We start from the raw sequence: 56,625 nt of genomic DNA, 5'->3' as shown, positions 1-56,625 counted from the left end.
GCGTGATGCGTGCTGTTCTAGCGAGTGATGTGCTGATATTCACCCGCATCGGCAGTCATGTTGCTGACCACCATGATGGCGATGAAAGAAGCGATGAAGCCAGGAATGATCTCGTAGACACCGGGACCCCCCATGAACTCTCCGTTCCAGCCAAGCGTGATCCAGATCATGACAGTGACAGCGCCCACCACCATGCCCGCGATGGCGCCAGCGCCGTTCGTGCGTGGCCACATCAGCGACAGGATAATCAGCGGGCCGAATGCCGAACCAAAGCCTGCCCAGGCGTTACTGACCAGTCCCAGAACCTGGGAGTTCTCATCAGAGGCAATGACGGCCGCCACCAGACCCACCAGGACGACACAAATCCGGCCGATGGCGACGGTCTCCTTGTCCTTGGCCTCCTTGCGCAGGAACAGGCGATAGAAGTCCTCGGTCAGTGATGAAGACGACACCAGAAGCTGGCTGGAAATGGTACTCATGATCGCAGCAAGCAGTGCCGCATAGAGGAAACCGGTGATCAGAGGATGGAACAGCAGATCCGCCAGGATGATAAAGATCGTTTCCGGATCCTGGACATCCATGCCATTACGGATTGCATAGGCCCGGCCAAATATGCCCAGAGAGACAGCACCGATCAGCGAGATGAGCATCCAGCCCATGCCGATGTTACGGGCAACAGGAACATCCTTCAGCGTCCGGATGGCCATGAAGCGCACGATGATGTGCGGCTGCCCGAAATAGCCCAGCCCCCACGTCACCGCAGACAGCCACCCAACGAAGGTCAGTCCCGCCGTCCAGGACAGCAGCGTGGGATCGACGTCATTCAGGGTCTGTGATGCCTGGGAATAACCGCCGCCACCTTCGCCGAACAGCACAACGGCCGGCATGATCACCAGTGCCAGCATCATGATGCAGCCTTGCACGAAGTCGGTCATGCTCACGGCCAGGAAGCCGCCGACAACCGTGTAGATGAGTACCACGCCCAGGGTGATGATGATGCCCATGGCGTAGTCGCTCAGGCCACCGACGTTGATGATTCCGGAAAACGCGCTTTCAAACAGCTTGCCGCCTGCCACCAGACCTGACGCCGTGTAAACCGCGAAGAAGATCACAATGACGACCGCCGATACCGTTCTCAGCGACATCGCTCGAGTCGGGAACCGGTTGGCCAGAAATTCTGGAATGGTGATTGCATTACCATAGTGAACCGTCTGTTCGCGCAGGCGGGGAGCAACCAGCGTCCAGTTGAAGAACGCACCCACCAGCAGGCCGATACCGATCCAGGCCGACCCCAAGCCTGAGACAAACATTGCCCCGGGCAAACCCAGCAGCAACCAGCCGCTCATGTCCGACGCACCGGCCGACAGGGCCGCCACTTGTGGGCTGAGAGCTCGACCACCCAGCATGTAATCTTCGGATGTCGACGTGGATTTGCGCATCGCATAAATGCCGATGGCGATCATGAGCGCAAAGTAGCCGACTAGACTGATCCAAACACCAATAGCCATAAAACTTCTCCAGTGTCATCAGGGCGGAGATGGCTCCGACCGGTGGGTGCGCCTACCGTGAAGAATCCGGTAGTGGCACTGTATTATTGTTGTTGACTCGGTTTGCTATTCACGTGGCGGGCTCGGCGAGCCTCCACCTTGGATGCAATTGTAGAGGTGGGTGGTGCGTTTGTAGGCGACGTATACCTTGCTTTCTACCATCAGGGGATTCCTTCAGTATTATTGTCGTTAATGACGAGTGGGGTTCACTCGTCTCCCAGCGCAAGCAGTGACGCGTTGCCGCCCACCGCGGCGGTATTGACGGTCACCGTCTTTTCCGTGGCGAAGCGCAGCAGGTAGTGCGGTCCGCCGGCCTTGGGTCCTGTGCCGGATAGGCCTTGGCCACCGAAGGGCTGAACGCCCACTACGGCGCCGATCATATTGCGGTTGACGTACACATTGCCAACCCGCATTTTCCGCGCGATTTCCTCGGTGAAGGATTCATTTCGGCTGTGTACGCCAAAGGTGAGTCCATAGCCTCGTCCATTGATCGAGGCGATCACCCGATCGATCTCGCAGGCCTTGTAGCGCACGATGTGCAGCACTGGGCCGAACTGCTCCCTTTCCAGCGCCTCGATGCCGTCGATCTCGAAGGCCACCGGGGCGACGAAGGTGCCATCCCCGGTGAGCGCCGAATCCAGGCGGGTTTCGGCGACCAGGCGGCCCTCGCCCTTGAGCGTCTCGATGTGCGCGGTGAGTCCCTGGCGGGCGTCCTCGTCGATGACCGGGCCGACGTCGGTGCCCAGGTCGCGAGGGTCGGCCACGCGCAGTTCATTCATGGCGCCATTGAGGATCTCGATGACCCGGTCGGCCACGTCCTCCTGCAGATAGAGCACGCGCAGTGCCGAGCAGCGCTGTCCGGCGCTCTGGAAGGACGACTGGATGACATCGGCGACGACCTGCTCGGGCAGGGCGGTGGAGTCGACGATCATGGCGTTCATGCCGCCGGTCTCGGCGATCAGCGCCGGCAGGGGAGCCCCCTCGCGAGCGGCCAGGGCGCGGTTGATGATCTGCGCCGTGTCGGTGCCGCCGGTAAAGACCACCCCGGTAATGCGCGGATCTTGGGTCAGCACGCTGCCCACGGTGGGGCCATCGCCGGGCAACAGCTGGACCACGTCGCGGGGCATGCCGGCCTCGTAGAGCAGTTCGATCACCCGGTGGGCTACGATGGAGGTCTGTTCGGCAGGCTTGGCCAGCACCGTGTTTCCGGCCACGGCGGCGGCCACGACCTGGCCACAGAAGATCGCCACCGGGAAGTTCCAGGGGCTGATCGCCGCGAATACGCCCTTGCCGCCCAGTATCAGCGCGTTGGATTCGCCGGTGGGGCCGGGCAGGGCGATGGGCTGTCCGAACAGCTCCTCGGCCTTCATGGCGTAGTAGCGGCAGAAGTCCACGGCCTCCTTGATCTCGTCGACGCCGTCGGTGAGCAGCTTGCCGCCCTCCCGGGAGCAGAGCGTCATCAGCTCGGCCATGTGGGTTTCCATCAGGTCCCCCAGGCGGCGCACGATGGCGGCGCGCTCGGCCGCTGGCGTGCTCTCCCAGCGCGGGAAGGCAGCCCAGGCGGCGTCCACGGCGCGGGCGGCCTGCTCGGCGCTGGTCCACTGCACCGTGCCGACCCTTTTCCGGCGGTCATAGGGGCTTCGGACCTCATGATGGTTGGCCGGGTCGTTGGCCACCGCGAACGCCAGCAGCGGCCCCACCCGATGCTCCTTGTCCATGGTGGTGGCCATCTCGTCCATCAGCGGCTGATACTGACTGCGCACGTTAAGGTTCACGCCGCGGGAGTTCCGTCGGCCGGCGCCGAAGATGTCTCGGGGCAGGGGGATGCGCGGATTGGCCAGGGTCTTGAATTGCTTGAGCGTCTCGATGGGGTGCACGCACAGTGATTCCACCGGTACGTCGGGGTCCACCAGCTGATGCACGAACGAGGAGTTCGCGCCGTTCTCGAGCAGCCGTCGTACCAGGTAGGGCAGCAGGTCCTTGTGGGCGCCCACCGGGGCGTAGATGCGGCAATAGGTGCCCTTCGGGGCGCGGGTGAGGGCGGCATCGTAGAGCGCCTCGCCCATGCCGTGCAGGCGCTGGAATTCGAACGGGCGGGTCGCCTCGTTGGCCAGTTCCAGGATGGTGCTGATGGTGTGGGCGTTGTGGGTGGCAAACTGCGGGAAGATGCGCCCCTGAGTGGCGTCCGAGAGCAGGAAGCGCGCGCACACCAGGTAGGCGACATCGGTGCTGGCCTTGCGGGTATAGACCGGATAGCCGTCGACGCCGAGCTGCTGGGACTCCTTGATCTCGGTGTCCCAGTAGGCGCCCTTGACCAGGCGCAGGGGAATCTCGTCGCCCTGCGTCTCGGCCAGGCGGTTGAGGTAGTGAAGCACCGGCAGGGCCCGGGTGGAGTAGGCCTGAACCACCAGCCCGAAATGCCCCCAGTCCTTGCAGACATCGCTCGCGTAGACGGCGCGGAATACTTCCAGCGAGATCTCCAGGCGGTCGACCTCCTCGGCGTCGATGGTCAGCGCCACGCTGAGCTCGCGAGCCATGGCCGCCAGCGTCTTTACGCTGTCGACCAATTCCCGCAGCACCTGCTCGCGACGGCCGAACTCGTAGCGGGGATGCAGTGCCGAGAGCTTGATGGAGACCGAGGGGGCGGGGGTCTTCGCCGACAGGGCCTTGCTGGTCTTGCCGACCCGCTCAATGGCGCGGGCATAGTCATCGAAGTACTGGCGGGCGTCCTTCCGGGTGCGCGCCGCCTCGCCGAGCATGTCGTAGGAGTAGGTGTAGCCCTTGTCGAACAGCGGCTTCGAACGTTTGAGGGCCTCGTCGATGTCGCGGCCCAGCACGAACTGCTTGCCCATCACCTTCATGGCCTCGCGCATGGCGCGGCGGATCACCGGCTCGCCCAGGCGGTTGACCAGCTTGTTGATGAAGCTGGCCGGCCGGCCATCCCTGGGGTGGTCGAGGTTGATCACCCGCCCGGTCATCAGCAGGCCCCAGGTGGAGGCATTGACGAACCAGGAGTCGCTCTGGCCGAGATGGGACTTCCAGTCGGCCGGGCCGAGCTTGTCCTCGATCAGCGCATCGGCGGTGGCCGTGTCGGGAATGCGCAGCATGGCCTCGGCGAGGCACATCAGCATCAGCCCCTCATGGGTGTCGAGGCTGTACTGCTGCAGCAGTTTGTCGATGGAGTCCACGGCGGTGTCCATCTCGCGGACCTCGCGAACCAGCTCGGCGGTCTTGTCGGCGATGCGCCGGACGTCTTGCGAATCGGTGTTCAGCGCCTTGATCAGCTCGGCCACGAAGCAATTTTCATCGACCACATAGTGGTCGCTGGTGCGCGTGAAGAGGGCGTCGAGATCCTGCTGCCAGGTGGCGTCATCAAGCATGTTGTTGGAATCGAGCACGAAAGTTCCCTTGCAGGTGTCGTCAGGCGGGAAGGTGCCGCTCGGTGCAGAGCGTGGGCGTTACCGTAAAGCGGCAATGCTCCTCACTTTAGGAGCCACACCCGGGAGTTGCTTGTGGGTTCCGCGGATCTTGTTGCCGATTCCGCGGTTTCTGTCGTCGGGGTGACTCAGGGCTTAGACTTTCGTCTAGTTGTGTGCTCGTGTCAGGGTGGTGTGCGTGAATCGGCCAGGAGACTGCCGGTGCGGCGCAGGCGGCTGGGCGATGTGTCGAAGGCTTCCCGGCAGGCGTGGGAGAATGCGCTCTGGCTGGCGAAGCCGGTTCGGGCGGCGACCTCGGCAAGGGGGAGGTGGCTTCGGGTCAGCAGGTGGCGAGCGGCTTCCAGGCGCCGGTTGCGCACATACTGCCAGGGAGTGAGGCCGGCCTGCTTGCGGAAACAGTGACGAAAGTGTGCCTCGCTGAGACAGGCCTCCCGAGCCAGGTCGGCGACGTTAAGCGGGCTGGCCAGGTGCCGTTCGATGAAGCGGTCCAGGCGCGCCAGGTCGAGGCGCCGGCCGCGGGGCGGGGCAGGGGCCTCGGCCAGGCGGGCGTTCAGACAGCCGAGCAGGGTGGCGGCCAGACGCTCCTGCTGGGGCTCCGAGTCACCGGCGACGACGTCAAGCTCCAGCATCAGGAAATCCAGGTAGCGCTTGAGGGGGGCATCGAGGGCGAAGAAGCGCGGTGCGTCGAACAGGCGTGACAAATCGTGGTGAAAGCCGGTGAGGCACTGGGCCTCGCTCGGTAGGTCGAGAATCAACTGGCGGTTCTGGCCGGTTCCTGCGTAATAGTGCACATGGTTGGCGGGGACGATGCAGCCCGACAGTGCCGAAATGGCGCCGCCCAGCCCCTCTATCTCGAACTCTGCCCGACCTTCGAGGCCGATCACGATCTGATGGAAGTCGTGGGCGTGGTGGCGTGTGGCGGTATCGAGAGGAATCTGGCGGATGGCACTCGACATGTCGGGCCCCGTTCAGGCGATATGAAAACTCATCCTAGCCCGAATGCGGCACTTCGGTCATTTCACGCTGCGTTGACGCTCCTTGATCGCCAGGTGCCGGGCCAGGTGGTCACGCAGGGCAGTGAGTTCTTCCTGGCCGATGGCATCGAGCAGCGGCTTGCCGCGGGTCACACGGCCGTGGCTGCCGTGTTCGTCCACCAGCCGCTGGGCGCGGCGGCGGATGCCGTCGAGAGTCTCGTCATGGCGGATGGGATAGCCGATGATGGTGTTCCACTCGGTCTCGCTGACCTGGCTCACCAAGGCGCGATCGATAAGCTCGAGCAGTTGGGCGGGTTCGGTTCGGTAGCGGGGGGTGCCGGAGAGCAGCAGCAGGGCAACCATGCAGCCGAAGATCAGCAGGCAGACGGCGAAGACAAGCAGGAAGAGGGCCATGGGGGCAATCGCTAAGCGTTGCCAACTACTTACAATACAATAAAGTAGTTCCACGTCGAGGGTGTGTGGACAGGCAGGGGGTGACGTGGAGCGGGTGAAGGGAATCGAACCCTCGTCTTAAGCTTGGGAAGCTTCTGCTCTACCATTGAGCTACACCCGCCGGGCCGAATCGATAATAAAACCAACCGCTTAGCCATGCAAGCCGCGTCGCCGTCTTTTTCGTGATGGCACTGCAAGCTGCTGTTTTCATGGTGTGTTGCTCGATGGCTGCGTGTGAGACGCGGCGAGAGGCGAGAGCGACGACCAGAATTTTTCGGCCTGCCCCGAACTTTTCCTCGCAGCAGTGTCTGAACATGCACAGGCAACAGCGCGATAGCAGTCGCTAACACTGTTGTCCTGACTCGCAGATTCGATCGATGCTTGGCCGCTTCCCCACGGAGGCGGCCTTCTTTTTGGGCACAGTTCCAGAGCAGAGGCAAAAGACAGCGCTCCTCGCCAGACGGCTGGTGAGGAGCGCTGGGAGTCGCAGGCGGGTCAGTGGTTGTGCTTCATGCGCATGCTGAGGATGGCGTTTAGCACGTCTCGGCGGGTCACGATACCCACCAGGCGTTCCTGTTCCACCACCGGATAGACCTTGGGCTTGTTGCTCAGCATCTCCTGGGCCAGGTCGGTGATGCTCTTGTTGGGCTTGACGGTAAGCACCTCGTTACGCATCAATTCCCGAACCAGCGGCGGCTCCTCATTAAGGTAGGTGCTCTCCAGCACCTTGCCGAGCACGTCTTGCTCCGAGATAAAGCCGATCAGGTGGTCGCGTTCGTCGACCACAGGGACGCCGGGCAGCCGGTGCAGCGACAATCCTTCGGCCAGGGTCGACACCGAGGTCTTGGCGGTGACCCGGTAGCAGTCACGAGACATGATCTCGCGAACGGTGGTGGGGGCCTTGTTAGGCATGTCAGATCTCCTTGTGCCGGTTCATCATCAGCCCGGTTCGCCTACAGCATAGTCGACCCGCGGCGGGTGCCGAAGCCGGTAGATGTTAAACCATCAACGCTGCGAGGGCAGTGCCGGAACCCCGCCGGCAGGTCACTCTCCAAGAGACACAACCCCCCGACGATACAGGAGTTGCCATGGATGCCCGCGAATACCTGGCCAGGAAGGGCCTGGACGGTGATCGTGACGCCGAGCGGCCCACCACGCTCGAGGAGAAGGCCTGGGCTCGGGCCCGCGAGGCCGGTGACCATCGGCCTCGGGCCGGCACGCCCCACGACTGGGAAGACTGGGAGCATCACCATGACGCCCTGGCCGACGGCGCCGAGACGCTGCAGCAGAAGATCAACCGCGAGGCGCACCGCCGTCTGCTGGAACACCCGACCCTCGGAAGTGCCGAAGAGCATCCGGGTCGCAGCGGTATCGCGCTTGCCCGAGACGCGGGCAGCGATAGCTCGGCGCCGCCTGTCTCGAGGGTAGTGCCAGTCGAGCCCCGGACGGCGCTGCTGGCACTGGCCGTACTGGTGCCGCCGTTGGCGGTGGGGCTGGACCGTCAGCCGTCTGGGCGAATCTGGCTCTGCCTGCTATTGACGCTGTTGGGCTGGGTGCCGGGCGTTTTCTACGCCCTGCGCCTGGTGACCCGCCGCTCTCGCTGAGCTTGATTCCCACGGCGTGTCTGCTTGCAGGGCTTGGCAGGAACCGCGGCAGGCGTATAATCGCCGTCAACCTTATTTATTAATGGAGTTGACCGTGGGCTATCTCGTCGGCGTTACCGTGCTGTGGGCCTTCTCGTTCTCGCTGATAGGCGTCTATCTGGCCGGCCAGGTGGATAGCTATTTCGCCGTGGCGATGCGGGTGGTGCTGGCGGCCCTGGTCTTCCTGCCCTTCCTGCGCCCGGGGCTGCTGCGTGGCCGCCAGCGCCTGGCGCTGATGGGCCTCGGCGCGGTGCAGCTGGGACTGATGTACATCTTCTTCTACCAGTCCTTCCTGTTGCTCTCGGTGCCCGAGGTGCTGCTCTTCACCATCTTCACGCCGCTCTACATCACCCTGCTCGACGATGCCCTGTTCGGCCGCTTCACCCCCTTCTACCTGCTCACCGCGGCGCTGGCGGTAGTGGGGGCCGGGGTGATCCGCTATGACGGCCTGGACAGCGGCTTTCTGCTCGGCTTCCTGGTGGTGCAGGGGGCCAACCTCTGCTTCGCCCTGGGCCAGGTGGGCTATCGGCGCCTCTCCGCGGAGCTGCCCGACTCGCTGCCGCGCCACAGCGTCTTTGCCTGGTTCTACCTGGGAGCGCTGGTCGTGGCCCTGCCGGCCTTCGCCCTGCTGGGCAACGCCAGTGAACTGCCGGCTACCGGGGTGCAGTGGGGTGTGCTGCTGTGGCTAGGCCTGGTGGCCTCCGGGGTGGGGTACTTCCTGTGGAACCTGGGTGCCACCCGGGTGGATGCCGGCGCCCTGGCGATCATGAACAACGCCCTGATTCCGGCCGGCCTGGTGGTCAACCTGGTGATCTGGAATCGCGATGCGGACCTCGTCCGCCTGGCGCTGGGCGGGGCGATCATCGGCGGTTCGCTGTGGCTCAACGAGCGCTGGCTCAAGCGTCGCGCGCTGCGTGCTGCCTGAGGCAGTACGCCCGAGCCAGTTTGTCCGAGCCAGTCTGCCTGGCTCGTTTGCCGGGGCGCAGGGCAGTGGCCATAATGGGCCGCTGCGATGCAAGAGGCCCGTGCATGCCATCCGAACAGAGTTCTCCCCGGGGACGCGACGAGCAGGCGTCCTTTCGTACTATCGGCCTGATCGGCCGCCTGGGCAGCCCCAAGGTGGTCGATACCCTGAAGCGTCTGATCCGCTTCCTGGAGAAACGTGGCCACCATGTGATCATCGAGGACCGCACCGCCACGGTGCTGCTCGACCACGGCCACGCCGAGGCGAGCCGGCGAACCATGGGCCAGCTCTGCGACCTGGTGATCGTGGTGGGGGGCGACGGCAGCCTGCTGGGAGCGGCCCGTACCCTGTGCCACAGCGGCACCCTGGTGCTGGGCGTCAACCGAGGCCGCCTGGGCTTTCTCACCGATATCTCCCCCGACGAATTCGAGACGCGAGTGGGCGAGGTGCTCGATGGTCGCTATGAAGTGGAGGAGCGTTTCCTGCTGGATGCCGAGCTCTACCGTGACGGCACCCTGGTCGGCAGCGGTGATGCCCTGAACGAAGTGGTACTGCATCCCGGCAAGGCGGTGCGCATGATCGAGTTCGAGCTGTTCATCGACGGCCAGTTCGTCTATAGCCAGCGCAGCGACGGGCTGATCATCGCTACGCCCACTGGCTCCACCGCCTACGCGCTCTCCGGTGGCGGCCCCATCATGCACCCGAAGCTTGACGTGGTGACCCTGGTGCCGATGTTCCCCCACACCCTCTCCAGCCGGCCCATTGTCATCGATGCGGCCAGCGAGATCCGCATCCACATTGGCGAGACCAACCAGACCTACCCGCATATCAGCTGCGACGGACAGACCCGCGCCGTGGCCAAGCCCGACGACGTGCTGGTGATCCGCCGCAAGCCGCAGTGCGTGCAACTGGTGCATCCGCTCGGCCACAACTTCTACGAGGTCCTGCGTAGCAAGCTGGGCTGGAGCAATCGCCTGGGAGACTGATGTGAGAACGCAGGCGAAGATCGAGGGCTACGACCTGATCGGTGACGTGCATGGCTGCGGCGCCACCCTGGCGGCCCTGCTCGAGAAGCTCGGCTATCATCAGCGCGGCGGCGTCTATCGTCATCCGCGGCGCCGGGTGATCTTCCTCGGCGACCTGATCGACCGCGGGCCGCGCATCCGCCTGGCGGTGCAGATCGCCCGTCGCATGGTGGAGGAGGGCGAGGCCAGGATCGTCATGGGCAACCATGAGTACAATGCCCTGGCCTACTGCCAGCGCGCGCCACAGGGGCTGGGTCGAGAATGGCTGCGCGAGCATAATCCCCGCAACAACCGCATCATCAACGAGACCCTGGAGCAGTACCGCGACCACCCCCAGGAGTGGGAGGAGGCGCTGGCCTGGTTCATGGAGATTCCGCTGTGCCTGGAAGAGGGTGGCCTGCGCGTGGTGCATGCCTGCTGGGACCAGCCGCTGATCGATGAGCTGCACCGCCGCCATCCCGACGCCTGCATGGACGAGGCGTTCCTGATCGAGTCCACGGCCCCGGGAACCGGCGCCTTTCGCATTCTCGATCGCCTGACCCGTGGCACCCAGATGCCTCTGCCACTGGGGGTCGAGATCCACTCGGGTGACGGGTTCAGGAGGCGCAGCTTTCGCACCCACTTCTGGGCCCAGTCCCCCGAGACTTGGGGCGACGTGGTGTTCCAGCCCGATAACCTGCCGGGTGATCTCGAGCTGCGCCCGCTCTCGGACGAGGAGCGGGCGCGCCTTGCCCACTACGGGCCCGACGAGCCGCCTCTGTTCATCGGCCACTACTGGTGCGAGGGGATTCCGGCCCTGCCGGCGCCCAATGTGGCCTGCCTGGACTACAGTGCGGTGAAGTACGGCCGCCTGGTGGCCTACCGCTGGAGCGGCGAGCCCCAACTGGATGCCGACCACTTCGTCTGGCTGCGGGTCCCCCGGGAGGAGCAGGTGCGGCCGCGCCCCTGGGAGATCAGCTTCGATTGAACAAAGCGATCGATACAAAATGTTACAATATTGTTGGTGGACGCCGTGAACTCTCCGCGTCACCCGCCCTCAGAGTAGGTGTTCCCTTGAATGATCCCTTGCTCTTGTCCGGCGGCCCCCTCCGCCGGACTTTTTCTTTGTGCGCGGTCTAAACCCCCGTTATTCCGCTTCAGGAGGCGCCATGTACCGGGTGATGCAGCTGCCCCCCGACCTCGATGCCCGTGAGCTGCGTCGCGCGCTCTGGGCCCATCGCATCGGCCATTGGATCACCGAGGACGCCGAGGGCCAGACCCTGTGGCTCGCCGACCCCCGCCAGCAGGAGGAGCTGCAGCGGCTGCTGGTCCGCTGGCAGCGCGGCGAATCGCTGATTCCAAAGGGCCGTGCCTCGCCCCTGTCCTCGCTGCCCACCGCCTCCCTGCTGGCGCCGCTGCGCCTGGCGCCGGTCACGGCGATCACTTTGGCGCTGTGCCTGGTGGTGTTCGGCGCCATGGCGGTGCTCGGTGACCGGGTGATCGCCGCCCTTGCCATCGTGCCGCTGGGGGTGATCAACGGCAGCCTGGCGGTGGGCAGCCTGGTCGATGCGGTGCTGGCCGGCCAGTTGTGGCGCCCGCTGTCGCCGGCCTTCCTGCACTTCGGCTGGATGCACCTGATCTTCAACATGATGTGGCTGTGGTACTTCGGGCGCCAGGTGGAGGCGCTTCAGGGCAGCGGGCGCATGCTGTTGATCGTGGTGGCCGCCGGGATCGGCGCTAACCTGGCCCAGTACGCCGCCGGCACGGTGCTGTTTGGCGGCATGTCCGGGGTCGACTTCGCGCTGCTCGGCTATGTCTGGCTGATGTCGCGTCGGGCGCCAGGCAGCGGCTTCTTCGTGCCCCAGATGCTGGTGGTCTTCATGCTCGGCTGGATGATCTTCACCATGACCGACATGGCCGGTGCCGTGGGCTTCGGCAACGTGGCCAACGAGGCCCACCTGGGCGGGCTGGTCGTGGGCCTGGCACTGGGCTGGTACTATTCCGGGCGGGCGCGCCGGAAGCGCTGACCTCGCCGTCATGACATCGCGGCACGACATTGCGTCAGTACATTGCGTCAGTACACAGAGAGACGAACCATGAGCGACATGACCTTCGAGCGCATGATCCAGCAGATGACCCCGGCCATCTACCAGGGCCTCAAGCAGGCGGTAGAGCTGCGCAAGTGGCCGGACGGCCGCCTGCTCAGCCCCGAGCAGACCGAACTCTGCCTGGAGGCGGTGATGCGCTACGAGTTCGAGAACAACGTGCCCGAAGAGCAGCGGGTGGGCTATCTGCAGCAGCGCACCTGCGGCGGCGCCAGCAGCGGCGCCGGCGTCGATCCCGGGCTGGCGGGGCTGGCCAAGGACGCAGGTCGTGACTGAGTCGATCGTCGCGGCAACCGAAGTAGAAGGCTGCCTGACCAAGATGGCCATTGCGCCGGGGCAGGGGGGGCAGCCCGCCCGCTATACCCTGCGCGTCGGAGAGCAGCGGCTGGCGCTGAACGAATGCCTGGGCAGGCCGCTCACCCTTGCCTGGACCGGCGCCATTGCCTGCACCCACTGCGGCCGGGCGACGAAGAAGAGCTTCGCCCAGGGCTACTGCTATCCTTGCTTCAAGACGCTGGCCCAGTGCGATACCTGCATCATGAAGCCGGAGACCTGCCATTTCTTCGCGGGCACCTGTCGCGAGCCGGAGTGGGCCGAGCGCCACTGCTTTCAGCCGCATATCGTCTACCTGGCCAACGCCTCGGGCCTGAAGGTCGGCATTACTCGCGGCACCCAGGTGCCGACCCGTTGGCTCGACCAGGGAGCCGTGCAGGCGCTGCCGATCTTCGCCGTGGAGACCCGCCAGCAGTCGGGCTTCGTCGAGATGCTGTTCAAGGAGGAGGTCTCCGACCGCACCAACTGGCGTGCCATGCTCAAGGGTGACACCGTCGAGATGGACCTGCCCGCCGTGCGCGACCGCCTGCTGGCGCGCCTCGAGGGCGGCCTGGCCAACCTGCGCGAGCGCTTCGGCAATGATGCCATTCGCTTGCTCGAGGAACCGCCGGTGGCCCTCGACTACCCGGTGCTCGAGTACCCCACCAAGGTGGTTTCCCTCAACCTCGACAAGACCCCGGTAGTCGCCGGCATCCTGCTCGGCCTCAAGGGCCAGTACCTGATCCTCGACAGCGGGGTGATCAACCTGCGCAAGTACACCGGCTACGAGGTCAGGGTCGCCGCCTGAGGGCTCGGCTATCCTGTCTGGCGCCTGGGCCGTGGCGCTGATCGCGCTGCCGAGTCAGGCGAAGAGGTCGCCCTGCACATGGGGCGCTCGAAAGGCGTGGGTATCCAGCCGCATCGCCGCCTCGGCCTCCGGGGTATTCAGCCCCAGCCGCCGGCAGGCAGTGCGGAAGCGCTGCTCGAGCAGATCGGCGAAGACCCCCTCGCCGCGCATGCGGTGGCCGAAGCGCGGGTCGTAGTCCTTCCCGTTGCGACACTGGCGCACCAGGCTCATCACCTTGCCGGCGCGCCCCGGATGGTGGGTGTCCAGCCAGGCCTCGAACAGCGGGGCCACCTCATGGGGCAGGCGCAGCAGCATCCAGCCAGCGGTGGCGGCGCCGGCGTCCGCGGCCGCCGCCAGCAGGCGTTCCAGCTCGTGGTCGGTCAGCCCCGGAATCACCGGTGAGACCAGGGTGCCGACGGGAACCCCCGCGCCGCTCAGGGCGCGGATGACCCGCAATCGTGCGGCAGGCGAGGCGGCCCGGGGTTCCAGGGTGCGCTTCAGGTCGGCGTCGAGGCTGGTCAGGCTCACCATCACCCGGACCAGGCGGCGCTCGGCGAGTGCCTTCAGCAGATCCAGATCGCGCAGGATCATGGCGCCCTTGGTCACCAGGGTGACCGGGTGGCGGCACTCGAGCAGGAAGGCGAGCAGTTCCCGTGTGCGGCGCTGGCCGGCCTCGATGGGCTGGTAGACATCGGTGTTGCCGGCGAGGTTGATGGGCCGGCAGACATAGCCGGGGCGGCACAGTTCTTCCTTCAGGCGCTCCACCAGGCCGGTGCGGGCGATCAGCTTCGTCTCGAAGTCGAGGCCCGGCGAGAAGTCCCAGTAGGCGTGGCTGGGGCGGGCGTAACAGTAGATGCAGCCGTGCTCGCAGCCGCGATAGGGGTTGATCGAGCGGTCGAAGGGGAGGTCTGGGGAGGTGTTCCAGGAGAGCGCGCTGCGAGCAGGCTCCTCGCGCACCTCGGTGGCCAGGCTCGCCGGCGCCTCGTCCTGCCACCAGCCGTCGTCTTCCCCCACGCTTACGGTGGGGGAAAAGCGGTTGTGGGGATCGTAGTTAGCGCCGCGACCCTTGCGGGGGCGAGGGTCCCCTCGAGTCGGTGAGGCCATGGGGTAGCTCCATAACATATGTTAATATATACAGTATGTGGAATGATTGTAGCGTCTGTGATCCCGCTTGTCAGGGGCCGCTATCCAGGGAGGAGAAAGATGGCTGCTCAGCGCCTGGAACAGGTGGTGGTTCGGCGTTGGCTCTGCAATCGATTGAAATATAATGACTTTGAGTGAAGGTCTCGGCTTTCGGCGTTGACCACAGGACCGGTGCTTGCTAGCTTACGCGCACTCTAAGGTGCTGGCGGAGTGAGTGCCGCCAGGTAAACGGGAAGTCGGTTCGCGGTGCTCTTCCAAACAGTCCGCCAGTCCGACGCTGCCCCCGCAACGGTGATCGAGTCAAGAACCGCCACAGCGCCACTGTGCCCTCGGCATGGGAAGGCGGCGGTTCAGAAGGGGATCTTGCCTGTCGGCGAAGCCCTCGCTCGTCAGCCCGGAGACCGGCCCGAGAGCGCATGCTGGATCGCGGAGGGCGGTCATCTGGCAGGGCATCGCCGCACCCTACGCGCCGCTTCCCTTCCTGCTGTTCCTCTGCCCCGGCCCATTAAAAAAGTAGTACGCCGTGCGGGTGAGCACGGTGGACAAGGGACAGACATGAACACGACTTTCGCTCCCCGTGGCCTGGCGACCTTCGCTCTGGCCCTACCGCTGGCCGTCCAGGCCGCCGAACCGCAGTCCGACAGCCCCACCGAGATGCTGAGTCTCAACCCCGTGGTGGTGACCGCCGCCCTGGCCCCGCGTACCGCCGACCAGAGCCTGGCCTCGGTGACGGTGCTGGATGAAGCCACCCTGCGCCGCCAGGACCCCACCAGCGTGACCGACCTGCTGCGGGGTCAGCCGGGTGTGGACATCACCACCCAGGGCAGCTTCGGCAAGCAGAGCAGCCTCTTCCTGCGCGGCACCGGAAGCAATGCCAACGTGCTGCTGATCGATGGGATAAGGCTGAGATCCGCCACCAGCGGAGCGGCCTCCTGGGAGTTCTTCGACCCGCGGATGTTCGAGAGTGCCGAGATCGTGCGTGGCCCCCGCGGTAGCCTCTACGGCGCCGACGCGGTGGGGGGCGTCATCCAACTGTTCACGCCTGAAGGCGAGGAGGGTGCTCCCCAGCCGCGCGTTTCCGTGGGCGGCGGCGCCTTTAATACCCAGCGCTATAGCGCCAGCCTCACTGGCAGCAGCGGCGGCACCCGCTACTATCTAGCCGGCAGCCATATCGATACCGATGGTGACCCGGTGCGCGAAGGCGGCGACGACAGGGGCTACGACAATACCAGCGGCCTGGTACGGCTCTCGCATACCTTGGAGAACGATGCCCAAGTCGGGCTGCTGGCGCTTAGATCCCGAGGCAGTACAGAGTTCGATGCGCCCGGTGCCGCAACGGATGACTTCGTTCAGCAGGTGGTAGGTGTTTACGCTGAGCTGGCGGTGACGGGGAGTTGGAGGAGTCGCCTGACCCTCAGCGAAGCTCGCGATGAACGTGACACCCTGGCCCCGACCTATACCTCCCTGTTCGAGACGCGAGCCCGCACCGCTCAGTGGCAGAACACCCTGGCGCTGGGGCCCCACGAACTGGTGGCCGGTGCCGAGTATGCCGAGGATGACCTGGGCGACAGCCAGACCTCGGGGCTCGCCTTCGATGAGGAGAGACGATACAACCGAGCCGTGTTTGCGCAGGGTTTCCTGGATTTTCACCCGCTGACGACACAGCTCAGCCTGCGCCATGATGACAACCAGTCGTTCGGCGGGGAGCTGACCGGTAGCCTGGCCCTTGGCTATGCGCTGGATGAGCGGCATGTGGCGCGTGCCAGCTATGGGACGGCCTTTCGTGCGCCCACCTTCAACGAGCTCTATTTTCCCTTCGCGGGCTCCAGCAACCCCGACCTGAGCTCGGAAACGTCGAGTACCGTCGAGCTTGGCCTGCGAGGCCAGTACGGCAGCTGGTTCTGGGACCTCGCCACCTACCAGACGGAAGTGGATGACCTTATCGCTCTCGACGAGACGTTCCGCCCTGTCAACGTCAACGAGGCACGCATCCGCAGTGCCGAGCTGGCGCTGGGTGCCGAGATCGATGACTGGACCCTGGCCGCTGCCTTGACCTGGATGGACCCGGAGAGCCGCAGCGGCGATAACGCCGGCAAGCGCCTGGCGCGTCGTTCCACCGAGAGCCTGCGGCTGGATGTGGATCGGAAGTTGGGCGACTGGTCACTGGGCGGCTCCTGGATCGCCCAGAATCACCGTTACAACGACAGCGCCAACCAGCAACGTCTGCCCGGCTATGGCATCGTTAACCTGCGCGCCGGCTGGGACTTTGCCCCGCTGTGGTCGCTGCGTGCCACGCTGGAGAACGCGTTGGACAAGGAGGTTGTCACCGCCCAGGGCGCCGACTTCGATCCGGTCACCTTCCAGGCGATGCCGTTTGATTATATCAACGCCGGACGCGCGGCCTTCGTCAGTGTGCACTTTGGTCAGTAAACAAGGCCGGGTTTGGCGGCTTGACGGGCTCGTCCTGGCACTGCTGCACCTGGCAGCGGTGTCGGCCCTCGCCGGTGAGCGCTGTGCCGTTGATGATCGCGGCCACGAGGTGTGCCTGGCGGCCCCGGCAGAGCGCATCGCCGCGCTCTCGCCGGGCGCCACCGAACTGGTCTTCGCCGCCGGGGCGGGAGAGAGGGTGGTGGCGGTGGTGGCCCACAGTGACTATCCCCCCGAGGCTGCCAAGGTGCCCTCGGTTGGCAACCATACCCGGGTCGATCTCGAGACGTTGCTGGCGCTGGCGCCGGACCTGGTGATCGGGTGGATCACCGGCAACCCCGCCGAGCAGCTCGAGCGACTGGAGCGTCTCGGGCTGCCGGTGTTCCAGATCGAGCCGAGGGGCATCGAGGAGATTGTCAGTGCCATCGAACGCCTGGCGCACCTGGCCGGCAGCGAGGCGACGGGAGGTGCCGAGGCGGCACGCTTCCGCCGGGGCATGGCCGAGCTCGCCGAGCGCCATGCCGAGTCGGCCCCGGTGTCGGTCTTCTATCAGGTGTGGGATTCGCCGCTGATGACCATCAACGACGAGCACTGGATCGGCGAGGTCATCCGCCTGTGCGGTGGCGTCAATGTCTTCGCCAACCTGGATCGGCTGGCGCCGCGCATCTCCGAGGAGGCGGTGCTGGCTACCGACCCCGAGGCGATTCTGGCCGGCGGCATGGGCGAGGAGAACCGCGACTGGCTCGATCACTGGACCCGCTATCCCGAGCTCACCGCCGTGGCTCGGGAGAATCTTTTTTTCGTGCCGCCCTCGCTGATCCAGCGGCCCACACCTCGGCTGCTGGAGGGCAGTCGGCGGCTGTGTGATGCGCTGGAAGTCGCCCGTGGCCGGCGCTGAGCCGCTGCGCATGCCGTTAGCCGCCGGAGGCTGGGCGCTGCCGCTTGGCCTGCTGGCGCTGGCCTCGCTGATCGCCATCGCGCTGGCGGTGGCTGTGGGCAGCGTCGGCGTCGGCCTCGGCGAACTCTGGTCCGTGCTGCGCGGCGAGGGCGATGCCCTGTCGCGCACCCTGATCCTCGAGCTTCGCCTGCCCCGGGCGCTTGCAGCCTTCGCGGTGGGCGGGCTGCTCGCGGTGGCGGGTGCACTCATGCAGGTGCTGCTGCGCAACCCCCTGGCCGACCCCTATGTGCTGGGCCTTTCGGGCGGTGCCGCGGTGGGTGCCCTGGCCGCCATGTTGGCGGGGCTGGGCGGGGCGCTGATGACCGGTTCCGCCTTCGCCGGGGCCTTCCTCTCCACCCTGCTGGTGTTCGGCCTGGCCCATGGCACCGGTAGCTGGACGCCATCGCGGCTGCTGCTCACCGGCGTGGTGGTGGCTGCCGGCTGGGGGGCGGTGATCACCCTGATGCTGGCGGTGAGCCCGGTAGAACGCCTGCCCGGCATGCTCTACTGGCTGATGGGGGACCTGGCCCATGCCGGAGCGCCCTGGGCACCGCTGGCGTTACTGTTGCTGGCCTGTCTTGCCACCGTGCCCCTGGGGCGCAACCTCAACGTACTGGCCCGCGGGCCGCTCCAGGCGGCCGCCCTGGGCGTGACGGTGCGTCCCCTGGAGTGGAGTATCTATATTGTGGCCAGCGCGCTTACCGCCATGGCGGTGACCACCGCCGGCAGTATCGGTTTCGTGGGCCTGGTGGTGCCGCACATGCTGCGGCTGGTGCTCGGCAACGACCAGCGCCTGATCCTGCCCGCCTGCGCGCTGGGCGGTGGCACCCTGCTGGTGCTGGCCGATACCCTGGCGCGCACCGCGATTGCCCCCGAACAGCTGCCGGTGGGGGTGATCACCGCGTTGCTCGGGGTGCCCACCTTTCTCTACCTGCTCTACCGGAGCCGCTGATGAGCGGCCTGGAGACCCGCGAGCTGGTGATCGATGTGCCGGGGCGCGCCGACGGCGCCGCCCTGACGCTGGCCGTGGAGCCGGGCCAGGTGTGGGGCGTGCTGGGCCCCAACGGTGCCGGCAAGACCACCTTGCTGCATACCCTGGCGGGTCTGAGGTCTCCGCGGCGAGGTGATATCCGTCTCGATGATCAGCCGTTGGCCAGTCTTGGCCGGCGGCAGGTAGCCCGGCGCCTGGGGCTGGTCTTCCAGGACAGCCAGGATGGCTTCCCCGCCACGGTGCGGGAGACGGCACTGATCGGTCGTCATCCCTGGCTCTCCCCCTGGCAGATGGAGGGGGGCGAGGACCTGCGGCTTGCCGAGGCGGCACTCAAGCGGCTCGACGTGGCCCATCTGGCCGAGCGACTGGTCAGCACGCTCTCCGGTGGCGAGCGTCAGCGCCTGGCGATCGCCACGGTGCTGACCCAGGCGCCGCGTCTGTGGCTGGCCGACGAGCCTACCAACCACCTCGACCTGCATCACCAGACTGCCGTCATGTCGCTGCTCGCCGAGCAGGCAGCCCAGGGTCGGGCGGTGATGATGTGTCTGCATGACCTCAACCTGGCGGCGCGCTGGTGCGACCAGCTGTTACTACTGTATCCCGATGGCGAGGCGTGCTGGGGGCCCCGCGAGAGCATGCTGGTCCCCGAGGTGCTGGAGCAACTCTACGGCCAGCGTCTGGCCACCGCCTGGGTGGATGGTGCGCCGGTCTTCGTTCCTGCCCGCTAGCCTTGCTGGTCGGGAGTGTTTCCTGCCTTGCTCTAACTTCCGCAACTTCCGCTCTACCCCTGCTCCACGTAGGCGCCCATGGCGCGCATCCGCGACTCGAAGCTGGCCACGTTGTCCACCAGGTCGTCGGGGCCAAAGGCCACGCACTCCGCCAGCAGCACCTCGATCAGGGTGATCGCCGAAAGGATCGACGGGAAGAAGTGCGGGGTGGCGTTGGCCACCGGGAAGGTGATGGTGGCCCCCGGCACCAACGGCGAACGCATGGTATCGGTGACTACGATGGCGCTGACCCCGGCCGCCCGAGTGATCTCCAGCGCGCGCATGGTCTCGGCGCAGTAGGGCTCGAAGCCGAAGGCCACCACCACGTCTCCCTCGCTGAAGGGCGCGAGCTCGGTCAGCAGTCCCCCCTCCTGGCCGCGAATCAGCTGGATGTTGGGCATGGCGATGCGCCCCACGTAGGCGAAGTGGTAGGCGCAGGCGAAGGTGTCCCGAAACCCCACCACGGCGATCTTCTCCGCGGCCAGTAGCCGACGCGCGGCGTCGCGTACCCGCTGCTGGTTGTCGGCGGTGAAGAGGCGGCCGATGTTGTCGAAGGCGGCGTCGCCCACGTCGAGGAACACCTGATCGTCGGTCTGGCTGGCCAGGCTGCGCAGCTGATTGGCCCGCCCGGAGAGCTCCACGGGGCCGGCCTGTACCGCCGATTGGAACACCTCTCGGAACTGATCGAAGCTGTCGAAGCCCAGGCGTTTGGCCAGGCGCACCAGGGTCGAGGCGGTCACCGCGGCGGCAGTGGCCGACTTGCGGATCGACTGGAAGGCGATCTCCACCGGGTGTTCCAGCACATAGCCGGCGGCGAGCTTGAGCTGGGGGCTGAGCTCCGGGTAGGCCTCGGCGAGCTGACGGTTCACCGCATGCAGCCGGGCGGGGCCGCTGTCGGTGTCCGGCTCCTTGACGTCGCGTCGATCCTTTTCCAGCACGCTGTTCTCCTGGGGGGTGGTGCGGGAGCGCCATTGTACCTGATGCGCGACGCCTCAAGGGAAACATTCGTTTCTTTTTACATAAATCATGAAACGAACGTGTTGACCTGCCTGACGCCTTTGGCTAGGATGCGTAGAAGAACAGACGTGTTGCATGGGTTTAGATAATGACACGTTTGTTTCCACGCCGATGAACCATCGCCGTGGTTATCGAATTCGTCCGCCATGCCCCGAGAGTGCAGCTCTAAATGAACCAAGACGACAGCCAGTCACCGAATCCCCTTTCCCGAGACTACGAGACCCTGATCCTCCGCCGCCACGGCCAGGTGCAGGAGATCCGGTTCAACCGCCCCCACCGCCTCAACGCCGTGACCGAGGCGCTCTATGGTGAGCTCAATGATGCCCTGGGTCGTGCCGAGGCCGACAGCCAGGTGCGCGTCGTGCTGATCACCGGCGAGGGCCGAGCCTTCTGCGTGGGCGCTGACCTCAAGGAGCACAAGGAGGGGCGCACCGCCTTCGATCGCCGCCAGTACCTGCAGGGGGAGCAGGTCGTCTGCAGGCGCCTGATGCAGATGCAGACCCCGGTGGTCGCTGCCGTGAACGGCTTTGCGCTGGGCGCCGGGGCGGAGCTCGCCATCGCTTCGGATTTCCTGCTGATGGCCGAGAGTGCCCAGATCGGCCTGCCGGAGGTCTCCATCGGCAACTTCCTGGGCGGTGGCGTCACCTGGCTGCTGCCGCGCCTGGTGGGGCTGGCTAAGGCCCGCGAACTGGTCTTCCTGGGCGAGCGCATCGATGGCAACGAGGCAGTGCGTATCGGCCTGGCCAACCGCTGCCATGCCGACGAGGGCTTCTTTGATGCCGCCCTGGCCTTTGCCGAGAAGGTGGCGAGCAAGGCGCCGTTCTCCATGGCGCTTGCCAAGGAGCAGCTCACTTTCTCCGGCGAGCGCACCCTGGATGCCTGCCTGGCTGCCGAACTGGAAGGCATGACCTTCGTGGGCACCACTCGGGACTGGCAGGAGGGCGTCGATGCTTTCGCCGATAAGCGCGCGCCGCACTTCCAGGGGAAGTAAGCCCGTCCCTCCCGAACGTCCGTGAATCGCCCGGCGATCGGCCGGGCCGGTACCACTCTTCATTCGCCCACTCTTCATTCGCCCACGAGGGCAAGGTCAGCCAGCATATGAATCCCATCGAAGGACATCTCCCGACTCGCAGCCCCCTCCACGACATCCTGGCGCCCTCGGGTATCGCGGTGGTGGGGGCCTCCGCCGATCCCACCAAGCGTGGCTACAAGGCGATGGTCGGCCTGATCAAGGATGGCTATCGGGGCGACATCTACCCGGTCAACCCCAAGGCCGACATGATCCTCGGGGTCAAGGCGTGGCCCTCGGTCACGGCGATTCCCGGCAGCCCGGAACTGGCGCTGATCTGCACCCCGGCGGCCTCGGTGCCGGGACTGATCGCCGAGTGCGGGCGTCGCGGCATCAAGGGCGCGGTGATACTTGCCAGCGGCTTCGCCGAGATCGGCGGGGAAGGGGCCGAACTCGAACGGGAGATGATGGAGAAGGCCCGCGCCCACGGCGTGCGCATCATCGGCCCCAACACCTCGGGCCTCTTCAACCTGCATCACCAGATCAACCTGCTGTCGCTGGACAACATCAAGCCCGGCGGGGTGGGTATCATCTCCCAGTCCGGCAACATGCTGCTCTCGCTGGCGCTGGAGGCCCAGTACAACGGCCAGGTGGGCTTTTCCACCTACGTGGGCCCGGGCAACCAGAGCGATATCGGCTTCAATGACTACCTGCGCTACCTGGGCGAGGATGAGCACACCCGGGTCGCCACCCTCTACGTGGAGGGCTTCCGCGACGGGCGAAAGTTCCTCGAGGTGGCCCGCGAGGTGACGGCCATGAAGCCGGTGGTGGTCTACAAGTCCGGTTCTACCGAGGCCGGCCAGAAGGCCGCCAGCTCCCACACCGGGGCGCTGGCGGGCAGCTACGCCATGACCGTGGATCTGCTCAAGCAGGCCGGCGTCAGCGTGGTGCAGCACTCCGACGAGATCCTGCCGGTGGCCGAGGGGCTGGGCCTGCTGCAGAAGGCCCGCGGCAAGCGCGTGGCGGTGATCGCCGACGGCGGCGGCCAGGCGACCATCGCCTCTGACCGCCTGGCCGAGGCGGGCCTGGAACTCGCCGAGCTCTCCGAGGCGACCCGCCAGAGGCTGCGCGACGTGCTCTTCCCCCAGGCCTCCACCGTCAACCCGGTGGACGTGGCCGGCTCCACCGACGCCAATCCGTCACTGCTGGCCACCTGCATGGAGATCGTCGCCGCCGACGACAACGTCGACAGCGTCTTCCTGGTGGGCATGTTTGGCGGCTACAGCACCCGCTTTGCCGAATCGTTGCTGGGTGACGAGATGCGCGGCGCCGAGGCGATGGTCGATCTTTCCAAGGCCACCACCAAACCGCTGGTAATCTACAGCCTCTATGCCCCGATCAAGCCGCCGGCGCTGCGCCGCTTGCACGAGGCAGGCCTGCCCATCTACGCCTCCATCGAACACTCGGTGCGGGTGCTCTCGGCGTTGGGCGAACGCGGCCAGTACCTGGCCCAGGTGGGGCGCCAGAGCCGCGAGCGCAGCGTCGAGCCACTCCCCGAGCTCACCGCCATGTTCCAGCGTGCCCGGGTCGAGGGCCGCGACCTCTTCGAGTACGAGGCCAAGCAGCTGCTACGCGACCACGGCATCGAGGTGCCCCTTGAACTGGTGATCAGGAACGCGGCCGAACTGGCCGAGGCGGCAAAGCACTTTTCTGGAGCGAGTGGGGAGACGCCGCTGGCCATGAAGGTGGTTTCGAAGGACATCCTGCACAAGTCCGACGCCGGTGGCGTAAAGTTGAACGTCATCGGCGAGAGCGCCATGGGTGAGGCCCGCCAGGCCATTCTCGATGCCTGCCTCGCCTACGACCCGAGCGCCGAGATCGAGGGCGTGCTGGTGACCCCCATGGCGAAGAGGGGCATCGAGGTGATCCTCGGGGTCATCCGCGACCCAATCTTTGGGCCGGTGCTGATGTTCGGCCTGGGCGGCATCTTCGTGGAGATCCTCGAGGACGTGGCCTTCCGCGCCATCCCGCTGTCGCGCCGCGACGCCGAGGAGATGGTCGAGCAGATCAAGGCGAAGAGAATCCTCGGTGGTGTGCGCGGCGAGAAGGCGGTGGACCGGGCCGCCCTGGTTGACCTGCTGCTGAAGGTGTCGCGCCTCGTCGAGGCCTACCCGGCACTCTCCGAGCTCGACCTCAATCCGGTGATTGTCAACGCCGACGGCTATGCCGTGGTCGACGCCCGGGTTATTGTCGAGCGTTACGCCGAAACCACCGACAAGGACGCCGACGCATGAGCCCGATCTCTTCTCAATCCAGTATGTCTGGACCCGGCCTGCCTCAGCTGACCGACGCCCGCCTGACCCTGGAAGGGCGGGTGGCCACCCTGACATTGAATCGACACGACGTGCGCAATGCCCTCACCGGCACTGCCCTGGTGGACGACATCGTCGCCGTGGCCGAGTGGGTCAACCCCTGCGACGATGTCTCGGTGCTGGTGATCACCGGCGAGGGCAGTGCCTTCTCCGCCGGCGGCAACGTCAAGGATATGGCCAATCGTCGTGGCGATTTCGCTGGCGACGTGGCCAAGGTCTCGGCCCGCTATCGTCGCGGCATCCAGCGCATCCCGCTGGCACTTTCCGCGGTAGAGGTGCCGATCATCGCCGCCGTCAACGGACCGGCCATCGGAGCCGGCTTCGACCTGGCCAACATGGCTGATATGCGCATCGCCTCGAAGAAGGCCAAGTTCGGCGAGACTTTTCTCAACCTTGGGATCATCCCCGGCGACGGCGGCGCCTGGTTCATGCAGCGCCTGATCGGTTACCAGCGTGCCTTCGAGCTGACCCTCTCCGGCCGGATCATTGACGCCGAGGAAGCCAAGGCGTACGGCATCGTGCTCGAGGTGACCGAGCCCGAAGCGCTGATGGAGACGGTGGGCGAGCTGGCTTCGCACATCGCTGCCCAGCCGCCGAAGGCAACCCGGCTGACCAAGCGGCTGATGAAGATGGCGCAGCGCACCGAGCTCAAGGACTTCCTCGACCTTTGCGCGGTGTTCCAGGGCATGTGCCACAACGAGCCCGAGCATCTGGAGGCGGTCAACGCCATGTTGGAGAAGATGGCGAAATAGCCAGCCCAGACGCGGCTGGCATGCTCTTGACGACGCCCGGCCCTGGTCGGGCGTCGTCGTGTGCAAGATGGAAAGCACAGCCACAGCACAAAAATTGCTTGTCGTCGGGGTACTCGCCTGGCGATGCTGCAGATACTGATATAAGTATCGACACTCACAGGGAGGTGACGGGGCATGGCAGACAGCACCCTGCTCTTTATCGTGCTGGGCGCAACGCTTGCAGCCTTCGTCTGGGGGCGCTTTCGCTATGATCTGGTGGCGCTCTCGGCGCTGCTGGGCTCGGTGATATTGGGCCTGGTACCGGGGGAGGAGGCCTTCCTCGGCTTCGGCCATCCGGCGGTGATCACCGTGGCGGCGGTGCTGGTGCTCAGCCGCGGCTTCGAGCGCTCCGGGGTGGTCGACGTCATCGCCGACCAGGTGCTCAAGGTGGGCGATCGGCTCTTCCTGCAGCTGCTGGTGCTAACCGGCACCGTGGTGGTGCTCTCCGGCATCATGAACAATGTCGGCGCCCTGGCGCTGTTGCTGCCGGTGGCCATGCGCTTGGCCCGGGAGCACGATGCCTCGCCGTCGATCCTGCTGATGCCGCTGGCCTTCGGCTCACTGCTGGGGGGGCTCACCACTCTGATCGGTACCCCGCCCAATATCATCATCGCCAGCTACCGCGGTTCGATCACCGGCGAGACCTTCGGGATGTTCTCCTTCTCCCCGGTTGGTGTCGCAGTGGCCTTGGTCGGACTGGCCTTTATCGTGCTGCTGGGCTGGCGGCTGACGCCGCAGCGGGCCGGCAAGGCCTCCACCGAGGCCATGTTCGACACCGCCCACTACTTGGTTGAGCTGCGCGTCGGCGAGGAGTCCAAGGCCAACGGTCTCAGCCTGCGCGAGCTGCAGGAGGAGCTGGAGGAGACCATTCCAGTGCTGGCGGTGGTGCGCGACGAGAAGCGCCGGGCCGGCCACGCCTTCTTCGGCACGCTGAAGGAGGGCGATATCCTGCTGATGGAGGCGGGGCCCGAGGAGATGAAGCTGTTGGAGGACAAGGCGGACCTGAGTGTGGGCAAGGATGCCGAAGATGAAGGGGCAGAGGAGAGCGAAGACGACAACAAGGCGCAACGTACGAGTGAAACGAACCAACGCGACAGCGCAGACGAGGAGAAAGACAGGGGCAGCGACAAAGAAAAGAAGGGAAAAGAGAAAGACAAGAACGGCGTGGATACGGAGGGTCTGCAGCTGGTCGAGGCGGTGGTGCGCACCGACTCCATGATGGTCAACCGCACCATCACCCAACTGCGCCTTCACAACCAGTTCGGCCTGCACCTGGTGGCGGTGGCCCGGGACGGCGGTCGCCTCAAGCAGCGCCTGCACGAGATTCGCTTCCGCCCCGGCGACGTGTTGCTGCTTCAGGGTGGCGAAAGTGAACTCGCCGAGAGCCTGGCAACCCTGGGCTGCCTGCCGCTGGCGAAGCGTGACCTGAATCTTGGGCAGCCGCGCATGCTGCTGCTGTCGCTGGGCATTTTCGCCGCGGCCATTCTGGCGATGTTCTTCGATTTGTTGCCGGCGGCGGTGGCGCTCTCCACGGCGGCGCTGGTCTCGCTGCTGGTGGGGGTGCTGCCGCTGCGCGAGGGCTACCAGGCCATCGATGGACCGGTGATCGTGCTGCTCGGGGCGATGATTCCGGTGGGGCAGGCGTTGGAGACCAGCGGCGGAGCGGCGCTGATCGCCGAGTCCATGCTTGTCTGGGGCAGCGAGTGGCCGGTGATCGTGACCCTGATCGGTCTCTTCGTACTCTCCATGGTGCTCTCCAACATCGTCAACAACGCCGCTGCGGCGCTGCTGATGGCGCCTATTGCGGCGAGCCTGGCCAATGGCTTCGGCGCCTCGGTTGACCCCTTCCTGATGGTGGTGGCAGTCAGCGCCTCCTGCGCCTTCCTCACCCCCATCGGCCACCAGTCCAATACTCTGGTAATGGGTCCCGGTGGCTACCGCTTCGGCGACTATTGGCGTATGGGCCTGCCACTCTCCCTGGTGGTGCTGGCGGTGGCAACACCCATGATTCTGCTGGTATGGCCCCTGTAGTAAAACGCCCCGGCCAGTTGGCCGGGCGCAGGGTTGGCGAGGGCGTCGTCAGGCGGCGTTGTGTCGCAGTACCTTGGCCTTGTCGATGACGAAGGCGTCGTACTCGAAGTCGTCCACGGTGAGCAGCTCCAGCACCCGAGCCTCGCGCTCGCGCATGAAGGTGGCGTCCTCCTCGCCGATGAGGCCGGCCTTGGCGGCTTCCTCCACCCGTTGTTCGGGATGCAGGGCCTCCGCGGGCAGCCCCCCCCTGGCATAGGCCTTGTTGACGGTGCGGTAGAGGGCTTCGGCTCGCTCCTGGGTTGTGAGCAGGGCGTTGTACTGTGCCAGGAAGTTGGGTTGGCTGCCGTCGTCGGCCTCCCAGGTCTCACGCAGCAGCTTCTCGCGCAGGGCGGTGTCTCGTGAGACGGCCTGGGCGATGGTGCGGGCCAGATCGTCGTGGGGGCGCTTGACGCGCTTGCCCCGCGGCATCACCAGGACGCGTAGCACCGCGACCAGCGCCCGGTTGGGCAGGTTGTCGAACAGCTCGTCCAGAGCCTGCTCGGCGCGGCCCAGCAGAAGCTGGCAGCTATAGTGCATGAGCGCCGCCTCGTCCTCGACCTGGTCGCCCTCGTGCCACTGCTTGATCACCATGGAGGCCAGGTAGAGGTTGGAGAGCACGTCGCCGAGCCTGGCGGAGAGCATCTCGCGCTGCTTGAGGGTGGAGCCGAGGCTGGCCATGGCGGCGTCCGCGCACAGGCCGAAGCCGGCGGAGAGTCGCGCGATCTCGCGAGCGTAGGGTGCGGCAACCGCATCGAAGGGCACGGCCGGCTTGCCGATGCCGAGCCCCTGGGTGAAGGCGCGGGCGGCGTTGCCGAAGATCAGCCCGGCGTGGTTGAAGAACGCCTTGTCGAAGGCCTGGATATCATCGGCGTCCTTGGCGGCGAGCTCGTCGAGCACGTAGGGATGGCAGCGGATCGCGCCCTGGCCGAAGATCATCAGGTTGCGGGTCATGATGTTGGCGCCTTCCACGGTGATCGCCACCGGGTTGGCGCTGTAGCCGATCCCCAGGTAGTTGCGCGGGCCGAGGGTGACCGCCTTGCCACCGTGGATATCCATGGCGTCGCTGAGGACGACACGCTGGAACTCGGTGAGCTGGCTCTTGAGGATCGCCGAGGGCACCGCCGGCTTCTCGCCGCGGTCGATGGTGTTGGCGGTCTGATAGACCGCGGCCTGGGCGATATAGCCCAGCGCCGTCATGCGTGCCAGCGGCTCCTGCACACCCTCCATCTCGGCCACCGGGACGTTGAACTGCCGGCGAATGCGGGCGAAGCCGCCGCTCCAACCGATGGCGTAGCGGGCGGTGCCGGTGGCGCCGGAGGGCAGGGTGATGCAGCGGCCGATGGAGAGGCACTCCACCAGCATCCGCCAGCCTTGACCGATCATCTCGGTGCCGCCAATGATGGTGTCCAGCGGGACGAAGACGTCTTTGCCCTTGATGGGCCCGTTCAGGAAGGGGCTACCGATGGGGTGATGGCGGCGGCCGATCTCCATGCCGGCGGTGTCGCGGGGGATCAGCGCCAGGGTGATGCCGCGATCCTCCTCGTCGCCCAGCAGGTGCTCCGGGTCGAACAGGCGGAAGGCCAGGCCCACCACGGTGGCGATGGGCGCCAGGGTGATCCAGCGCTTCTCGAAGTTGAGGCGCACGCCGAGCACCTCCTTGTCGTCGATGACCTGCTTGCAGACCACGCCGGTGTCGGGGATGGCGGTGGCGTCACTTCCGGCTCGGGGGCCAGTGAGGCCGAAGCAGGGAATCTCGCGGCCGTCGGCCAGGCGCGGCAAGTAGTGGTCCTTCTGCTCTTCGGTGCCGTACTTGAGCAGCAGCTCACCCGGGCCCAGGGAGTTGGGTACGCCCACGGTGACCATCAGGGTCTCGTTGATGGAGAGCTTCTGCAGCACCAGCGACTGCGCCTTGGCTGAGAAGCCCAGGCCACCGTAGGCTTTGGGGATGATCATCCCGAAGTAGCGTTCCTGCTTGAGGTGGTCCCAGAGTTCCTGGGGCAGGTCGGCGCGCTCTTTGGCGATGTCCCAGGCGTTGCACATGCCGGCGGCGACCGAGCACTGGTTGTCGAGGAAGGTGCGCTCCTCGTCGCTCAAGCCTTCGTCCTTGAAGGCGAGCAGCACCTGCCAGTCGGGCTTGCCGGTGAACAGCTCACCGTCCCATGCCACGCTGCCGGCCTCCAATGCGGTGCGCTCGGTGTCGGAGACCCTGGGCGAGACCGTCTTGAACAGGGCGAACAGGCGCGGGGTCAACCACTTGCCGCGCAGTGCCGGCAGGCCTGCCACGGCCACGGCGATGGCGCCGAGCAGCAGCAGGATACCGAGCAAGCTGGAGGCGACGAGCAGACTGGCCAGGCCGGTGATGGCCAGCACCGCCAGGGCGGGCAGGGCACCCGACTCGCGGCGCATCACCGCCAGCAGGCCGACAGCGGCCACGATCAGCAGGATCAGGGTGAGCATGGGGGGAGACTCCGATTGTGATGAACGTCAAGAATTCGAACAGATGTTTGAATACTTGCAGACTAGCCCATCCCCATGCAACCGGCCAACAAAAGAACGATATAGGGGTTTGATTCGGCGCTCCTTGCCCCATCTAGCGATGAGACAGTCAGGCTTGATCGAAGCGGCGCCGGGGCTCTCCTCGTACCGGGGTGTCGCCTGCCACGTAGTAGCGGGCGTCGCTTTTCGGCAGCGGTTCGCGGCCGCGGATCCTGTCGGCGATCTTCTCGGCTAGCATGATCGTCGGCGCGTTGAGGTTGCCGGTGGGAATCATTGGGAAGAGCGAGGCGTCAGCGACCCGCAGGCCCTCCACGCCGTGCACCCGGCCGGCGCCGTCCACCACGGCGTCGTCCCCTTCGCCCATGCGGCAGCTGCCGCAGGGGTGGTAGGCGGTCTCGGCGTGGGCCTTCACGAAGGCGTCCAGCTCAGCATCGGATTGCACGTCTGGCCCCGGCGCGATCTCGCGACCACGATAGGCGTCGAAGGCGGGCTGCGCGATGATCTCGCGGGTTAGGCGGATGGCGTCGCGGAACTCCTGCCAGTCCTTCTCGGTGGACATGTAGTTGAACAGGATGCTGGGTGCGGCCTCGGGGTCCCGGGAGGTCAGGCGGATGCGACCGCGGCTCTCCGAGCGCATGGAGCCCACGTGAGCCTGGAAGCCGTGGGCCTGCACCGCGCTCTTGCCGTTGTAGCTGATGGCGATGGGCAGGAAGTGGTACTGCAGGTTGGGCCACGCCTCCTGATCATTGCTGCGAATGAAGCCGCAGGATTCGAACTGGTTGCTGGCGCCGATGCCGCTGCCAAGGAAGAGCCACTGGGCGCCGATCTTCGGCTGGTTGACCCACTTCAGCGCCGGGTAAAGGGAGATCGGCGCCTTGCACTCGTACTGGATGTACATCTCCAGGTGGTCCTGGAGGTGGGCGCCGACGTTGTCATTGACGTGGACCGGCGCGATACCGAATTCGTCCAGGACATTCTTCGGGCCGATGCCGGAACGCTGCAGGATCTGCGGGGAGGCGATGGCGCCGCTGCACAGTAGTACCTCGCGGCGGGCGCGTACCCGCTGGGTCTGGCCCTTTTTCCGGTAGCGCACACTCACCGCTCGCTTGCCCTCGAACTCGATGACGTCGGTAATGGCTCGGGTCTCGATGGTGAAATTCTCGCGCCCCCTGGCCTGGTCCAGGTAGCCGCGGGCGGTGGAGGCGCGTCGGCCGCCCGGGGTGACGAAGCGGTCCATGGGGCCGAAGCCCTCCTGCTGGTAGCCGTTGACGTCCTCGGTTTCCGGGTAGCCGGCCTGCTTGCCCGCCTCGATAAATGTGCGATAGAGCGGGTTGTTGCCTTCCTTGGGTGTCGTGACACTGACCGGCCCGTCGCCGCCGTGGTAGTCATCGGGCCCGATATCGCGGCTCTCGGACTTGCGAAAGTAGGGGAGGCAGTCGGCGTAGGTCCAGTCCGACAGGCCCGGCGCCTTGGCCCAGTGGTCGTAGTCCAGGGCATTGCCGCGGATGTAGCACATGCCGTTGATCAGCGAGGAGCCGCCCAGGCCCTTGCCACGGCCGCACTCCATGCGCCGGCCGTCCATGTGCGGCTCGGGGTCGGTCTCGAAGGCCCAGTTGTAGCGCTTGCCCTGCAGCGGGAAGGCCAGCGCCGCCGGCATCTGGGTGCGGAAATCGAAGCGGTGGTCGGGGCCGCCGGCCTCGAGCAGCAGCACCGTGACGTCTTCGTCCTCGGTGAGGCGGGTGGCCAGCACGTTGCCGGCGGAGCCGGCGCCGATGATCACGTAGTCGAATTCGCGAAGCTCGGTCATGTAGCCTCCTTAAAACACCGACTCGAAGGGGCCCATTTCCACCTGCACCGACTTGGTCTGGGTGTAGTGGGCCAGCGTCTCCAGGCCATTCTCGCGGCCTATACCGGACTGCTTGTAGCCGCCCACCGGCATCTCGGCGGGGGACTCGCCCCAGGTGTTGATCCAGCAGATGCCCGCCTCCAGGCGGTGGATGACCCGATGGGCGCGGTTGAGGCTCTCGGTGAAGACGCCGGCGGCCAGGCCGTAGTGGGTATCGTTGGCGCGGCGGATCACCTCCTCCTCGTCATCGAAGGCCAGGATCGCCATCACGGGACCGAAGATCTCCTCTCGCACGATGCGCATCTCGTCGCTGCAATCGGTGAACACCGTGGGGGCGGCCCAGGCGCCTCTTGACCAGTCAACACCGCCAGCGTCGCCTTGATTCCAGGTATCGCCGCCGGCCAGCACCCGGGCACCCTCCTGTTTGCCGAGCGCGATGTAGGAGAGCACCTTTTCCTGGTGCTCGAAGCTGACCAGGGGGCCGAAGTTGACACTCGGGTCCATCGGGTCGCCGGCTCTAATGCGGCCGACCCGCTCCTTGATCTTCGCCTCGAAGGCGTCCTTCACGGCGCGCTCGACGAACACCCGGGTGCCGTTGGTGCAGATCTGCCCGCTGGAGTAGAAGTTGGCCATCATCGCGGCGTCGGCGGCGCGATCGAGGTCGGCATCATTGAAGACGATCAGCGGCGACTTGCCGCCCAGTTCCATGGTGACATCCTTCAGGGTGGAGCCCCCGGCGGCGGCCATTACCTTCTTGCCGGTTCCCACCTCCCCGGTGAAGGAGACCTTGTCGATGCCCGGGTGTCCGGTCATCAGGGCGCCAACGCGGCCGTCGCCATGGATCACGTTGAAGACGCCATCGGGGAGCCCGGCCTCGGTCAAGATCGCGGCCAGCTTCATGGCGGTGAGCGGGGTCACCTCACTGGGCTTGAAGACCACAGCGTTGCCGGCTGCCAGGGCCGGGGCGGCCTTCCAGCAGGCGATCTGGAGGGGGTAGTTCCAGGCGCCGATGGCACCGATCACGCCCAGCGGCTCGCGGCGGGTGTAGACGAAGGAGTCCTCGCGCAGCGGGATCTGGGTGCCCTCGATGACGGCAGCCAGGCCGGCGTAGTACTCCAGGGCGTCGGCGCCGGTGACGATGTCCACCGCGGCGGTTTCGCTGATCGGCTTGCCGGTGTTGCGGGTCTCGAGTTCGGCGAGTTCGTCGTTGCGCCCACGTAGCAAGGTTACGGCGCGATTCATGATGCGGCCGCGCTGCATGCCGCTCATGGCGGCCCATTCGCGCTGGCCGCGGCGGGCAGCGGTCACGGCGGCGTCCACGTCGGCTGCTGAGGCTTGCTGCACGCCGGCCAGCCGGCTGCCGTCGAAGGGGTTAACGACCTCGAAGGTGGCGCCTGAACTGGCGTCTACCTCTCGGCCATCGATGTAGAGGGGTACGGGGTCTCGCTGTGTCATGGGGCTCTCCTTAATCGGCGGAGGGGGTGGCGGTGAGCAGCTGGTCCAGGGTGGCCAGGGCCACCCGTCGTGCAGAATCGGCGTCCAGGCCCTCGGGGGTCAGGGCGCCGCGCAACCACAGGCCGTCGATCATGGCGGCCAGGGCGTGGGCAGCCCGGCGTGCCTCGGCACGAGGCATCAGACGGTGGAATTGGGCGCAGAGGTTCGAGTAGAGACGGCGGTCGTTGACCTGCTGCAGACGCTGTAGTGCCGGTTGGTGCATGCTGCTCGCCCAGAAGGCCAGCCAGGTCTTGGCCACGGGGCCGGTGACCTGGCTGCGATCGAAGTTGCCCTCGATGATGGCCCTCAGGTGCGCCCGGGGGCTGGCGGCGGCAATGCTGGCCCGGCGAGCAGCGACGGCGGCGCCCAGGTCGCTGAGGATCTGACGCATGGTCGCTTCCAGCAGGCCATCCTTGCCGCCGAAGTAGTGGCTGATGATGCCGGCGGAGACGCCGGCATGCCGTGCGATGCGCATGACGGTGGCATCGGCCAGGCCGACCTCATCGATGGCCGCCATGGTCGCCTTGATCAGCTGCTGGCGGCGGATGGGTTCCATTCCGACCTTGGGCACCTCGAGACCTCCTGTTCCAGGGCTAACTTGGCACCATGCCGTTGAGCATGATGGTAGAGTCACAGCCTGCCATTTTTTTATTGAACGTTCAATTAATATAAGGGCAGGGAAAGAGAGCTGGGCAAGAGGCCGTGACCGCAGGGGTTGCCAAGCGTTATAGGTCTCGGCATAATATGACCCCGTTGAAAGACACTACTCTGCCCGACGGCCTGGCTACGTAGCTCAGCTGGTTAGAGCACATCACTCATAATGATGGGGTCCCCTGTTCAAATCAGGGCGTAGCCACCAGACTCATCGGAACGCCCACTAGGTCCCATGCCAGGTGGGCGTTCTGCTATCTATACCCTGGGATGGCTGATGGTGCTCGGGACGGCTGGCTTCGGATGGTACCAGGGTTGAGCTCGATCCGGCCTTGACCTCCAGAAGCGAATCCGTATACTACGTCCCGTGTTCGATGCCGTTCCCGGATAGCTCAGTTGGTAGAGCAAGTGACTGTTAATCACTGGGTCGCAGGTTCGAGTCCTGCTCCGGGAGCCAACGACGCCTCGAACGCCATTGCTGTTAAGACCGTAATTCCTCGATAGCTCAGTTGGTAGAGCAAGTGACTGTTAATCACTGGGTCGCAGGTTCGAGTCCTGCTCGAGGAGCCATCAGCGGTTTTTCACCAATAGCCATCGCCCCTCTCTCTGTTGTTCCCGGATAGCTCAGTTGGTAGAGCAAGTGACTGTTAATCACTGGGTCGCAGGTTCGAGTCCTGCTCCGGGAGCCATCTCCAAGACATCTTCCTGATTCGATTCGCTGGTTGAGCTCGCTCGCCGGGGTCTGCGCGTGCCTGTTTCTCAGCGCGTCTACCTGTCGTGGCAAGAAAACGCCGCCCCGAGGGGCGGCGTGATGGCCTGCTGTAGCCCCGGGTGGCTCAGTGGCGGTTGGCCAGCCGGTATTCGTCACTGGTGAGGAGAGCGAAGTCCAGCAGGATATGGGCCGCCTCCTGCACCTGCACCTGTTCCACGGGCTCCTCGTCGCTCTCTTCGCCGCGGGCGTCGACCCACTCCTCCAGCAGGTCAAGGCCCAGGGCTCGGCGTCGCTGGTTCTCCAGGCTTAGCTGTTCGGCCTCCTGCTCTTCCACTTCGCGCTTGCGCTGCTCGCGGTTGAGGCTGACGCTGGTGGTCTGTTCGCGCAGGCGACGGTTGAGCTCCGCCTGCTGGGTCAGGTAGCGGAAGTTCGGGTGCTCCGCGACACGGCTATGGTGGCGGTCCTTGATGGACTCCAGGTGGCGCCACGGCTCGCCGTAGTGGCGGTACTGCACGGAGCGCACGGTGTCCCAGTCCAGGGCGTTGTCCAGGCTGCTCTCGCCGATCAGGTCCGGATCGATCAGGCTCGGGAAGATGATGTCCGGCTCCACGCCGCGGTGCTGGGTGCTGTCACCGGAAATGCGATAGAACTTGGCGCGGGTCAGCTTGATCTGGCCGTGGCTCAGATCGTTGAGGGTCTGCACCGTGCCCTTGCCGAAGGTCGGCGAGCCTACCACCAGGCCGCGGCCGTAGTCCTGAATGGCCCCCGCGAAGATCTCCGAGGCGGAGGCGGAGAGCCGATTGACCAGCACGCCCAGCGGGCCGTCATAGTGGGTTCCCGCGTCGGTGTCGCCGTAGAGGCTGATGCGGCCGCGGGCGTCGCGCACCTGGACGGTGGGGCCGCGGTCGATGAACAGCCCGAGCAGCGAGTTGGCCTCCTGCAGGGCGCCGCCGCCGTTATTGCGCAAATCGAGCACGATGCCCTCGATGTCTTCACCCTTGAGTCGCTCGATCTCGCGGGCCACGTCGCGGGTGGTGCTGCGAAAGTCCTCTTCCCCGGCCTGCCAGGCATCGAAGTCCACATAGAAGGTGGGGATCTTGATCACTCCGATGCGGTGCGGGCCATCGTCGCGCTCGATCTCGATCACCTTGCCCTGGGCCGCCTGGTCCTCGAGGTTCACGGTGTCGCGCGTGATCTCGATGATGCGCGAGCGGGTCATGTCCACCGCCTGGGCGGGCACCACGTCGAGGCGTACCACCGAGCCCTTGGGGCCGCGGATCAGGTCGACCACGTTGTCCAGGCGCATGCCCACCACGTTGACCATCTCGCCCTCGTCCTGGCCGACTGCCACGATGCGGTCGGCAGGCTCCAAGGCGCCTGCGCGCTCCGCCGGCCCGCCGGGCACCAGGCTGGCCACCTTGACGTACTCGCCGTCGGACTGCAGCAGGGCGCCGATGCCCTCCAGCGAGAGGCGCATCTGGATGTCGAAGGATTCGCCCTGGCGAGGGGAGAGGTATTCGCTGTGGGGGTCGATGCTGCCGGTCACCGCCGCCATGAAGAGGCCGAAGATGTCCTCCTCGTTGGTCTGGCGCACCCGGTTGAGCTGCCCCTCGTAGCGCTGGCGCAGGTTGGTCTCTACCTGCTCGAGATCCTGGCCGCTGATGGCCAGGGTCAGGGCAGCGTTCTTGAGACGCTTGAACCAGAGCTCATCGAGTTCATCGCGGCTCTCGGCCCAGGGGGCCTCGTCGCGGTCGATATCCAGGCGCAGGTCGCTGTCGTAGGTGAAGTCGAGGCCCTCGTCGAGGCTGGCCAGCAGCCACTCGAAGCGTGCCTCGGCGCGCTCGTGGTAGCGATGGTAGAGGGCATAGACGTCGTCCAGTTCGCCGTCGAAGAGCGCATCGTCGATGCGCCCTCCCAGGTGGCGGAAGTCGGCGACATCGCCGGCCAGCAGGAAGGCGCGCTGGCCGTCAAGGACATCCAGGTAGCGCTCAAAGGCCTGATGCGACCAGGTATCGTCCAGCTGGATGTCGGCGTAATGGCCGTAGCGCAGAGAGTCGGCGACTTCCACGGCCGCCTGGCGCTGGGCATCGGTGGGTTGCGGCTGCGCCAGGGCGACGCCGGCGACCAGCAGCAGGCCGGCCAGGATGGCGGCTGGACGTCCCAGGTGGGCAAGCAGGCTCATCAATGAAGCACTCCGGGTTTCATGTACACTCTTCCTAGACTCTTTTCAGGCTCACGAGTTGCGCGGGCCGAAAGAGCATTGTAGCAGCTTCCCCCGTCATCCCATGATACCTGTTGGTCTCCCACGACATCTGTTAGCAGAGGAATTCATGTCCCAGGACGATCTTGTCGAGCGCCTTCTCAACTTCCTGCGTCGCTCACCCACCCCCTGGCACGCCGTGGCCAGCATGGCGGCTCGGCTCGAGGCGGCGGGTTATCGCCGTCTCCACGAGTGCGAGCCCTGGCAGCTGGCGCCCGGCGAGAGGGTCTATGTGACCCGCAATGACTCCTCGATCATCGCCCTGCAGCTACCCGAGGGTGACCTGAGTGCGCTGCGCATGATCGGCGCCCACACCGACAGCCCTGGCCTGCGCCTCAAGCCCAGTGCGGCCCAGGCCAGTGCCGGCTGGCTGCAACTGGGGGTGGAGACCTACGGCGGCGTGCTGCTGGCGCCCTGGTACGATCGCGACCTCGGCCTGGCAGGGCGAATCCACGTACGCCATCCCGATGGGCGCCTGGAGGGGCTGCTGCTCAACGTCGAGCGCCCGGTGGCGATCATCCCCAGCCTGGCCATCCACCTGGATCGCGACGTCAATCAGGGGCGCCCGATCAACGCTCAGACCCAGATGGCGCCGGTGTTCCTGCAGGGCGGCGAGAATGCCGACCTCGAGCGCCTGCTCAAGGGCTGGATCGCCGATCAGCACGGCCTGGAGGGGGTGGAGCTGCTCGACTTCGAGCTCGGCTTACATGACATGCAGCCGCCGGCCCGCATCGGCGTGGCGGGAGAGCTGATCGCCAGCGCCCGGCTCGACAACCTGCTCTCCTGCTTCGCCGGGCTGGAGGCGCTGCTCGCCGCGGATGGCAGACAGGGTGTCGTGCTCGCGGCCAGCGACCATGAGGAGGTCGGGAGTGCCAGCGCCTGTGGCGCCCAGGGCCCCTTCCTCGGCGACGTGCTGCAGCGGGTGAGTGAGCGGCTCGGCGGGGACGATGAGGGCGCCTTCATCCGCCTGATCCAGGCATCGCGGATGATCTCCTGCGACAACGCCCATGCGCTTCATCCCAACTTCACCGACAAGCACGACGCGGCCCACGGGCCGGCACTTAACGGCGGGCCGGTGATCAAGGTCAACGCCAGCCAGCGCTATGCCACCAACAGCGCCACCGCGGCGATGTTTCGCGACCTGTGTCGCGAGGCCGAGGTGCCGGTGCAGACCTTCGTGACCCGCGCCGACATGGGCTGCGGCAGCACCATCGGACCGATCACCGCCACCGAGCTCGGCGTGCCGACCCTGGACGTGGGTGCGCCCCAGTGGGCTATGCACTCCATCCGTGAGACCGCGGGTGCCCGCGACGTGGAGTACCTGACCCGGGTGCTGACCGCCTTCTGCAACCGCGCTGAGCTGGCCTGAACGTCATGCGGGAGGCGCCGTGAGCCGCGCGGAGAAGAGGTCCTGCGCCAGGGCCGTCGTCGGTAGCCTACAATCGGTAGCCTACAAAGAGGTATACACGGCGCCTACTCGTCGGTCCGGCGCTTCGGGGCCTGCTCCCGGATGAGCCTCGAGCAGGGAGGACGTTAGAGACCATACGAAAAACCCGGCGCCATGGGCGCCGGGTTTTTCTTTGTATGGTGGCTACGCCCTGATTTGAACAGGGGACCCCATCATTATGAGTGATGTGCTCTAACCAGCTGAGCTACGTAGCCAGCGGCGCATACACTAGCCGCCATCGCTTTGGGTGTCAACTTCCTGATGTGGAAGGCATCGAGGGCTGACATAACACGGCATGGGAGACGCTTGACAGCCGCGGGGGCGCTCAGTAACATACGCGCCACCTCGACGAGCCGAGACATTGCGTCCCATTCGTCTAGTGGTCCAGGACACCGCCCTTTCACGGCGGTAACAGGGGTTCGAACCCCCTATGGGACGCCACTCGACTCAAACAGGTACCGGAGTGCGGGAATAGCTCAGTGGTAGAGCATCGCCTTGCCAAGGCGAGGGTCGGGAGTTCGAATCTCCTTTCCCGCTCCAAGACGCAAGACGCGGTATCGAGCCAAGGCTCGGGTCAGGATCTGGAACGCCAGCCCGGTCGAATCTCCTTTCCCGCTCCATGCGTCCCATTCGTCTAGTGGTCCAGGACACCGCCCTTTCACGGCGGTAACAGGGGTTCGAACCCCCTATGGGACGCCATTCAATCCGGTGCATGACAGGCAGTAGCAGTAGTGCGAGACCTGCGGGAATAGCTCAGTGGTAGAGCATCGCCTTGCCAAGGCGAGGGTCGGGAGTTCGAATCTCCTTTCCCGCTCCAAGACGTAAGACGCGGTATCGAGCCAAGGTTCGGGTCAGGATCTGGAACGCCAGCCCGGTCGAATCTCCTTTCCCGTTTCATGCGTCCCATTCGTCTAGTGGTCCAGGACACCGCCCTTTCACGGCGGTAACAGGGGTTCGAACCCCCTATGGGACGCCACCTCGCTCGCTCAAGCGGTACTCGACAAGCGGGAATAGCTCAGTGGTAGAGCACAACCTTGCCAAGGTTGGGGTCGCGAGTTCGAATCTCGTTTCCCGCTCCAATGTCAGTTACTAGCTTTAGACAAGATTGCAGTCACTAGCTTCCTCTTACTTTGATGATGTCTGCCAGCGTGCAGGCCTTTCTGCGTGTCTGACCGTCGGGCTCCTGCCAGCGGAGGCTTGAAGTCGCACGTCGCCGTCCCAATATCCTTATGCCTTTGCGGTATGCCCGCTCTCGAACCTCGAACCGACCAAGGATTGCCAATGGCCGAACCGGCTCTGTCCATCCGTGGCCTCACCAAGGTCTACGGCAATGGCTTCCAGGCCCTCAAGGGCATCGACCTCGACGTCGCCGAGGGCGACTTCTTCGCCCTGCTGGGCCCCAACGGCGCCGGCAAGTCCACCACCCTGGGGGTGGTCTGCTCGCTGGTGCAGAAGAGCGCCGGCAAGGTCTCGATCTTCGGCATCGATATCGACCGCGACTTCCCCCGCGCCAAGTATCACCTGGGCGTGGTGCCCCAGGAGTTCAACTTCAACCAGTTCGAGAGGGTCATCGACATCGTGTTGGCCCAGGCCGGCTACTACGGCATGCCGCGCCGCGAGGCGCAGCCCCGCGCCGAGCAGCTGCTGCGTGACCTCGGTCTGTGGGACAAGCGCAACGGCAGCGCGCGGATGCTCTCCGGCGGGATGAAGCGCCGACTGATGATCGCCAGGGCGCTGATGCACCGGCCCAGGCTGCTGATCCTTGACGAGCCCACCGCCGGCGTGGATATCGAATTGAGGCGCAGCATGTGGGAGTACATGCGCCGCATCAACCGCGAGGAGGGCACCACCATCATCCTCACCACCCACTACCTCGAGGAGGCCGAGAGCCTCTGCCGCAACGTGGCGATTATCAACCACGGTGAAATCATCCGGAACACCGGCGTGCGCGAGCTGCTCACCGAACTCGACACCGAGACCTTCCTGTTCGACCTGGCCCATCCGATCGAGGCCGCCCCCGGGATCGAGGGCTTCGAGGTCACCCGGGTCGATGCCGCCCAGCTGGCAGTGGCAGTGCATCGCGGCCAGCGGCTCAATGACATCTTCACCGCGCTGAGCGAGCAGGGACTCGAAGTCGTCTCCATGCGCAACCGCGCCAACCGGCTCGAGGAGATGTTCGTCACCATGGTGGAGCAGGGCAACGACGCCCGGGACAAGGCCGCCGACGCGGAGGCCCGCTCATGAATCCGATGCAGACCGCCATCGCCCTATGGACCCTGGTGATCAAGGAGATCAAGCGCTTCACGCGCATCTGGCCGCAGACCCTGCTGCCGCCCTCCATCACCATGACCATGTACTTCATCATCTTCGGCAACCTGATCGGTTCGCGCATCGGGGAGATGGACGGCTTCAGCTACATGGACTTCATCGTCCCCGGGCTGATCATGATGGCGGTGATCACCAACAGCTACTCGAACGTGGCATCATCCTTCTTCTCCAACAAGTTCCAGCGCTCCATCGAGGAGATGATGGTCTCGCCCATGCCCAACTGGGTGATTCTTGCCGGCTTCGTGCTGGGTGGCATGGCCCGTGGCCTCGGCGTCGGCCTGATCGTCACCGTCGTGTCGTTGTTCTTCACCCGCATTAGCGTGGCCCATCCGCTGCTCACGGTGGGTGTTGTGGTGCTCACCTCGGCGCTCTTCTCCATCGGCGGTTTCATCAACGCCCTGCTGGGCAAGAAGTTCGACGACATCTCCATCGTGCCGACCTTTATCCTCACGCCGCTGACCTACCTGGGCGGTGTCTTCTACTCGATCTCGCTGCTGCCGGCCTTCTGGCAAGGCGTGTCGATGCTCAATCCCATCCTCTACATGGTCAACGTCTTCCGCTACGGCTTTCTGGGCGTCTCCGACATCCCGGTGGGCTGGGCCCTGGCCGCCATCGTCACCTTCATCGCCGTGCTGTTCAGCGTCGCCCTGTGGATGCTGGAGCATGGCAAGGGGATTCGCTCATGAGTTACCCGCGTCCCGATGCCCTGACGGATGCCCCCTTGGGGCGCGAGTCCGCCTACCCGGAGCGCTATGACGCCACGCTGCTCTATCCCATTCCCCGCGCCGCCAATCGGGCGCCGCTGGGCATCGAGGCGGGCGCGCTCCCCTTTATTGGCGAGGACGAGTGGCATGCTTTCGAGGTCAGCTGGCTCAACGCCCGCGGCAAGCCGGTGGTGGCCGTGGCGCGCTTCCGCCTGCCGGCGGATTCGCCGAACCTGATCGAGTCCAAGTCCTGGAAACTCTACCTCAACGGCTTCAACCAAGCCCGCTTCGAGAGCCGCCAGGCGGTCATCGACACCCTGATGGCCGACCTCTCCCGGGCCACCGATGCCGTTGTGTCGGTGGAGCTGTTCGACGTCGACGACGAGACCCTCGCCCCGCGCCGCCTGCCCGGCGAGTGCCTGGATGACCTGGACATCGAGGTCAACGACTACACCCCCAGCGCCGAGACGCTGGCGGTGGGGGAGGAGGTCGTCGAGGAAGCGCTTTACTCCCACCTGCTCAAGTCCAACTGCCCGGTCACTGGCCAGCCCGACTGGGGCAGCGTGCTGATCCGCTACCGGGGGCCGCGGATCGATCGCGAGGGGCTCCTGCGCTACCTGATCGGCTACCGCCAGCACCAGGACTTCCACGAGCACTGCGTGGAGAACATCTTCGTCGACCTGGTGACGCGCTGCCGGCCCGAGCGGCTGCTGGTGCTGGCGCGCTACGTGCGGCGCGGCGGACTCGACATCAGCCCCTGGCGCGCCACTACCGGCGAACGCCCACCCGAGCCCCTTCGCCTGTCGAGGCAGTAGGGGCCGCACGACAGTCGTGCGGCCGGCTGCTACAGTCCCGTCATATCGTTTTTGAACCTTGCCGAGGAAGAGAGGCTATGGACGCGCTGACGCTGCTGCATGAACGCAGCTCCATGGGCAAGCTGATGGGGCCGCCGCCGAGCCCCGAACAGCTCGAGGCCATCTACCGGGCGGCCCTGCGCGCCCCGGACCACAAGGAGCTGCGCCCTTGGCGCTTCGTCGAGTTTTCCGGTGACGGTCTCTCGCGCCTGGGTGAGCTGTTCGCCGAAGCCGAGTATCGCGAAGACCCCCACGTCGGCGATACCGCCCTGGATGCCGCCCGCAAGAAGCCGCTGCGCGCGCCCATGGTCATCGCGGTGATCGCCCGGGTCACCCCGGACATGCCCAAGGTGCCGAAGATCGAGCAGGTGATCTCCGCGGGCTGTGCAGCCCATGGCATCCTGCTGGCGGCCCACGCGCTGGGACTCGGCGCCATGTGGCGCAGCGGCAAATATGCCTTCGACCCCACCGTCCGCAAGGGTCTGGGCCTTGAGGAAGATGACGAGGTGGTGGCCTTTATTTACCTGGGCCAGCTGGGCGGGCGTCACAAGCGCATTGCCGAGCATGACATCGACGTCTTCGTCGAACGCTGGCGCTGAGCGGAGGAGAGCAGATGCGCGAGATCGGCAACGCCCACCCGCGGCTCCCGCTCACCGTCCCGGGGCAGGAAGATGACCCGGTCCGCTTCCTGGCGTGGCTCATCGATGCGATCCCCATGGTCGAGCACCTGGGCATCCGCGAGATGAAGCCCGACGGTGAGCGCCTCACCTGGAGGCTTGACCTGACCCCCAGTCTCAACGACAAGGGCACCGGCTTTGGCGGTGCCCTCACCGCCCAGACCACCCTGCTGGGCTGGTGCTGGACGACCCTCTGGCTGCGCCGTCACAGCCTGGCTCGGGATGTCGTGGTCGCCGAGGCCAGTCAGCGCTTCATGGCGCCGGTCACCGCTGACTACCTCCTCGAGTGTGAACCGGAGGCAGAGAATGGCCCCGAGCGCCTCGCCGAGCAGCTTGCCCAGAATGGGCGCGGGCGCATCGCCCTGCGTCAGCGGCTCTGGTGCGGCGAGACCCTGTGCATGGAATCGCGCGGCGATTATGCGGTGCTTAGCGGCAGCCGAGCGGAAAACGTCTTGCAATCGAGCACTTGAGGCGATAGCATACGCGCCGTCCTCGAGGGAAAGGCAACGTCCTCCCCGACGGGTCAACAACGTGGAGGGGTGTCCGAGTGGTCGAAGGAGCACGCCTGGAAAGTGTGTAAGTCGAAAGGCTTCGAGGGTTCGAATCCCTCCCCCTCCGCCACTAATTTAAAAAAGCCGCTGAATTCAGCGGCTTTTTTTGGTTCTGGTAAGTTGGCCCACACCTAAGTCCATACCTTGCTCTTGGCTTCCTCTGAGCCGTTCAGGACTACTTGGATAAGCTTCCCCTACGAAGGCCTTGCCTCGGCCCTTCTCACAGGGGGCAGCACCTCTCCAGACCTGATCGTCCACTTACAAATCGTCGTACTGGTCATAAACGGTTACTTGCGACCTGTCGCAGTGCTGAGGTAGTGCTACCCATCTTTCAGAGGCGCTGCGAAGGCCCCAAACACTTACCTAGCGCCACCGAGATGAATGTGGCGGCTGATGGATGTCTTTCCGAGCTTGCTGCGAATCCGGGTCCCATATGACCAGTTTGCCCCGGTTCTGGGAATCCTGCTATTGCGTTTGGTAGCGCACAGACCCTATGACGAAACCTTGGAAAACTCAGTTTGGGTGCACGGCGATTGAAATGTGCTAGCCACGGAGATTTCCATGAGCAATCGTGCGATCTGTGTTGTTACTTCGACGGTTTTTCAAATAGTAGCGGTCCCGTCGATTACGATACGGAATACGCACTGTAATCCCTTGCTTACTCGTACCTCCGTGCATGGTGTTCTTCTGGCGAGCCTTTTCTGTAGACGTGTGAATCCGTAATCCATCAAGAGCGAGCATTCGACTGAATGCCGAGGAGGGTGTAATGACACCATCTAACTCAGATTCCAATCGCCGCAGCCCGGGCAGCTTGCCCGACGACGCCGGTATTGGGTCGCCGAAACAGAAAATAGAAGAAGATGTCCGCGATGCGAAGCGCGAAGTGGGCGCCGAAGCGCGCGAGAAGGTCGAAGCGGGCCAGCACCGTCTTGCGGATGAGGCAAACGCCCTGTCGGATGCCATCGACGCAGCAGCATCAAATCTCGACGATCAGGACCGCGAAGGCCTGGCGCGCTACGCGCGTGAGTTGAGCAGCAACCTAGCGAATGCGGCCGAACAACTCGAAGGCCGCAGCGTGGATGAACTGGCGAGCGATGCCAAGCGCCTGGCGCGGGACAATCCCGCCCTGTTCATGCTCGGCAGCATTGCAGTTGGCTTTGGCTTGTCGCGATTTTTCAAGGCGAGCGCTGAGCACGACCACCACGACGATGACAAAGCGAGTGCTGAGCAGAACCACCACGACGATGACAAGGCGAGCGCTGAGCAAGACGCTCAACACCGTTTCAAGAGTGAAGACACTTTTCGGGACCGCGCCGGTTCTTCTGACACGCCGGTGCAACCGCGCGAAAGGGACATGACAGAAACGTACGCGACATCGACTGCCCCGAGCAGCGGTGGCGGGAGGGACATGCCATGAAGCAGGAACACGAAACTGCGCAGGTTACACCGACGCCAACGGCGAACCGAGAACACAGTGCTGACTCGATTGCCGACTTGATTCGCAACCTGGCCACGGACCTGTCCACGCTGCTTGGCAAAGAGATCGAGCTGGCGAAATCTGAAGTCGGGGAATCCGTTTCGGAAGCGAAAACGGCAGTCGGCGCGATTGCGACGGGCGCTGCCATCGCCATGGCGGGGCTCGTTGTCCTGCTCATGAGTGCGGTTTACGGGCTCAGTAACGTTTTGGAACCTTGGCTCGCAGCGCTGATCGTCGGCGCGGTAGCCCTCCTGGTTGGTTTCCTGATGGTCGGTTCGGCCAAGAAAAAAATAAGCGCGAACTCGATCGTCCCCGAACGCACCCTGGAGTCCACGAAAAAAGATAAAGAAACATTGAAGAGGGCAACTCGATGAACAAGGCTACCGATACCCAAACCGATGACACTCGCCGCGACGACGATCGAGTAGAAGGGACGAAAAGTCCCGAACAGCTGGAGCGCGAAGTCGACCAGGCGCGTGCTCGCCTCGGCAGGACCGCGAGCGAGCTGTCCGATCGGCTTTCTCCCGGCGAACTCATCGACCAGGCGCTAGGGATGGCCCGCGAACACGGAGGAGAGTTTGGCCGCAATCTGGGCGCCCAGGTGAAGAACAACCCGATGCCGATGATACTCACCAGCATCGGCATCTCGTGGTTGATGATGTCGTCCGGCCACAATGGCGCTGCGCAAGCCCATGACACCTACAATAAGAACACAGGCAAGGACGGGCGCAGTCTCATGGATGCGTTTGGCGATACCGCCACGAAATCGCAGGACAAGGCCGCCGCGGCGGGCGATCGCATGCACGGTGCAAGCGCGAACGTGAAGGAGTCGGCGCAGAACGCCCGGGAAGGCCTGGTGCAGTTCTATCGTGATCAACCGCTGATCGCGGGAAGCCTCGGCATCGCTATCGGCGCTGCCCTGGGTGCGCTGGTACCGACGACTGAGATCGAGGACGATATGCTCGGGGAGGCGAGAGATCGCAGCGTCAATGCCGCAAAGTCCGAAGCCGCAAGGAAGTACGACGAAGTTCGCGAGTCGGCGCGGTCGGAATAAACCGCTTCTGAGGCAGGTACCGCTCAGGGACGATCGCGAAGCGCCCAACGGCGTGAACATCAAGCATCCGGACGACAACATAAAGGGCCGTTAGTCTTTATCGGCTACGACCATGAGGACCACAGGCTAAGGTGGCCATGATCGCCTCGCACTCGTGACGCCCCATTGGCGTCAACGGCCCAACGAACGTTTATGCCAAGGCTGGCGGTTCAACCCGCTGCTCGGCAGCAGCGTGTTGCTGGTCAGCGGCTCTTGGACGGCTGCTGGCTGGAGCGTGATCATCTGCAGGGCCGCCCCCTGGACGCCTGGGGCATTTGAGCTTGGCAATCCTCCTCCTCTTGATCCTCTCGCGGAGTCTCCTTGCTTGACTGGACCGCCGATCGATCGGTTTTCAGCGCTCATCATCCTTTATGGCACCTCTGACCACGATGTGGGCTACTCTGTTACGTTCGCTTGCGCCAGAATGGCAACCTGATTTTTATGGTACTTCGCGCGGCGGACTTGCCAGCGTGGTGCACGCGAATCCAAGGAGGGTTCATGCCAACGACCACCCGTCACCTGATGATGGACAGCCTGCTGCTGCTGATGGCGGCCACCTTCATCATCGTGGGAATCAACGGGCTGGTGCTGGGCTGGCTGACACTGGTCTATTCCCCACTTCATCTGCTGCTGGTCGCTGACGGCTTCATGGCGCTGGCGCTGGGGGGGGTGGGCCTGATGACGTTGCTGGCCGGCTGGACAGGCGCTCGGCTACTCGCCGGGGGGCTGCTGAGCGTCCTGTTGCTGAATACCCTGGCCCAGGCGCTGCTGGTCCCCATGGGTGTCATGGCGGCCGGCGTCGAGCCGCGGCTGGGCGTCCTGCCGGCTCTGCTGCTGTTGCCGATAGCGCAGTGTCTGCTGCTGGGCAGGCCCGGTGGTCGCTATCGCTGGCTGTGGGTGTCATGGGGGGTGCTGCTGGTGGGGGGCGGGCTGTTTTCCCTTCTGGCGGTCGTTCCCACGCTTCGCCCCTGGCTCATGGCTCGTTTCGACGCTCCGCAGCTGTCAGCGCTGGCAATGACGGGGCTGCTGGGTCTGGGAGTGGTCGTGGCCGGGCTGCGCGGTGACCGGCCGCTTCAACTGGGTCGGTGGGCGGTGTCGATCGGCCTTGCCGGGGTCCTCGTCAGCAGCCTGGCCTGGGGTCTGCTCAGCTGGCAGCAGGAAGCGTCCCTCAACCGTCAGGCAGCCTACCTGCTCGATAACATTCAGCTCAATGCCGAGCAAGTCATGGTGTCGAGGTTGACCCTGATGCGGCGCATGGCCGAGCGCCTGGATGCCGGGGGTGGCGAGCTCGACCCGGCGGTGCTTCAGCGTGATCTGGACAGCTACTTGCAGGACGCCGCCAGCCTGAAGGCGGTCGGCCTGTATCGGCCCGATGCCGGATGGACCTGGCTGGACGGCGGCGACCGTGCGAGCGAGGCCTTCCTGGCCGCGCAGGTTCACCTGCCACAGGTGCGCGAGTGGCTGGGCCTCGATCTGGGCCAGCCACGCCTGTCCCTTCCCGAGCCGGAGAGCCCGGATCTGGCCCTGATGGCCATCGATGTGCCGGCGAGCGGTCAGCTGCTGCTGAGCCTGTTTGATCTCTCCGGGCTGCTCTCCAATGAGCTGCGCCTGCAGCTCGGGCTCTATCGCGTCGTGATCCTGCGTCACGGCGAGCCGATGCTGGAGCTGCGGCAGTCGGGCATCGGCCAGCGGGAGGCCGAGGGTGTCTTCGTCAATCACCTGCTGCATCGGAGGCACATCGGCCTGCCCGGCGGCCCCATGCTGACCCTGGAGGCCTATCCCGGCACCCAGCACGATTGGCTGCTGGCCGGCCTGATGCCGGTGGGTGTCGCCAGTGGCGGGCTGGTGCTGAGCGGCATGCTGGTGTTCAGCCTGGCGCTGGCTGGGCAGCTGCTGGGCCGCACTCGGACCCTGGGTGAGGTCCGCCAGCAGCTCGAGGAGCAGCAGGCCGTGCAGACCCGCATCGTCCGCGAGGAGCCGCTGGAGGGTATCCTGGCGGCCATCTGCCGCATGCTGGAGCAGCAGGTGCCGGGTTCGGTCACTTCGATCATGCTGGTCAACGAAAAGGCCACTGCCCTGGAACTGATGGCCGGTGATCGCCTGCCCCGGGCCTATCGGGCGGCGGTAACGACGCTGGAGATTGGCCCGGGCATCGGCGCCTGCGGCAGTGCTGCCTATTTCGGCGAGACGGTGATCTGCGAGGACCTGGCCGAGGACCCTCGCTGGAGCAGCTACCGTGAGTTGGCGCTGGCTGAAGGCCTGCGCGCCTGTTGGTCGGTGCCGATCCTGGGCAGCGATGGACGGGTGCTCGGCACCTTCGGCACCTACCTGACACAGCCGCAGTCGCCCGATGCGGCAACCCGCCTGCTGCTCAGCAAGGCAGCCGACCTGGCGGCCCTGGCGGTGGAACGCCACCAGAGCCGCCGCGACCTTCGGCTGCTGGAGCGCAGCGTCGAAGGCAGCATCAACGGGGTGGTGATCGCCGACGCTGATCGGCCGGATGTGCCCATCATCTACGTCAATCCTGCCTTCCAGCGCATGACCGGTTACGCCAAGGAGGAAGTGCTGGGGCGTAACTGCCGTTTCCTGCAGGGTCCTGAGACCGCCCCGTCCGCCGTGGAGTGCATTCGTCAGCAGCTATCGCGGGGAGAGGACGTGCACGTCACCCTGCTCAACTATCGCAAGGACGGCACGCCGTTTTGGAACGATCTCTACATCACCCCGGTGCGCGATGCCCAGGAGAGGGTCACCCACTATGTGGGCATGCAGAACGATGTTTCCGAGCAGAAGACCTATGAGTCCCAACTGGCCCACAACGCCAGCCATGATGCCCTGACGGGGCTCGCCAATCGCAGCCTCTTCGAGGACCGCCTCGAGCATGACGTGGCGCTCACGGTCCGTCGCCAGGAGCGGCTGGCGGTGCTGTTCGTCGACCTCGACGACTTCAAGCCGATCAACGACACCCTCGGCCACGCGGTGGGCGACGATGTCCTGTGCGAGGTGGCCCGGCGGCTGCAGGCCGCGGTACGGCCCGGCGATACCCTGGCGCGCATGGGCGGCGACGAGTTCGTGCTGTTGATGACCGACGTGACCCGGGAAGAACAGGTGCTGGCCCTGGTGGAGCGGCTGATGCTGGAGATCTCGAGGCCCTACCTGATCAACGACCATGAGCTCTACCTGACCTGCAGCGTGGGCATCGCCCTGAGCGAACCGACCATGGCGGACCCCCGGGAGCTGATCCAGCAGGCCGACATGGCCATGTACAAGGCCAAGCAGCAGGGACGCAACGCCTATCACTGGTTCACCCAGGAGATCAACCAGCAACTAGGCGAGCGAGTCACGCTTCGCAATGACCTGCAGGAGGCCATCGCCTCCGGCAGGATGGAGCTTCACTACCAGCCCCTGATGGCCCGCGATGGCACCCTGGCCGGCGTCGAGGCACTGCTGCGCTGGAACCACCCCCAGCGCGGCTATGTCTCCCCCGAGGTGTTCATTCCCCTGGCGGAATCCACCGGGCAGATCATACCGCTCAGCCGCTGGGTGCTGGAGCGCGCCTGCGCGGACATGGTCGCTCTGGGTCAGCAGGGGGCAGGCAGGGTAAAGGTGGCGGTCAACCTGTCGCCGCTGCAGTTTCATCGGCCGAGCTTCCTGGCCACCCTGCGCCAGGTGCTTCAGCAGTCGGGGCTGCCGGCAGAGCAGCTCGAACTGGAGCTGACCGAGGGCATCCTCATGGACAATACCGAATCGGCCATCGATATCCTGCATGCACTGCGTGGCATGCACATTGGCGTGTCCATCGATGATTTCGGCACCGGATACTCTAGCCTCAGCTATTTGCGGCACCTGCCCATCAGCAAGGTGAAGATCGACCGCAGTTTCATCAACGAAGTCACCACCAATCCCCATGATGCGGCCATCGTGCAGGGTATGATCTCTATGGCCGGCCACCTGGGGCTTCAGGTGGTGGCCGAGGGTGTCGAGACGGAAGAACAGCGTCATCAGCTGGAAGCCTGGGGATGCGATATCTTCCAAGGTTTTCTGCTGGCTCGGCCGATGCCGCTGGAGGCCCTTTCGCGCTTTATCGTTGCGCGCATGCCGGCTTGATGGATAACGAAGCAGAGGCCACTCGGTGCCGATAAGACAACAGGTGCCGAGGGACAAGAGACTAGCGGGGGAAAGATGAAGCACTGTGCGCGGGTGGATGGCCACTGCGGTCGCTGTGAGGGCGACTTGCCCTTCGAGTTCACCATGGCCTTTCAGCCTATCATTGACCTGGCGTCCGCCCGGATCACCACCTATGAGGCCCTGGTGCGGGGGCCGAACGGCGAATCCGCCTGGAGCGTGCTCTCCCAGGTCACCGGCGAGCTACTCTATCGTTTTGACCAGGCCTGCCGGGTCCGGGCGATCGAGATGGCCAGTGCACTGGACATGCAGGAGCGCCTCTCCATCAACTTCCTGCCCAATGCCGTCTATGAGCCCGAGGCCTGCATCCAGGCGACCCTGGACGTCTCCCGGCGGGTGGGCTGGCCCACCGACCGGCTCGTCTTCGAGTTCACCGAGACCGAGAGGGTAACCGACCAGGGCCATCTCAAGCGGATCATCGACAGTTACCGCATGATGGGCTTTACCACGGCGCTGGATGATTTTGGCAATGGCTACGCCAACCTGGACCTGCTGACCGAGCTCGAGCCGGACAAGCTCAAGATCGATCGTCAGCTGGTGATGGGCTGTGACCAGGACAGGCGCCGTCAGGCGCTGCTGCGGGCGGTGCATGGCCTGGCCAGGGAGTTGGGACTCGAGGTGATTGCCGAAGGGGTGGAAACCCGGGAAGAGGCGCTCTGGCTGGCGCATGTCGGCATTACCCGCCAGCAGGGCTTCTTCTACGCCAGGCCGGCGGTCGCCGCCCTGGCGCAAGACCTGGGGCCGCGACTGCGCGAACTGCGGCGCGCGATGCGGGAGTGAGACCCTGCCTTCGGCTGTTGTTCCGTTGCCTGTATTCCCTTGCCCGATAACCGGAGGACTCCTCATGACGCGCCATGCCCAGCGAGTCGCGGCCATGCTGTCGCGCCTGGAAGACGCCCCGGTGGTGAGCACGCGGCTGGAAGCGGTGATCCGCCCGCGCTGCGCCTGCTGGAAGACATCACCGGGCTGCACTCGACCTGCTTCACGGTGATCGATGAGGTCGGCCAGGTGCAGGCCGCGGCCGATGGGCAGCAGCTGCACGTGGCCTTCATCGACCTGGATGGCTTCAAGGCCATCAACGATCGCTTTGGGCACGACGCCGGCGATCGCTTCCTGATCGAAATGGCCCCGCGCCTGGTGGCGGGTTGCCGAGCCGATGACCTGGTGGCCTGCTACGGGGGCCAGCGTGGGTCATCGCCACCTCGCCGGACCAGCACGACAGGGACGCCATCCTGCAGCTCTGCGATGCGGCGATGTACGAGCGCAAGCAGGCGCGGCGCAGGGGCGCCCAGGCGGCTCCTGCCGTGCCAGGGCGGTGACATCCGATCAGTGACACCTGGTGAGTGAACCCTGGCCAGTCAGTTCAGGCCAGCCTGGCAAGTTCCGCCCAGCAAGATCAGGCCAGCAGGCCGGACTCCAAGAGGAAGGCAGAGCGGCTTGGAGAAGAAGCCGCTGCCCACTTACGCCTTACTCCTCATCCTCGACGAACCGGTCGGGCAGGTTCTCGTCGCTGCCGGCTAGGCCGAAGGTGGCGCGGGGCGGGTCGAAGTCCTCCTGTTCGCCGATGACCTCGCCCATCGTCGAGATGACGAGGCTGCGCTTGTCCGCATGGCAGTAGTGGTAGCGCTTGATCTCGCCCCAGGTGACCAGCTTGCCGCCGCTCTGCTGCCTATGGTCGCGGGCCTTCTGGCAGGCCGTGGCCAGGCGCTCCTCCCAGGGCAGTCGCCAGAAGTCGATGGGAAAAGGCAGCCGTCGGAAGTGCTCGGTGAAGGCCATGGAGAAGATCGGCATGCCGGGGCGCGTACATAATCCGTATCGGCGAACAGCCAGTGACGGGTGGCCTGACGGCCGAAAAAATCGAATCCCGCTTTGCATGAGCTGAAGCGGGCCTCTGGCGTTTCTTAAGCTGAATTTGTAGAGCGCCCGCAAGCTGGGAATTCAAATCGGCGCTTCGATGAATAGCCAGCCGGGGCAGCGGGTGTCAATTCCCGCGATACGTCAGCCGGCATTGGGCAGCAGTGAGGATTGACGGTAAGCTGAGCGGATGCCGAAGGAGAGGCATGCCATTCACCGTTCGGAGACACCCCATGTCGTTACGTTCCCTGTTCGTCGCCGCCGCGCTGGCCCTGCCGCTGACCGCCGTGGCCGATACCCCCAATATCGTGCCGGGGCTCTGGGAGTTCACCAGCACCACCTCGGTGACCGGCGAGGTCCCGATTCCCGACCAGTCCGACACCCACCAGGAGTGCATCGCCCAGGGTGATCTGGCGGATTCCGACTTTCAGTTCCTCGAGGTGGAGGAGGGCTGTGAGCTTCTCGAGCACAATGTCTCCTCGGATGGCATCGACTACCGCATGGTGTGCCACGCCGATGAAGGCGAGGCCAACATCGACGGCCGCATGGACTTCCTCGGCGAGCGCGTCGATGGCGACGTCAACGTGACGGTCCAGTCATCCATGGGCGAGATGCAGATGAACACCGTGGTCGAGGGCGCGCGCCTCGGCGACTGCTGAGCCACCCTCGGCACCAAGTAGACAGGGCCACCCCATGGGGTGGCCCTGTTGCCGTCTGGCCGTTGGACTGGCCCCCGACGCGAGGGCCGAGTCGGGGCTTTCAGGACGCAGGACCGGGTCTTGCCTTAGTGGCGGGCCTCGCTGGCCTCCATCTCCTCCTCCAGGCGGCGCTTGACCTCGCCGGGTGAGCCGGTGTGGCGGGCCAGCAGGTCGTAGGCCACCGGCACCACGAAGAGGGTGAAGAGGGTGGCGGCGGCGACACCGGAAAGGATCACGGTGCCGATCACCATGCGCGACTCGGCGCCGGCACCGGTGGAGACGATCAACGGGATGGAGCCGGCCATGGTGGTGACCGCGGTCATCAGGATCGGCCTCAGGCGGGTCACCGAGGCGTCCACCAGGGCGTCGCGGAAGGCCAGGCCCTCGTCGCGCAGCTGATTGGCGAACTCCACGATCAGGATGCCGTTCTTGGCCGCCAGGCCGATCAGCATCACCAGCCCCACCTGACTGTAGATGTTCAGCGACTGGCCGGTGACGAACAGCCCCAGCATGGCGCCGCTCATGGCCAGGGGCACGGTGAGCATGATCACGAAGGGATGGATGAAACTCTCGAACTGGGCGGCCAGCACCAGGAACACCACCAGGGCGCCGAGGATCAGCAGGAAGGCGGTGGCGCCGCTGGCCTGCTGGAAGTCACGGGAGGCGCCGCTAACGTCGGTCTGGACCTGGGGCGGCAGCACCTCGGCGGCGGCCGCCTCCAGATATTCCAACGCCTCGCCCAGCGAGTAGCCGTCGGCCAGGTTGGCTTCGAGGGTGATCGAGCGGATACGGTTGAAACGGTTGAGGGTGCTGGCGCCGGCGAAGTCGGTGAAGGAGACCAGGCTGGCCAGCGGGATCAGCTCGCCGGTGCGCGATGAGCGCACCTGGATGTTGTCCAGCGCGCGCGGGCTCGCCTGGCTGCCGCGATCGCCCTCAACGATGACGTCGTACTCCTGGCCGTTGTCGATATAGCGGGTGACGTTGCGCCCGCCCAGCAACACCTCCAGGGTGCGGCCGATCTCGGTGACAGTCACGCCCAGCGAGGCGGCGCGCTCGTAGTCGATGTCGACCCGCAGCTGGGGCTGGGTCTCGCGGTAGTCGCTGTCCAGGCCGATCAGCCGCGGGTTGTCCTCACGGATATGATCCATCAGGGTGTCGCGCCACTCGACCAGCTCCTCGTAGGTGCCGCCACCCAGCACGAACTCCACCGGCTTGCTGATGCGCTGTCCGAAGCCCTGGCGCATTACCGGGAAGGCCTGCACCCCGGGCAGCCCGGCGAGTTCGCGGCGCACGTCGTCCATGATCGTCCAGGCGTCACGCCGCTCACCCCAGTCGGCCAGGCCGATGATGCCGAAGCCGTTGTTGAAGTTCTCGATGTTGCCGAAGCCTCGCGGGGCGCGTATCAACACGCGCTCCATGTCGCCGTTCGCTACCAGGGGGTCCAGGCGCGCTTCGATCTCGTTCATGTAGTCCATGATGTAGTCGAAGGTGGCGCCCTCGGGGCCGTTGACCAGGATGATGAAGCTGCCGCGGTCCTCCTGGGGGGTGTACTCGCTGGGCAGCAGACTGGCCAGCCACACGGTGGCGGCGATCAGCGCCACGAACACCGCCAGCACCGACAGACGCGCCTGGAGTACCCAGCCCAGCAGGGTGCGATAGAGGCGCTGGGAGAGCTCCAGCACCCACTGCACGACCCGGGCGATGCGGCTGTCGTTCATGCTCGGCTTGAGGATCTTGGAGGCCATCATCGGCGTCAGCGACAGCGCCAGTACGCTGGAGATAGCCACTGCGGCGGCCATGGTCAGGGCGAACTCAGAGAACAACCGGCCCACGTTGCCCTGCAGGAAGGCCAGCGGCACGAACACCGCAATCAGCACCAGGGTAGTGGCGATGACCGCGAAGGCGATCTGGCGGGTGCCCTTGAAGGCCGCGACCAGGGGCGTCTCGCCGTAGTCGTGCATCCGCCGGTGGATGTTCTCCAGCACCACGATGGCGTCGTCGACAATCAGGCCGATGGCCAGCACCAGGGCCAGCAGGGTTAGCAGGTTGATGGAGAATCCCATCAGCGCCAGGGCCATGAAGGACCCGATGATGGCCACCGGCACCGTTACCGCGGGAATCAGGGTGGTGCGCACGTTTCCCAGGAACATGAAGATCACCACGACCACCAGCCCCATGGCGATGAACAGGGTCAGCACCACCTGCTGGATGGCACCGGCCACGAACACCGAGGCATCGTAGTTGAGGGAGAGCGTCATGCCCTCGGGCAGGCTGCCTTGGACCCGGTCCAGCTCCGCCTGGATGCCGCGGGAGACCTCCAGCACGTTGGCAGTGGACTGTTTGAGAATGCCCAGGCCGACCATGGGCACACCGTTGGCGCGAAACACCGAGCGGTCTTCCACCGAGCCGATCTCCACCCGAGCCACGTCGCCCAGGCGCACCAGGTAGCCATCCTCGCCCTGGGGCAGTGCCAGGCGCTCGAAGTCATCGGGCTGGTTGAAGCTGCGCGGCAGGCGCACGATGAACTGCCGCTCGCGAGATTCGATGGAACCGGCGGGCAGTTCGACGTTCTCGGCGCGAAGGGCGCTCTCCACATCGCTCACCGTCAGGTTGCGTGCGGCCAGGGCATTGCGGTCGAGCCACACCCGCATGGCGTACTCGTTGCCGCCGCCGATGCGTACCCGCGCCACCCCGGGCTGCACCGAGAAGCCGTCGACAAGGTAGCGGTCGGCATAGTCGGTCAGTTCGGGAATGCTGTAGCCATCGCCGGAGAGCGCGAGCCACACCACCACCTCCTCGCTGGAGTCGGCCTTCTGTACCTCGGGCGGGTCCGCCTCGTCGGGGAGGTTGCGCAGGGCCCCGGAGATGCGGTCGCGGACGTCGTTGGCGGCGGCATCGATGTCCATGTCGAGGCGGAATTCGATGTTGATCCGCGAGCGGCCGTCTTCGCTTGAGGAGGTGATCAGCTCGATGCCCTCGACCCCGGCGATGCGATCCTCCAGCGTCTGGGTGATGCGAGTCTCTACCACGCTGGCCGAGGCCCCGGAATAGCGGGTGTCGATGCTGACCACCGGCGGGTCGATGGAGGGATACTCCTGCAGCGGCAGGCGCTGCATGGCCAGCAGGCCGAAGGCGACGATCAGCAGCGCCAGCACGGTGGCCAGCACCGGCCGCTGTACGGAAAGATCGGAGAGGCGCATCAGCCACGCTCCTCGCGTCCGGCCTCGAGGATCTCGCGCACCGAGGTGGTTTCGTCGGCGATGCCGAGCAGGGCCACGCGATCCCCCGCCTGGACACGTTGCACGCCATGGGCCACCAGCAGTTCACCGCCTGCGAGCCCCTCGATGATCTCCGCCTGGCCGGTGCGTCGCTCGCCGACCCTGACCTCGCGGCGTTCCACGCGGTTGTCGTCCTCCTCGTCGATCACCAGCACGAACTGGCGGTCACCGCTGGGGATCAACACGGCCTCCGGCACAACCACGGCCTGGCGCGGACTGCGCTGGACGATGACCTCCATCAGCATGCCGGGGCGCAGGCGCAGTTCGGTGTTGGCCAGTTCGGCGCGCACCGTGACGTTGCGGCTGACCGGGTCCACCCGACTGCCGACGTTCTCCACGTGCCCGTCGAAGCGCTCGTCGGGGAAGGCCACGCTGCGTGCCGCCAGGGGCAGGCCAGGCGCCAGAATCGCCAGAAACACCTCCGGCACGCTGAAGTCGAGCTTCATCACGTCGACCTTGTCTAGGGTGACCAGCGCCGTGCCGGGGGTGACCAGGCTGCCCAGGCTGATGTTGCGAAAGCCCACCACGCCGTCGAAGGGGGCGCGTACCCGGTAGTTGCGCAGCCGCGCCTCGAGCCCCTGTATCTCCGCCTCCACCTGGCGCAGCCGTGCCTGGGCGTCCTCTACGTCGGCCCGCGGGGCCAGGTTGCGAGTCTGCAACTGGGCCAGGCGGTTCACCGTGGCGCGGCGCTCGTCGCGCTGGGCCTGGGCGGCGCGCAGCTGGGCCTGCTGTTCGTCATCCTGCAGGCGCACCAGCAGCTGGCCGGCCTCCACGACCTGGCCATCGCGGAAGTTCACCTCGGCGACGGTATCGGTGACGGTGGCGGAAAGCGTCACGCTCTCATCGGCGCGCAATGTGCCCAGCGCCTCCAGCGGGTCGGACCAGGACTCCAGGCTGGCTCGGGCGCCGATCACCGGCGTCGTTTGCTGAGCGGCGGCGGTGGTCGAGGCGACAGGCAGGGCGAGGATCAACGCCAGCAGGGCGGGCAGCGCCCGGGAGGTCACACGGCGGATGAACGGCGATGAGGCGGTCATGGGAGCTCTTGGTTGGATGGCCAGAAGAGGATGGCTCAGCATCGGCGGGCGACCTGCCCTGGGCCGACTGCTTAACAGGCTAGTCATAATACCCGTCAACACTGTGACAAGAATTCACAATCAAGCGATGGGCTTTATTAGTGTACAAGGATTGTACATTGGTTACAGCGCTGTGTACC

General features: G+C 65.5%; 44 protein-coding genes, 13 tRNA genes and 1 riboswitch. Of the genes, 40 read left to right on the top strand and 17 right to left on the bottom strand.

The genetic code is table 11. The annotated features are described in order from the left end of the window. Positions 1-17: 17 nt before the first annotated feature. From putP to ACR80S_RS06830, 6 genes are all read right to left on the bottom strand, one after another. Positions 18-1,508, bottom strand: coding sequence for a sodium/proline symporter PutP (putP, locus tag ACR80S_RS06855; protein WP_435401388.1), 1,491 nt, complete (start codon positions 1,506-1,508; stop codon positions 18-20). A gap of 245 nt (positions 1,509-1,753) precedes the next feature. Beyond that, positions 1,754-4,927, bottom strand: coding sequence for a bifunctional proline dehydrogenase/L-glutamate gamma-semialdehyde dehydrogenase PutA (gene putA / locus ACR80S_RS06850; RefSeq protein WP_435402902.1), 3,174 nt, complete (start codon positions 4,925-4,927; stop codon positions 1,754-1,756). Positions 4,928-5,148: 221 nt separating this feature from the next. Beyond that, positions 5,149-5,940: an AraC family transcriptional regulator gene (locus ACR80S_RS06845; RefSeq protein ID WP_435401389.1), complete on the bottom strand. Its 792-nt coding sequence runs from the start codon at positions 5,938-5,940 to the stop codon at positions 5,149-5,151. A gap of 57 nt (positions 5,941-5,997) precedes the next feature. Continuing rightward, the gene (locus ACR80S_RS06840; protein WP_435401390.1) at positions 5,998-6,372 is read right to left on the bottom strand and encodes a hypothetical protein; all 375 of its coding nucleotides are present in this window, start codon (positions 6,370-6,372) and stop codon (positions 5,998-6,000) included. Positions 6,373-6,458: 86 nt separating this feature from the next. Continuing rightward, positions 6,459-6,532: transfer RNA gene (locus tag ACR80S_RS06835), tRNA-Gly, on the bottom strand. Between the two features lie 374 nt (positions 6,533-6,906). Next, positions 6,907-7,323 (bottom strand): CBS domain-containing protein, encoded by a 417-nt coding sequence (locus tag ACR80S_RS06830; protein WP_435401391.1) that lies wholly within the window; start codon positions 7,321-7,323, stop codon positions 6,907-6,909. A 176-nt stretch (positions 7,324-7,499) separates the two neighbouring features. Here ACR80S_RS06830 and ACR80S_RS06825 point away from each other — a divergent pair, with 176 nt between their 5' ends. From ACR80S_RS06825 to ACR80S_RS06795, 7 genes are all read left to right on the top strand, one after another. Beyond that, positions 7,500-8,015, top strand: coding sequence for a YqaE/Pmp3 family membrane protein (locus tag ACR80S_RS06825; protein ID WP_435401392.1), 516 nt, complete (start codon positions 7,500-7,502; stop codon positions 8,013-8,015). 94 nt (positions 8,016-8,109) lie between these two features. Then, on the top strand, positions 8,110-8,979 hold the full coding sequence (locus ACR80S_RS06820) for a carboxylate/amino acid/amine transporter (protein ID WP_435401393.1): 870 nt from the start codon (positions 8,110-8,112) through the stop codon (positions 8,977-8,979). 104 nt (positions 8,980-9,083) lie between these two features. Further along, on the top strand, positions 9,084-10,004 hold the full coding sequence (locus tag ACR80S_RS06815) for an NAD(+) kinase (protein ID WP_435401394.1): 921 nt from the start codon (positions 9,084-9,086) through the stop codon (positions 10,002-10,004). A gap of 19 nt (positions 10,005-10,023) precedes the next feature. Next, entirely contained in the window at positions 10,024-11,010 is a 987-nt protein-coding gene (locus ACR80S_RS06810) for a metallophosphoesterase (RefSeq protein WP_435401461.1), read from the top strand. Between the two features lie 181 nt (positions 11,011-11,191). Then, positions 11,192-12,049, top strand: a complete 858-nt coding sequence (locus ACR80S_RS06805) for a rhomboid family intramembrane serine protease (protein ID WP_435402887.1) — start codon at positions 11,192-11,194, stop codon at positions 12,047-12,049. A 69-nt stretch (positions 12,050-12,118) separates the two neighbouring features. Beyond that, on the top strand, positions 12,119-12,403 hold the full coding sequence (locus tag ACR80S_RS06800) for a YeaC family protein (RefSeq protein ID WP_435401396.1): 285 nt from the start codon (positions 12,119-12,121) through the stop codon (positions 12,401-12,403). Positions 12,404-12,446: 43 nt separating this feature from the next. Then, positions 12,447-13,247: a DUF2797 domain-containing protein gene (locus ACR80S_RS06795; RefSeq protein WP_435401462.1), complete on the top strand. Its 801-nt coding sequence runs from the start codon at positions 12,447-12,449 to the stop codon at positions 13,245-13,247. Between the two features lie 54 nt (positions 13,248-13,301). On the opposite strand, the gene ACR80S_RS06790 is transcribed toward ACR80S_RS06795, so the two are convergent. Then, positions 13,302-14,390 (bottom strand): PA0069 family radical SAM protein, encoded by a 1,089-nt coding sequence (locus ACR80S_RS06790; RefSeq protein ID WP_435401397.1) that lies wholly within the window; start codon positions 14,388-14,390, stop codon positions 13,302-13,304. 219 nt (positions 14,391-14,609) lie between these two features. Further along, positions 14,610-14,853, top strand: a riboswitch (cobalamin riboswitch). A 131-nt stretch (positions 14,854-14,984) separates the two neighbouring features. Here ACR80S_RS06790 and ACR80S_RS06785 point away from each other — a divergent pair. The 4 genes from ACR80S_RS06785 to ACR80S_RS06770 are packed head-to-tail and all read left to right on the top strand — an operon-like array spanning position 14,985 to position 19,512. Then, positions 14,985-16,859, top strand: a complete 1,875-nt coding sequence (locus tag ACR80S_RS06785) for a TonB-dependent receptor domain-containing protein (protein ID WP_435402886.1) — start codon at positions 14,985-14,987, stop codon at positions 16,857-16,859. Then, positions 16,840-17,754 carry a cobalamin-binding protein gene (locus tag ACR80S_RS06780; protein WP_435402885.1) on the top strand — a complete coding sequence of 305 codons (915 nt, stop codon included), beginning with the start codon at positions 16,840-16,842 and terminating at the stop codon, positions 17,752-17,754. The genes ACR80S_RS06785 and ACR80S_RS06780 overlap by 20 nt, the downstream gene beginning before the upstream one ends. 10 nt (positions 17,755-17,764) lie before the next feature. Continuing rightward, positions 17,765-18,745, top strand: coding sequence for a FecCD family ABC transporter permease (locus ACR80S_RS06775; protein WP_435401463.1), 981 nt, complete (start codon positions 17,765-17,767; stop codon positions 18,743-18,745). After that, positions 18,745-19,512 (top strand): ABC transporter ATP-binding protein, encoded by a 768-nt coding sequence (locus ACR80S_RS06770; protein ID WP_435402884.1) that lies wholly within the window; start codon positions 18,745-18,747, stop codon positions 19,510-19,512. The genes ACR80S_RS06775 and ACR80S_RS06770 overlap by 1 nt, the downstream gene beginning before the upstream one ends. Positions 19,513-19,565: 53 nt before the next feature. Here ACR80S_RS06770 and ACR80S_RS06765 read toward each other — a convergent pair whose 3' ends face one another. Further along, positions 19,566-20,489: a MurR/RpiR family transcriptional regulator gene (locus ACR80S_RS06765; RefSeq protein ID WP_435401401.1), complete on the bottom strand. Its 924-nt coding sequence runs from the start codon at positions 20,487-20,489 to the stop codon at positions 19,566-19,568. 248 nt (positions 20,490-20,737) lie between these two features. Between ACR80S_RS06765 and ACR80S_RS06760 the strand changes: the two genes are divergently transcribed. The 4 genes from ACR80S_RS06760 to ACR80S_RS06745 all read left to right on the top strand — a co-directional run bounded on the left by ACR80S_RS06760 (position 20,738) and on the right by ACR80S_RS06745 (position 26,771). Further along, complete coding sequence (locus tag ACR80S_RS06760) at positions 20,738-21,559, top strand: enoyl-CoA hydratase/isomerase family protein (RefSeq protein ID WP_435402883.1); 822 nt, start codon at positions 20,738-20,740, stop codon at positions 21,557-21,559. 107 nt (positions 21,560-21,666) lie between these two features. Beyond that, positions 21,667-23,871 (top strand): acetate--CoA ligase family protein, encoded by a 2,205-nt coding sequence (locus tag ACR80S_RS06755; protein WP_435402882.1) that lies wholly within the window; start codon positions 21,667-21,669, stop codon positions 23,869-23,871. Next, positions 23,868-24,701 (top strand): enoyl-CoA hydratase-related protein, encoded by an 834-nt coding sequence (locus ACR80S_RS06750; protein WP_435401404.1) that lies wholly within the window; start codon positions 23,868-23,870, stop codon positions 24,699-24,701. Before ACR80S_RS06755 ends, ACR80S_RS06750 begins: the two co-directional genes overlap by 4 nt. Positions 24,702-24,875: 174 nt before the next feature. Then, entirely contained in the window at positions 24,876-26,771 is a 1,896-nt protein-coding gene (locus tag ACR80S_RS06745; protein WP_435401405.1) for an SLC13 family permease, read from the top strand. A gap of 48 nt (positions 26,772-26,819) precedes the next feature. Here the strand turns inward: ACR80S_RS06745 and ACR80S_RS06740 are convergent, their stop codons facing one another. The 4 genes from ACR80S_RS06740 to betI all read right to left on the bottom strand — a co-directional run bounded on the left by ACR80S_RS06740 (position 26,820) and on the right by betI (position 33,217). Next, positions 26,820-29,267, bottom strand: coding sequence for an acyl-CoA dehydrogenase (locus ACR80S_RS06740; RefSeq protein WP_435402881.1), 2,448 nt, complete (start codon positions 29,265-29,267; stop codon positions 26,820-26,822). A gap of 148 nt (positions 29,268-29,415) precedes the next feature. Further along, positions 29,416-31,113 carry a choline dehydrogenase gene (betA, locus tag ACR80S_RS06735; RefSeq protein WP_435402880.1) on the bottom strand — a complete coding sequence of 566 codons (1,698 nt, stop codon included), beginning with the start codon at positions 31,111-31,113 and terminating at the stop codon, positions 29,416-29,418. A 9-nt stretch (positions 31,114-31,122) separates the two neighbouring features. Next, complete coding sequence (betB, locus tag ACR80S_RS06730) at positions 31,123-32,607, bottom strand: betaine-aldehyde dehydrogenase (RefSeq protein WP_435402879.1); 1,485 nt, start codon at positions 32,605-32,607, stop codon at positions 31,123-31,125. A gap of 10 nt (positions 32,608-32,617) precedes the next feature. Further along, the gene (gene betI / locus ACR80S_RS06725; RefSeq protein WP_435402878.1) at positions 32,618-33,217 is read right to left on the bottom strand and encodes a transcriptional regulator BetI; all 600 of its coding nucleotides are present in this window, start codon (positions 33,215-33,217) and stop codon (positions 32,618-32,620) included. A gap of 211 nt (positions 33,218-33,428) precedes the next feature. Here betI and ACR80S_RS06720 point away from each other — a divergent pair. The 4 genes from ACR80S_RS06720 (at position 33,429) to ACR80S_RS06705 (ending at position 33,986) form a co-directional block, all read left to right on the top strand. Then, positions 33,429-33,505 (top strand) — tRNA-Met (locus ACR80S_RS06720). A gap of 173 nt (positions 33,506-33,678) precedes the next feature. Continuing rightward, positions 33,679-33,754 (top strand) — tRNA-Asn (locus ACR80S_RS06715). A gap of 37 nt (positions 33,755-33,791) precedes the next feature. Beyond that, positions 33,792-33,867: transfer RNA gene (locus ACR80S_RS06710), tRNA-Asn, on the top strand. A 43-nt stretch (positions 33,868-33,910) separates the two neighbouring features. Further along, a tRNA-Asn gene (locus tag ACR80S_RS06705) sits at positions 33,911-33,986 on the top strand. Positions 33,987-34,133: 147 nt separating this feature from the next. On the opposite strand, the gene ACR80S_RS06700 is transcribed toward ACR80S_RS06705, so the two are convergent. Continuing rightward, on the bottom strand, positions 34,134-36,191 hold the full coding sequence (locus tag ACR80S_RS06700; RefSeq protein WP_435402877.1) for a carboxy terminal-processing peptidase: 2,058 nt from the start codon (positions 36,189-36,191) through the stop codon (positions 34,134-34,136). Positions 36,192-36,339: 148 nt separating this feature from the next. On the opposite strand from ACR80S_RS06700, the gene ACR80S_RS06695 reads away from it, so the two are divergent. Beyond that, positions 36,340-37,638: a M18 family aminopeptidase gene (locus ACR80S_RS06695; RefSeq protein WP_435402876.1), complete on the top strand. Its 1,299-nt coding sequence runs from the start codon at positions 36,340-36,342 to the stop codon at positions 37,636-37,638. A gap of 216 nt (positions 37,639-37,854) precedes the next feature. Here ACR80S_RS06695 and ACR80S_RS06690 read toward each other — a convergent pair. Then, positions 37,855-37,931 (bottom strand) — tRNA-Met (locus ACR80S_RS06690). A 150-nt stretch (positions 37,932-38,081) separates the two neighbouring features. On the opposite strand from ACR80S_RS06690, the gene ACR80S_RS06685 reads away from it, so the two are divergent. The 19 genes from ACR80S_RS06685 to ACR80S_RS06595 all read left to right on the top strand — a co-directional run bounded on the left by ACR80S_RS06685 (position 38,082) and on the right by ACR80S_RS06595 (position 50,929). After that, positions 38,082-38,157, top strand: a tRNA-Glu gene (locus tag ACR80S_RS06685). A 24-nt stretch (positions 38,158-38,181) separates the two neighbouring features. Continuing rightward, positions 38,182-38,256: transfer RNA gene (locus tag ACR80S_RS06680), tRNA-Gly, on the top strand. A gap of 83 nt (positions 38,257-38,339) precedes the next feature. Then, positions 38,340-38,415, top strand: a tRNA-Glu gene (locus ACR80S_RS06675). Positions 38,416-38,458: 43 nt separating this feature from the next. Next, positions 38,459-38,533, top strand: a tRNA-Gly gene (locus ACR80S_RS06670). A gap of 83 nt (positions 38,534-38,616) precedes the next feature. Continuing rightward, positions 38,617-38,692, top strand: a tRNA-Glu gene (locus tag ACR80S_RS06665). Positions 38,693-38,720: 28 nt separating this feature from the next. Then, positions 38,721-38,795: transfer RNA gene (locus ACR80S_RS06660), tRNA-Gly, on the top strand. A 202-nt stretch (positions 38,796-38,997) separates the two neighbouring features. Beyond that, positions 38,998-39,960: an ABC transporter ATP-binding protein gene (locus ACR80S_RS06655; protein ID WP_435402875.1), complete on the top strand. Its 963-nt coding sequence runs from the start codon at positions 38,998-39,000 to the stop codon at positions 39,958-39,960. Then, on the top strand, positions 39,957-40,730 hold the full coding sequence (locus ACR80S_RS06650) for an ABC transporter permease (RefSeq protein ID WP_435402874.1): 774 nt from the start codon (positions 39,957-39,959) through the stop codon (positions 40,728-40,730). The genes ACR80S_RS06655 and ACR80S_RS06650 overlap by 4 nt, the downstream gene beginning before the upstream one ends. Beyond that, on the top strand, positions 40,727-41,563 hold the full coding sequence (gene queF, locus ACR80S_RS06645; protein ID WP_435402873.1) for an NADPH-dependent 7-cyano-7-deazaguanine reductase QueF: 837 nt from the start codon (positions 40,727-40,729) through the stop codon (positions 41,561-41,563). The genes ACR80S_RS06650 and queF overlap by 4 nt, the downstream gene beginning before the upstream one ends. A gap of 77 nt (positions 41,564-41,640) precedes the next feature. Next, positions 41,641-42,201: a nitroreductase family protein gene (locus tag ACR80S_RS06640; RefSeq protein ID WP_435401415.1), complete on the top strand. Its 561-nt coding sequence runs from the start codon at positions 41,641-41,643 to the stop codon at positions 42,199-42,201. Positions 42,202-42,215: 14 nt separating this feature from the next. Next, positions 42,216-42,749 carry a YiiD C-terminal domain-containing protein gene (locus tag ACR80S_RS06635; protein ID WP_435401416.1) on the top strand — a complete coding sequence of 178 codons (534 nt, stop codon included), beginning with the start codon at positions 42,216-42,218 and terminating at the stop codon, positions 42,747-42,749. Between the two features lie 63 nt (positions 42,750-42,812). Then, positions 42,813-42,900: transfer RNA gene (locus tag ACR80S_RS06630), tRNA-Ser, on the top strand. Between the two features lie 696 nt (positions 42,901-43,596). Continuing rightward, positions 43,597-44,247: a hypothetical protein gene (locus ACR80S_RS06625; RefSeq protein ID WP_435401417.1), complete on the top strand. Its 651-nt coding sequence runs from the start codon at positions 43,597-43,599 to the stop codon at positions 44,245-44,247. Next, entirely contained in the window at positions 44,244-44,681 is a 438-nt protein-coding gene (locus tag ACR80S_RS06620) for a phage holin family protein (protein WP_435402872.1), read from the top strand. Before ACR80S_RS06625 ends, ACR80S_RS06620 begins: the two co-directional genes overlap by 4 nt. Next, entirely contained in the window at positions 44,678-45,361 is a 684-nt protein-coding gene (locus ACR80S_RS06615) for a DUF3618 domain-containing protein (RefSeq protein WP_435402871.1), read from the top strand. The genes ACR80S_RS06620 and ACR80S_RS06615 overlap by 4 nt, the downstream gene beginning before the upstream one ends. A gap of 537 nt (positions 45,362-45,898) precedes the next feature. Beyond that, positions 45,899-49,504, top strand: coding sequence for a putative bifunctional diguanylate cyclase/phosphodiesterase (locus ACR80S_RS06610; RefSeq protein ID WP_435402870.1), 3,606 nt, complete (start codon positions 45,899-45,901; stop codon positions 49,502-49,504). 75 nt (positions 49,505-49,579) lie between these two features. Next, positions 49,580-50,362 carry an EAL domain-containing protein gene (locus ACR80S_RS06605; RefSeq protein ID WP_435402869.1) on the top strand — a complete coding sequence of 261 codons (783 nt, stop codon included), beginning with the start codon at positions 49,580-49,582 and terminating at the stop codon, positions 50,360-50,362. A gap of 64 nt (positions 50,363-50,426) precedes the next feature. Then, a complete protein-coding gene (locus ACR80S_RS06600; RefSeq protein WP_435402868.1) occupies positions 50,427-50,573 on the top strand; it encodes a hypothetical protein in 147 nt (48 codons plus the stop codon). Then, positions 50,570-50,929, top strand: coding sequence for a GGDEF domain-containing protein (locus ACR80S_RS06595; protein WP_435402867.1), 360 nt, complete (start codon positions 50,570-50,572; stop codon positions 50,927-50,929). The genes ACR80S_RS06600 and ACR80S_RS06595 overlap by 4 nt, the downstream gene beginning before the upstream one ends. A gap of 120 nt (positions 50,930-51,049) precedes the next feature. Here the strand turns inward: ACR80S_RS06595 and ACR80S_RS06590 are convergent, their stop codons facing one another. Then, on the bottom strand, positions 51,050-51,373 hold the full coding sequence (locus ACR80S_RS06590) for a hypothetical protein (RefSeq protein WP_435402866.1): 324 nt from the start codon (positions 51,371-51,373) through the stop codon (positions 51,050-51,052). A 296-nt stretch (positions 51,374-51,669) separates the two neighbouring features. On the opposite strand from ACR80S_RS06590, the gene ACR80S_RS06585 reads away from it, so the two are divergent. Continuing rightward, positions 51,670-52,095 carry a DUF3617 domain-containing protein gene (locus ACR80S_RS06585; RefSeq protein WP_435401438.1) on the top strand — a complete coding sequence of 142 codons (426 nt, stop codon included), beginning with the start codon at positions 51,670-51,672 and terminating at the stop codon, positions 52,093-52,095. Positions 52,096-52,220: 125 nt separating this feature from the next. On the opposite strand, the gene ACR80S_RS06580 is transcribed toward ACR80S_RS06585, so the two are convergent. Together ACR80S_RS06580 and ACR80S_RS06575 are read right to left on the bottom strand one after the other, a co-directional pair. After that, positions 52,221-55,334: an efflux RND transporter permease subunit gene (locus ACR80S_RS06580; protein WP_435402865.1), complete on the bottom strand. Its 3,114-nt coding sequence runs from the start codon at positions 55,332-55,334 to the stop codon at positions 52,221-52,223. Next, positions 55,334-56,446, bottom strand: coding sequence for an efflux RND transporter periplasmic adaptor subunit (locus tag ACR80S_RS06575; protein ID WP_435401440.1), 1,113 nt, complete (start codon positions 56,444-56,446; stop codon positions 55,334-55,336). The genes ACR80S_RS06580 and ACR80S_RS06575 overlap by 1 nt, the downstream gene beginning before the upstream one ends. Positions 56,447-56,625 lie beyond the last annotated feature (179 nt).

Source organism: Halomonas salsilacus, assembly GCF_051216275.1.
Classification (GTDB): domain Bacteria; phylum Pseudomonadota; class Gammaproteobacteria; order Pseudomonadales; family Halomonadaceae; genus Halomonas.
This window is presented reverse-complemented; position numbering and strand designations above follow the sequence as displayed.

What these genes read in the sequence shown, in the direction of transcription:
- putP (WP_435401388.1), bottom strand. Translation starts at nt 1,508, where the DNA reads ATGGCTATTGGTGTTTGGATCAGTCTAGTCGGCTACTTTGCGCTCATG.
- putA (WP_435402902.1), bottom strand. Translation starts at nt 4,927, where the DNA reads ATGCTTGATGACGCCACCTGGCAGCAGGATCTCGACGCCCTCTTCACG.
- ACR80S_RS06845 (WP_435401389.1), bottom strand. Translation starts at nt 5,940, where the DNA reads ATGTCGAGTGCCATCCGCCAGATTCCTCTCGATACCGCCACACGCCAC.
- ACR80S_RS06840 (WP_435401390.1), bottom strand. Translation starts at nt 6,372, where the DNA reads ATGGCCCTCTTCCTGCTTGTCTTCGCCGTCTGCCTGCTGATCTTCGGC.
- ACR80S_RS06830 (WP_435401391.1), bottom strand. Translation starts at nt 7,323, where the DNA reads ATGCCTAACAAGGCCCCCACCACCGTTCGCGAGATCATGTCTCGTGAC.
- ACR80S_RS06825 (WP_435401392.1), top strand. Translation starts at nt 7,500, where the DNA reads ATGGATGCCCGCGAATACCTGGCCAGGAAGGGCCTGGACGGTGATCGT.
- ACR80S_RS06815 (WP_435401394.1), top strand. Translation starts at nt 9,084, where the DNA reads ATGCCATCCGAACAGAGTTCTCCCCGGGGACGCGACGAGCAGGCGTCC.
- ACR80S_RS06805 (WP_435402887.1), top strand. Translation starts at nt 11,192, where the DNA reads ATGTACCGGGTGATGCAGCTGCCCCCCGACCTCGATGCCCGTGAGCTG.
- ACR80S_RS06800 (WP_435401396.1), top strand. Translation starts at nt 12,119, where the DNA reads ATGAGCGACATGACCTTCGAGCGCATGATCCAGCAGATGACCCCGGCC.
- ACR80S_RS06795 (WP_435401462.1), top strand. Translation starts at nt 12,447, where the DNA reads ATGGCCATTGCGCCGGGGCAGGGGGGGCAGCCCGCCCGCTATACCCTG.
- ACR80S_RS06790 (WP_435401397.1), bottom strand. Translation starts at nt 14,390, where the DNA reads ATGGCCTCACCGACTCGAGGGGACCCTCGCCCCCGCAAGGGTCGCGGC.
- ACR80S_RS06785 (WP_435402886.1), top strand. Translation starts at nt 14,985, where the DNA reads ATGAACACGACTTTCGCTCCCCGTGGCCTGGCGACCTTCGCTCTGGCC.
- ACR80S_RS06775 (WP_435401463.1), top strand. Translation starts at nt 17,765, where the DNA reads ATGCCGTTAGCCGCCGGAGGCTGGGCGCTGCCGCTTGGCCTGCTGGCG.
- ACR80S_RS06770 (WP_435402884.1), top strand. Translation starts at nt 18,745, where the DNA reads ATGAGCGGCCTGGAGACCCGCGAGCTGGTGATCGATGTGCCGGGGCGC.
- ACR80S_RS06760 (WP_435402883.1), top strand. Translation starts at nt 20,738, where the DNA reads ATGAACCAAGACGACAGCCAGTCACCGAATCCCCTTTCCCGAGACTAC.
- ACR80S_RS06755 (WP_435402882.1), top strand. Translation starts at nt 21,667, where the DNA reads ATGAATCCCATCGAAGGACATCTCCCGACTCGCAGCCCCCTCCACGAC.
- ACR80S_RS06750 (WP_435401404.1), top strand. Translation starts at nt 23,868, where the DNA reads ATGAGCCCGATCTCTTCTCAATCCAGTATGTCTGGACCCGGCCTGCCT.
- ACR80S_RS06745 (WP_435401405.1), top strand. Translation starts at nt 24,876, where the DNA reads ATGGCAGACAGCACCCTGCTCTTTATCGTGCTGGGCGCAACGCTTGCA.
- ACR80S_RS06740 (WP_435402881.1), bottom strand. Translation starts at nt 29,267, where the DNA reads ATGCTCACCCTGATCCTGCTGATCGTGGCCGCTGTCGGCCTGCTGGCG.
- betA (WP_435402880.1), bottom strand. Translation starts at nt 31,113, where the DNA reads ATGACCGAGCTTCGCGAATTCGACTACGTGATCATCGGCGCCGGCTCC.
- betB (WP_435402879.1), bottom strand. Translation starts at nt 32,607, where the DNA reads ATGACACAGCGAGACCCCGTACCCCTCTACATCGATGGCCGAGAGGTA.
- ACR80S_RS06700 (WP_435402877.1), bottom strand. Translation starts at nt 36,191, where the DNA reads ATGAGCCTGCTTGCCCACCTGGGACGTCCAGCCGCCATCCTGGCCGGC.
- ACR80S_RS06695 (WP_435402876.1), top strand. Translation starts at nt 36,340, where the DNA reads ATGTCCCAGGACGATCTTGTCGAGCGCCTTCTCAACTTCCTGCGTCGC.
- ACR80S_RS06655 (WP_435402875.1), top strand. Translation starts at nt 38,998, where the DNA reads ATGGCCGAACCGGCTCTGTCCATCCGTGGCCTCACCAAGGTCTACGGC.
- ACR80S_RS06650 (WP_435402874.1), top strand. Translation starts at nt 39,957, where the DNA reads ATGAATCCGATGCAGACCGCCATCGCCCTATGGACCCTGGTGATCAAG.
- queF (WP_435402873.1), top strand. Translation starts at nt 40,727, where the DNA reads ATGAGTTACCCGCGTCCCGATGCCCTGACGGATGCCCCCTTGGGGCGC.
- ACR80S_RS06640 (WP_435401415.1), top strand. Translation starts at nt 41,641, where the DNA reads ATGGACGCGCTGACGCTGCTGCATGAACGCAGCTCCATGGGCAAGCTG.
- ACR80S_RS06635 (WP_435401416.1), top strand. Translation starts at nt 42,216, where the DNA reads ATGCGCGAGATCGGCAACGCCCACCCGCGGCTCCCGCTCACCGTCCCG.
- ACR80S_RS06625 (WP_435401417.1), top strand. Translation starts at nt 43,597, where the DNA reads ATGACACCATCTAACTCAGATTCCAATCGCCGCAGCCCGGGCAGCTTG.
- ACR80S_RS06620 (WP_435402872.1), top strand. Translation starts at nt 44,244, where the DNA reads ATGAAGCAGGAACACGAAACTGCGCAGGTTACACCGACGCCAACGGCG.
- ACR80S_RS06615 (WP_435402871.1), top strand. Translation starts at nt 44,678, where the DNA reads ATGAACAAGGCTACCGATACCCAAACCGATGACACTCGCCGCGACGAC.
- ACR80S_RS06610 (WP_435402870.1), top strand. Translation starts at nt 45,899, where the DNA reads ATGCCAACGACCACCCGTCACCTGATGATGGACAGCCTGCTGCTGCTG.
- ACR80S_RS06605 (WP_435402869.1), top strand. Translation starts at nt 49,580, where the DNA reads ATGAAGCACTGTGCGCGGGTGGATGGCCACTGCGGTCGCTGTGAGGGC.
- ACR80S_RS06600 (WP_435402868.1), top strand. Translation starts at nt 50,427, where the DNA reads ATGACGCGCCATGCCCAGCGAGTCGCGGCCATGCTGTCGCGCCTGGAA.
- ACR80S_RS06590 (WP_435402866.1), bottom strand. Translation starts at nt 51,373, where the DNA reads ATGCCGATCTTCTCCATGGCCTTCACCGAGCACTTCCGACGGCTGCCT.
- ACR80S_RS06585 (WP_435401438.1), top strand. Translation starts at nt 51,670, where the DNA reads ATGTCGTTACGTTCCCTGTTCGTCGCCGCCGCGCTGGCCCTGCCGCTG.
- ACR80S_RS06580 (WP_435402865.1), bottom strand. Translation starts at nt 55,334, where the DNA reads ATGCGCCTCTCCGATCTTTCCGTACAGCGGCCGGTGCTGGCCACCGTG.
- ACR80S_RS06575 (WP_435401440.1), bottom strand. Translation starts at nt 56,446, where the DNA reads ATGACCGCCTCATCGCCGTTCATCCGCCGTGTGACCTCCCGGGCGCTG.